The following is a 40,967-nucleotide window of genomic DNA, read 5'->3' as shown; positions in this document are numbered from 1 at the left end:
CTGGCCACAACGCCCGCACTTAGGAAGAGAGCCGGCTTGAGGTTCAAGCTCAATGAGGAGGGTGTTATCGGTAGATGGGCGACAGGTAACGGCGTCGTAGCCTGGCCAGAAAGCGGCAAGATCAATAAGATGCACGGCGACAGCAGGGACAGGTGAAGGGTGTGTTTGGCGACTGCCAATTTACCTGCTTCCCTGACTGTCAACTCGCTCTTCCCCCAGACTCCGCGAAGAACCTTTTTTTTCGCCCGAGCTTCGCGCAATGGAGCAGCGGTCAGCCTTCCAGCGTCGCGTTCAGGCTGATGCGGGCGTTGAGTACCTTGGACACCGGGCAGCCTTCCTTCGCCTGATTGGCGATCTGCTGGAACTGCGCGTCATCCGCGCCTGGAATCCGCGCCTTTAGGGTGAGATCGATCGCCGTGATGCTGAAGCCTTCGCCATCCTTGTCGAGCGTGACCTCGGCGCGGGTGTCGATGCGTTCGGCGGTCAGCCCAGCCTGGCCCAGCATCATCGACAGGGCCATCGAGAAGCAGCCGGCATGGGCCGCGCCGATCAGCTCTTCCGGGTTGGTCCCCGGCGTGTCTTCGAAGCGAGTGTTGAAGCCGTAGGGATTGTCCTTCAGTGCACCGCTCTGAGTGCTGATGGTGCCCTTGCCGTCTTTCAGGCCGCCTTGCCAGACGGCGGAAGCGCTCTTCTTCATGAACTGACCTCAATGAGTGCGTGAATGGATTCAGCGTGCCGCTATTGAAGCTGTTCGGCGGCGAGGATCGCGCTGGCCAGCTCCATGTCGGTGGCCTTCAGCTGCGGCTGCTCGCTGCGCAGTTGCTGCAGCATGGCTTCCAGATACGGGCCGCGGATTTCGCCGTTGCTGGCCACAAAGCTGCCGGCATCCTCGCGAGCGGGTATCACCAGCTTGTCGTCCTTGAACGTCATGTAAGTGGACGCGGTGGTCGCACCCGAGGAGAGAATGTCGCGGACCAGGCCGTCGGCCATGGCACTGCCTACGGGCACCATGGCCAGGGTGAACGCTGCGAAAAGTGTCTTGCGCATGAGCGGAAACCTCCTTGCTATCGTTCTTCTGAGAGTGCGAGGCGCGAAGGAGAGTTCCGGTTGCCGCTAGTCACGCCCGTCGATCAGGCGCCGGATGCGCGCGGCGAGGATGTCGATGCTGAAGGGTTTGGCGAGGATATCCATGCCGGGGGCGAGGAAGTCGTTACGCATCTCGTCGTCCGGCACGTAGCCGGTGATGAACAGCACCTTCAGTTCGGGACGGTGCTGTCGCGCGCTTTCCACCAGCTGCCGCCCATTCAGGCCGGGCAGGCCGAAATCGGTGACCAGCAGGTCGAGGCGCTGATCGCCGTGCAGATAGGGTAGAGCGCCGTTCGCGTCGACCGCTTCCAGCACCTGATAGCCCAGCTCCTGCAGCACCTCCACGACGAGCATGCGCACGGCGGCTTCGTCCTCCACCACCAGCACGATCTCGCCGTTCGTCGCACTGGGCGTTTCGGTCGCTTGCGACGCGGAGGGCGGTAGCTCGTCCTGGGCTTCGTTGCGCGGCAGGTAGAGGATGATCTGTGTGCCTTCGCCCAGCGTGCTGTCGATGCGTACGTGGCCGCCGGTCTGCTTGGCGAAGCCGTAGACCATCGACAGGCCGAGGCCGGTGCCCTGGCCGATCGGCTTGGTGGTGAAGAAGGGGTCGAACGCCTTGGCAATGGTCTGCGCCGACATGCCGGAGCCGTTGTCGGTGACGCTCAGCACCACGTAGTCGCCCGGTTCCGGGGCGTCCGGCTGGCGCTGTTGAATCCGCACATTGCGCGTGTTCACCCCGAGACGCCCGCCGTTGGGCATGGCATCCCGGGCGTTGATCACCAGGTTGAGCAGGGCGTTCTCCAGCTGGTGGCCGTCGGTATAAGCAAGCCAGGCATCTGCCTGCAGCTCGACTTCCAGACGGATGTGCTCGCCCATGGTGCGACGCAGCATGTCCTCCATCGACACCACCAACAGGTTCACGTCGACCGGTTTGGGGTCCAGCGACTGGCGACGGGCAAAGGCCAGCAGGCGATGGGTCAGCGCCGCGGCACGGTTGGCCGAGGTGGTCGCGGCGTCGATGTAGCGGTCGAGATCGCCGGTATTGCCGCCGGCGACACGCCGCTGGATCAGGTCGAGCGCGCCGAGCACGCCGGTCAGCATGTTGTTGAAGTCGTGCGCAAGGCCGCCGGTGAGCTGCCCGATGGCTTCCATCTTCTGCGCGTGGCGCAGCGCTTCCTCGGCGCGCTCGCGCTCGGCCATCTCGATGTGCAGCCGGCTGTTAATCGCCGCCAGCTCGCGGGTACGTTCGGCGACCCGGCGCTCGAGGCTGTCGTTGAGTTCGCGCAGCGCCTCTTCGGCGGCAACCTGGGCAGTGACATCAGTATTGGTGCCGAACCAGTGGGTAACCTGGCCGAAGTCGTCGCGAATCGGCAGCGCGCGGGAGAGGAACCAGCGGTACTTGCCGTCCTTGCCGCGCAACGGAAAGGTTTCTTCCCAGATCGAGCCGATGGCAAAGGCGCGCTTCATCGAGGCGCTGACTCGCTCATGATGGTCCGGGTGGTTCACCGTGCGCCAGCCAAGGGCGCGCATGGCTTCGTCGGTGGTGCCGGTGTAGTCGTACCAGCGCTTGTTGTACCAGTAGATGTGGCCGCTGGGGTCGGCCATCCAGGCGAACTGGCTCATGTTGTCGGCGAGGGTGCGGAACTGCTCTTCGCTCTCCCGCAATGCGCGTTCGGCGCGCATGCGCTCATCGGCGGTCCAGGCGCGGTCGGCGACTTCGCGGATGAACGAGATGTCGTCGTCGAGCCAGCCGCGCGGCTGTTCTTCGAGCAGCATCATCACGGCGGAAATGCGGCCCTGCTCGAACAGCGGGACGCAGACGATGCTGCGGATCTGGCTTTCGGCAAAGTTCTCCGCATGGCTGGCGGTGCGGGCATCGTGCAGCACGTCCTCGATCACGACCAGTTCGTTTTCCTGCAGGTCATAGAAGAAATCGCCGTAATCGGCGAAATGCACCACTTCGCTGCTGCTGTCCGAACTGCCGTCGCTCCAGTAGCGCTCGATGGTGGCGCTCTGGCTCGGCGCATCGACACTGGCGAACAGCACTCGGGAAACACCGATGGTGCGGCCGATCACGCTCACCGCGGCATGCGCGATGGTCTGGCTGTCGTGCTGCTCGCGCAGCAGGTCGCCCAGTTCGATCAGCGCGGTCTGGCGCTGTTCGGCCTGCTGGCGATCCTTGATCTGCTCTTCGAGCATCTCGTTCATGCGCAGCATGCGTTCGGCAGCGTTGCGTTCGGCGGTGATGTTGCGTGCGGTACCGAGGATGCGCACCATGCCGCTGGAATCGACGAGCCGGCGGCCACGATTGGCGAGCCAGACGAACTCGCCGATGCGGGTATCGAAGATGCGGTAGTCGAGCTGGAACTCGCCGTCGCCACGTCCCGCAAGGGTATCGCCCAGCGCCTTGAGCAGCACGCTGCGGTCGTCCGGATGGATCCGCGCAAGAATCTCGTGCACACCCAGCCCCGGCTCATCCGGCGCCAGCCCGGCCATGGCCTTGAGTTGTGCGTCCCAGTGCAGCGAATGATGGCTGTCGCGGTATTCCCAGACGCCGATCGAGGCGATCTCGTTGGCGAGGCTGATGCGCTGCTCGGCTTCGCGCAGGGCCTTGCTGGCCCGCATGCGCTCGGCCGCGGCACGGATGCGCTCCAGCACCTCGCGCGCCAGGCCTATGTCATCCGGGCTCCACGGCAGCGGCTGGCTGCGGATGAACATGAGCAGCGCGGGCTGGGTGCCGGACTCGACACCTGGCAACTCGGTGAACAGGACCGAGCGGGCGGCCAGATGTTGCAGCAGCGAGTCACTGCCTGACGTGTCTTCCTCGAGCACGACCAGGTTTTCGTCTGGCAGGCGGTCGATGAAACCGGCAGCTTCCGCTTCCAGGCTATGGCGCCCTATCCGGCTCGGAGCATCCACAGCCAGCCATTCCTGTTTCACGGCCAGCGTGCCGTCCTTCACGGTCCCCCAGGCGATGCAGTCACAGTGCGTCAGCCGGGCCAGGCGCTGGTCGAGTACGCAGCAGACATCGACCCGCTCGCTGCAAGCCTGCAGGCAATCGCTCAGTTCGAGAAGAAAGGCCTGCAATGCCTGGTGCTGGGTGCGCTCACTGATGTCGCTGAAGGTGCAGATGGCGCCCTGCAGCTCGCCGTCGCGGTAGATCGGCGCGACCCGGTATTCCACCGGCAGGCTGCTGCCGTCGACGCGGAAGAACAGTTCGTGCTCGACGTGGCGTGGTTCGCCGGTCGTGGCGGTGTGCTGGATCGGGCAGTCCTGCACCGGGTAGGGGCTGCCGTCCGGATGGCTGTGATGGATCACATGGTGCAGCTGGCGGCCTAGCACTTCCTCGCGGCTGGTGAAGCCCAGCAGGTTGAGGAAGGCATCGTTGCACAGGGTGACCATGCCGCCGCGGTCGATGGAGTAGAAACCTTCGTTGGCCGAATCCAGCAACAGGCGGGTGAAGGCTTCGCTCTCCAGCCGCTGCATCTCCGAGCGCCGGCGGCTGTCGACGTCCTGGGCCACGCAGACCCAGTGCAGCAATTGTCCGTCGGCATCGTAGATCGGTGCGGCGCTGACCTGGAACCATCGCGGCTGGCCATCGATGTCGCGCAGGGGCAGTTCGAGCTTGAACGGTAGTTGGCGTTGCAGCGCGGCCTGCCATTGTTCGGCCGTACGCTGGCGATCGTTCGCGGAGACCGCGACAAGCCAGCCGTCGCCACGTGATTGCTGCTCGTCCAGGCCGGTGAATTCGCACCAGTAGCTGTTGCAATAGCTCAGGCTGCCATCGGCATCGCATTGCCAGACCACCTGTGGACTGAGGTCGACCAGCGTGCGGTAGCGCTCCTCCATTTCCCGGGCGAAGCTCTGCTGCAGCCGCGCTTCGGTCAAATCGCGGAGAATTTTGACGAAGCCCTGCGGCTTGCCGTCGTGCAAAAGCGGGGTAAGCACTCCACTGGCCCAGAAGCGGGAACCGTCCTTGCGCTGGTGCCAGCGTTCATCGATGGCGCTGCCTTTCTCGCTTGCCGTGCGCATTTCCTGCTCAGGGGCGTGTTGTGCGCAATCCTCTTCGGTGAAGATGCGGGCGAGTGGCTGGCCAATCATCTCTTTGGCAGTCCAGCCGAGCATGCGCTGCGCACCGCTGTTCCAGCTGGTGATGCACCCGCGCGGGTCGCTGGCGAGAATGGCGTAGTCCTGGGCGCTGTCGATGATCTGGCGGCTGCGCGCGTCTTCGCCGCGCAAACGCCGCAGTTCCAGCAGCGCCATGACCTGACGTGCCACTGCCTGCAGTTGCGCACCCTGACGCGGCGAGAGCTCGCGTGGCTGGCGGTCGCAGACGCACAGCGTACCCAGCGGCAGGCCATCGTCGTCGCGCAGGATAGCCGCGGCATAGAAGTGTGCGGGCTCGCCTGCGGCAAGACGTGGCATTTCCACGGGCGCGCTGAGCTCGCCGCTTTGCCTGGTGATTAGCGGCTCGGATTGCAGGATCGCGCGGGCACAGAGCGAGCGCGCGAGCGGAACGGGCTCGCGCTGGAGCGCGAAGGCGCCCTTGCAGTACTGGTATTGGTCATCGATGAAATGGATCGCCGCCGCCGGACAGGCACAGAGGTCCGCAGCCATGGCGGCAAGCTCATCCAGCTCCGCGTCGCACGAGGCGTCGAGCGCGGCATAACGAGCCAATGCGATCAGCCGTTCAGCTTCATTCCAGGTCGCTGTGAGGGCGCTGTGTTCGGCGTTCAAGGTGTCCTGCTCGGCTATCCATGGCACTGAGTAATTCAGACGGGTCTGTCAGTCGACCACCCTTCAGCGGCGGGTGTGTCGAGCGGTCAGCAAAAGACTACGCCGAGCCTGCTTGGTTCAGGCAGCAGGCGACGAAACTCCCGACGAACGGAACGCCGCGCGGGTGCCCGCACTGGGTCGTCAGCGTTGCGCTAACGCGCCGCGTCCAGCGCCCTGAGGAGCGCGGCATCGCGCTGGTAAATGTCCGGGCGATAGCGCAGCTGGCCGGTGTCGTCGACGGCCGCGGTCCAGTAGGCCATCAGGATCGGCGTGCGGCGCGTCAGGCGGTACTCGTGGGGCTTGCCGGTCTGCAGCAGTCTGGCAACAGTCTCGCGCTCGTCTTCGTCGAGTAGCAGATCGACCAGCTGCAGCGCCCCTTCGACGCGCACGCAGCCGGAGCTGAGGGCACGCTCGCTGAGATCGAACAGCGGCTTGCTCGGCGTATCGTGCAGGTACACCGAGAACGGGTTGGCGAAGCGGATTGCCACCTGTCCGAGCGGATTGGCCGGACCTGCCTCCTGGCGCAGCATGATGTTGCGCGGTGCATGCCAGTCGATGCTGGCCGGGTCCAGGTCGTTGCCCTGGGCATCGAGCACGCGCATCCCGTGACGCGCGAGGTAGCCGGCGTCCTTGCGGATCAACGGCAGCTTGTCCTGCTGCAGGATGGTCGGAGGTACGGTCCAGGTGGGGTTGAGCGTGAGTCGGGTGATCTGCGATTTCAGCGGCGGCGTCTGCCGCGCCTGGCGGCCGACCTGGGTACGCGTCTGCCAGAACGGGCAGCTGTCGCGATAGTAGATCAGCCGTGCGCCGGCGATATCCACCAGCAGCGATTGCGGCTCGAGGTCACGGCTGATCCAGCGCAGGCGCTCCAGATTGATACGCACCTGATCGAGACGGCTGGCCGGGCTGACGTTCAATGCAGCCAGAGTGCCGGCGCCGATCACGCCGTCGGTTTCCAGACCATGTCGCGTCTGAAAGCGGCGCACCGCCTCGAGCAGCTCGTCGTCGTAGCGCGGCTCCAGCGCCGCCGTACTGGCGGCGCCGGCGAGCAGTATTTCGCGCAGCAGCGGCACACGTTCATCGCTCATTCCGGGTCGCAGCGTCGTGCCGTCCGGCAATGGCCGCCAGGCGGGCAGCGGCGCCAGGCGCAACCGCGCATAGGCGGCGCGCAAGTCGCGGTACAGCGCAAGGGCCGGGCGGGCGCGCTCGAAGGCCTGCGGCAGATCGGTAAGGCCCTGCACGGCGATCTGCAGCAATTGCTGGCTATCGTCGCGCTCCGCGGCGTCGGGGCTGCGCCAGATCTGCTCGACATCGGCCTGGCGCAGGCGACCACGGGCCAGATGGTGCAGCGCTTCCAGATAGGCGTGGCTGGTGAGGATGTCAGCGCATTCGCGATGCAGCGGCGCGGTCGACGACTGATAGAGCTGCTCGCGTATGCGCGCCGGCTGATATTGCGCCGGGTCCAGACCGTCATCGGCCAGTTGCGCGAGCTGCTGCAGCAGGCCGTCGAGTGTCGCATAGGAATTCCACACCGGCTGGTGATGCACGGCTGCATAGAATGCCGACAGTCGCTGCAGCGCCTCTGGTTCCAGCCTGTCCGGCATCGCCGTGCAGCGCTCTGGCAGGCTCATCAGCGCGGTTTCGAGCGGCGTCGGCGACGCGACGAGCGGCTCTGCCGAGGCCGCGATCGGGGCGAGGCAGAGCCAGACGGCAAGACGAAATGCACATTTTTTGAACAATTTATCGCTCCAGGCCATTCCCGTGACTGCTAGACTGCGCGCCTGTAGGGCCGCCGTTCCGGTGTCTGCCGGCATTCTTTCGGGCCCATAAAAACATATCCTGCCGGGCATTGGGCGCACGTTCGTCCCGCCCGGCTTCGTTGCGCTGCTGCTGTGTTCGGCAGCGAGTATGCGGCGCCGGCCAGACAGGAAGTCGTCAGGCCGGGCCCGACGAGGTTGCTTGCTCGATGATGTCCATGCTTCGACGTGCCTGCCTGGCGGCGGGACTTTTCGTTCTCGCTTCGCCTGTCTGGGCGGCCGGTGCAACCTATCAGCCGATGGTCGACAGCCTGGCCCGATTGGCGCCAACGCTCGACCGCCAGGTTCTGACCCACGCCGTCGCGGCCATGCAATGCGCCGTCAACAACGGTGCAAGTGCTGCCCAGCGTCTGGCGGTGATCGATTTTTCGCTGCCTTCCAGCGAGCGACGGCTGTGGATCTTCGACCTGGAAAAGGAGGAGCTGTTGCTCGAGGACCTGGTCGCCCATGGCCAGAAGTCCGGCGACAACCACGCCACGCAGTTCTCCAATACGGTTGGCAGTCACCAGTCCAGCATCGGTCTGTTCCGCACCGCCGAAAGCTACAGCGGCAAGCATGGCTACTCGCTGCGCATGGACGGATTGGAGCCGGGTATCAATGACCGCGCCCGCGAGCGCGCCATCGTCATCCACCCGGCGGCTTACGTGAATCCTTCCTGGATCGCCACCCAGGGCCGCATCGGCCGCAGCCAGGGCTGCCCGGCGGTACGGCCTGAGGTGGCGCGGATGGTGGTCGATAGCCTCAAGGGCGGCCAGTTCATGTTCTCCTGGTACCCCGACCAGCAATGGCTGCAATCCTCGGCGTATCTCAACTGCAAGCCCAACCAGGTGGCGACCATTCTCGCTGCACGTTCGGGCGGCTGATGCAGCATTCGGATCGTCGCAAGGGTCGGCGTCATCGGCGCGACTGCGGGCACTGACGCAGGTGCGGTCCGAGCTGGCGTAGGGTGGATCGCGCTTCACCGATCCACCGGGCGGAGTTGTGGTGGATGTAAAAAGCGACATCCACCCTACAAACGCCTCTAGCCTCCGGCTATTTCTGCTCGCTCTGCGGCGTCACCCGCAGCACTTCTTCCACGGTGGTGAGGCCGGCGGCGATCTTCTGGGCGCCTGAGAGGCGCAGGCTGCGCATGCCATCCTTGAAGGCCTGGCGGCGCAGGGCGACGATGTCGGTGTCGGCGGTGATCAGCGGCTTGATCGCGTCGTTCAGCAGCATGATCTCGTAGACCCCGGCGCGACCGCGGAAACCAGTGTCGCGGCATTCCAGGCAGCCTACCGCCCGTTGCGCGGTGGTCGGCAGCGGGGCGTTCCAGGGTTTGGTCAATGCGCTCCAGTCGTCTGCATCCAGCTGCATCGGCGCCTTGCAGTGCGGGCACAGCGTGCGCACCAGACGCTGGGCCATGACGCCGAGCAGTGTGGCCTTGAGCAGGTAGTGCGGCACGCCCAGTTCCAGCAAGCGGGTGATCGCGCTGGGCGCGTCGTTGGTGTGCAGGGTGGAGAGCACCAGGTGGCCGGTCAGTGCGGCCTGGATGGCCATCTCGGCGGTTTCCAGGTCGCGGATCTCGCCGACCATGATGATGTCTGGGTCCTGACGCATCAGCGCGCGCACGCCGCTGGCGAAGGTCAGATCGATGTTGTGCTGCACCTGCATCTGGTTGAAGGCGCCCTCAATCATCTCGATCGGGTCCTCGATGGTGCAGACGTTCACCTCGGGCGTCGCCAGCTGCTTGAGCGTGGTGTAGAGCGTGGTGGTCTTGCCCGAGCCGGTCGGCCCGGTGACGAGGATGATGCCGTTGGGCTGGCCGGTCATGCTCTGCCAGCGGCGCAGGTCGTCAGCGGAAAAGCCCAGCTGGTCGAAGCCCTTGAGCAGCACTTCGGGGTCGAAGATACGCATCACCATCTTCTCGCCGAATGCCGTTGGCAGCGTCGACAGGCGCAGCTCGACTTCGCCGCCTTCCGGCGTCTTGGTCTTGACCCGGCCATCCTGCGGTTTGCGCTTCTCGGCGACGTTCATCCGGCCGAGAGACTTTAGTCGGCTGACCACCGCCATCGTCACCTGTGGCGGAAACTGATAGACGTTGTGCAGCACGCCGTCGATGCGAAAGCGTACCGAGCCCTGCTCGCGACGCGGCTCGATGTGGATATCGCTGGCGCGTTGCTGGAAGGCGTACTGGAACAGCCAGTCGACGATGTTGACGATGTGCGAGTCGTTGGCGTCCGGTTCCTGATCGCTGGCGCCGAGGTTGAGCAGCTGCTCGAAATTGCCGACGCCGCTGATTTTCTGATCGGTACCACTGGCGCCGCTGACCGACTTGGCCAGGCGGTAGAACTCGACGGTGAAGCGCTGAATGTCGCTCGGGTTGGCCACCACGCGCTTGATCGGGCGCTTGAGCACGTGGGTCAGGTTGGCTTCCCAGCCGTGCACGAAGGGCTGGCTGCTGGCGATGGTGACGGCGCTGCTGTCCACCGCCACTGCGAGAATGCTGTGGCGCTGGGCGAAGGCATAGGACATCAGTGGGGTGACGGCGGCGACGTCGATCTTCAGCGGGTCGATGCGCAGATACGGCTGACCGGCGCGTTCCGCCAGCCAGACGGTCAGTGTTTCCAGATCGAGCTTCTTGCCCGGCCGCTGCAGATCATCAAGCTGCTGCGCGGCGAGGAATTCCAGCGGATGCTGCTGGTTGGCCACCGCGCTGCGGCGGACCGTCAGGCATTGTTCGGCGCTGTCCTGCGCGACCCGCCCCTGGGCGACCAACTCGCGCAACAGATCGGCGAGATCGAGAGGGCGGTCCTGGGAGGGCGAGTTCAGCACGGACATGGGATTCCTTCGACGCAGCGGCGGGAAAAGCCAAGCTTGCCGCTAAAGCCCCGGCGTTGTCTGCCGCCGGGGTTCAACTTTGAGCAGCTTGCGCCGTCTGGGGCGTTATTTCTCCAGCTGCTTCCAGGCCTTGAGCGTCCAGACCAGGTGCGCCTGCTCGACGCGCATTTCCAGCGCTTGCTCGTCGATGGGCTGGCGAGCCAGCTCATGCAGCTTGGCCAGCTCGCCGTACAGTCGATCGACTTCCGGCAACTCCAGCACGCTGCGGGCCAGATGCAGCCAGACCAGCAGGCGCTCCATGCGCGGGCTCTGTTCGGCGAGGTCTTCGGGTTGTTGCTGGTAGCGCGGCAGTTGCAGGGCCTTGGCTTCTTCCGCCAGCAGATGCAGCAGCCACTTGCCCAGCTCGGCAGCGCCCTGGCGATCGCCGCGCGCATTGCGGCCTTCGGTCCAGCTGCGCTGCAGCAGCCAGAGCGAGGCTTTCAGCGACAGCAGGCCCCAGCGGGTCTGGCCCAGTTCCTCGGCGAACTGCACTGGTGCGGCCTTGCGCACGCCTTCATCGTCCTGGCCGGCTTCGACCCGTGGGCGCCAGTCCTGGATCAGCGCGTCGAGCAGTTCACGCAGCTCACGACTGCTGGTGCGCGGGGCGGCCTGGCCGAGGCTGCCGAGCAGGGCGCGCAGCTCGATCAGCTGCTGCAGCCAGTCACTCAGCAGTTTCCAGCGGCCATTGAAGCGGTACTGCTCAGCCAGACGCTGGCTGTTGCCCAGCAGCTGCCAGCCGAGGGCTACCACCGCGTCGTCCAGCGGCATCGTAGCGTCGAGTGCCGGCGCCGGCAGCTGCAGGTTGTAGCCATCGGCGTCATGCAGGCGATAGCCGCGCTCGGCCTTGCTGATGTCGCAGGGCATCAGCGGCAGGTCGGCGGCCAGCTCGGCCGCCAATTCCAGCAGCGCTTCCGGATCGCCCTGGCGCAGCTCGAGCTCCAGCTCGCAGATTTCCTCGGACTGCTTGCCGGCCTTGACCTGGCCCAGATCCAGCGCCGCCTCGATCACCACCTTGGTCTTGCCGCGGCCCCAGGCAATTTCGGCTTTCTCGCGCACGAAGTCGGTGGTGAAGATCGGCTTGAGACTTTTCTTGTCCAGCTCGGCGAGGCTGGCCGGCCAGCAGTCGTCGCCAAGCTTCTTGGTGTCGAGCTTGGCCTTGTCCAGATACCAGTCCCACTCGTTGCGCTCGGAAAGCCCGGCGACGCTCTGGCCGCGGCTTTTCAGGGTCTGGATAAACTGCTCGCCGTCGCGGCGCAGGCGCAGCGCGACGCGGGCCTGGGCGAGGTCGCGCTCGGCGGTGTCGTAATACTGGTTGAACAGCTCATGGCGCGACCAGCCACTCTTGTTGCGCTTCTTCAGCAGCGGATGATCGCGCAGGGCGAGCAGGGTTTCGCGGCTGGCGCGTAGCTTGATTTCGGTTTCTTTCTGCATGGTGCCGACTGGGTGCCTATGATGTGTGGATGTTGCAGCCTGATGACGCACGGTAGCAGGCGTGATGGCCTGTCCGTATACTTGCCGCCTCTTTCAAGCCGGGGCCATACCCTATGCCAGTCAATCCTTTCGTCAGCTTGTTCGGACGTTCGCCAATCGGCCCGATGCAACAGCATATGGCCAAGTCGCACGAATGTGCAGCGAACCTGGTGCCGCTATTCCAGGCGGTCATGGCCGAAGACTGGGAGAAGGTCGAGCAGATTCAGCAGCAGATGTCGCAGCTGGAAAACGAAGCCGACAAGCTCAAGAAGAGCGTTCGCCAGCACCTGCCCAAGAGCCTGTTCCTGCCGGTGCCGCGCTCCGATCTGCTGGACCTGCTGAGTGTACAGGACAAGATCGCCAACCGCGCCAAGGACATCGCCGGCCTGATGCTGGGTCGCTGCATGACCATCCCGCAGGCACTGCAGCCGCAGATGCTCGCCTACGTGCAACGCACCGTGGATGCCAGCGCCCAGGCGCTGAAAGCGCTGAAGGAACTGGATTCGCTGCTGGAAACCGGCTTCAGCGGCCGCGAAGCCACTCTCGTCGAGAAGATGGTCGAAGAGCTCGAGGAAATCGAGCGGGAAACCGACCGCATGCAGATCACGGTTCGCCGTGCGCTGTTCCACCTGGAAAAGGATTTGCCAGCAGTCGACGTGATCTTTCTCTACAAGATCATCGAATGGATCGGTGATGTAGCCGACCGCGCCGAGCGCGTCGGTAACCGTCTGGAACAACTGCTGGCGCGCTGAGGCGCCAGCATCCTTTCTGGGTTCAACAGGTAATTCCTTATGTCTCTTATTGCGGATTACGGCTTCGTACTCCTGATCCTTGCCTGCGCATTCGGTTTCTTCATGGCCTGGGGCGTGGGCGCCAATGACGTGGCCAATGCCATGGGTACTTCGGTCGGTTCTCGGGCGCTGACCATCAAGCAGGCCATCATCGTGGCCATGATCTTCGAGTTCTGCGGCGCCTATCTGGCCGGCGGCGAAGTCACCGAGACGATCAAGAACGGCATCGTCGACGCGGAGGTGATTTCCCCTGACCTGATGGTGCTGGGGATGATGTCGGCGCTATTGGCCGCCGGCACCTGGCTGATGATCGCGACGATGAAAGGCTGGCCGGTTTCCACCACGCATTCGATTATCGGCGCGGTGATTGGCTTCGCCGCGGTGGGTGTGTCCACCGATGCGGTGCATTGGGACGCCATCGGTCCGATCGTCGCCAGCTGGGTGTTCACCCCGATGCTGTCCGGCATCGTCGCCTTCGGCCTATTCATGAGCGTGCAGAAGCTGATCATCAATACCGATCATCCGTTCGAGAACGCCAAGCGCTTCGTGCCGCTGTACATGTTCCTGACCGGCTTCATGGTCGCGCTGATGACGGTCACCAAGGGCCTCAAGCATGTCGGTCTGACCCTCAGCAGCGGCCAGGGCATCCTGCTGGCCTTCGGCATCGGCCTGCTGGTGATGCTCGCGGGTATCGCGCTGCTCTCGCGGATCAAGGTCGACGTCGAGGCCGACAAGACCTTTCACTTCGCCAGCGTGGAAAAGGTGTTCGCCGTCCTGATGATCTTCACCGCCTGCTCGATGGCCTTCGCCCATGGCGCCAACGATGTCGCCAACGCGGTTGGTCCGCTGGCCGCCATCGTCGGTGTGATCGAGTCCGGCGGCGCCGCCGACATCGCGGCCAAGTCTGCCGTGCCGGGCTGGGTGTTGCTGCTTGGTGCGATAGGTATCGTCATCGGTCTGGCCACCTACGGCTACAAGGTGATCGCCACCATCGGCAAGGAAATCACCGAGCTGACGCCAAGCCGCGGTTTTGCCGCCGAACTGGCTACCGCGACAACCGTGGTCGGCGCATCGGCCATCGGCCTGCCGGTCTCCACGACTCACACGCTGGTCGGAGCGGTTCTCGGGATCGGTATCGCGCGCGGTATCGGTGCGCTGAACCTGGGTGTCGTGGGCTCGATCTTCATGTCCTGGCTGATCACCCTGCCGGCCGGTGCGTTCCTGGCGATCGTCTTCTTCACCGTGCTCAAGTTCATCTTCCTCTAAGGCAGTGAACGATGTTTGCGCCCCGCCTCGGCGGGGCGTTTTCGTTTGCGGGTCCCTTCGTGGCGCGTTTCATGCTTCACTGCAGGCTCGTTCCGATTGCATCACGGAGGTAGCCGGTGCCCATTCCATCATTCAAGGAGCAGTTCGCTGCGCTCCTCGCGGCACCCTCGGTCAGCTGTACGCAGCCGGGCTGGGATCAGAGCAATCGTCCCGTGATCGAGTTGCTCGCGGCCTGGCTCGGTGAGCTGGGATTCACCTGCGAAACGCCGGAAGTAGCGCCGGGGAAATTCAACCTGCTCGCCAGCTATGGCAGTGGTCCCGGCGGGCTGGTGCTGGCCGGGCACAGCGATACCGTGCCGTTCGATGCCGCGCTGTGGCAGTCCGATCCACTGAAGCTGCGCGAGGCCGATGACCGCTGGTACGGCCTCGGCAGCTGCGACATGAAAGGCTTCTTTGCCCTGATCATCGAGGCGGTTCGGCCGCTGCTGGAGCAGCCGTTCCGCCGCCCATTGCTGATTCTCGCCACCTGCGATGAAGAGAGTTCGATGTCCGGCGCCCGTGCCCTGGCCGAAGCCGGTCGCCCGCTCGGGCGTGCTGCGGTGATCGGCGAGCCCACCGGCCTGCGCCCGGTACGCCTGCACAAGGGCATCATGATGGAGCGCATCGACATCCTCGGACAGAGCGGGCATTCGTCGAACCCGGCCTATGGTCACAGCGCGCTGGAAGCCATGCACGGCGTGATCGGCGAGATGATGACGCTGCGCCGCCAGTGGCAGGGCGAATACGACAACCCGCTGTTCGACGTGCCCAAGCCGACGCTCAACTTCGGCTGCATCCATGGCGGCGACAACCCCAACCGCATCTGCGGGCAATGTTCGCTGGAGTTCGATCTGCGCCCGCTACCGGGCATGGACCCGCAGCAGCTGCGGACGATCATCCGCCAGCGCCTGCAGCCGCTGGCCGAGCAGCACCAGGTGAAAATCGACCTGGCGCCGCTGTTCCCCGCGGTGCCAGCCTTCGAGCAGGCGGCGGAAAGCGAGCTGGTACGGCTGGCCGAGCGCCTCACCGGGCACCAGGCCGAGGCGGTGGCGTTTGCCACCGAAGCGCCTTATCTTCAGCAGCTCGGCTGCGAAACGCTGGTGCTGGGGCCCGGCGACATCGCCTGCGCGCACCAACCCGACGAATACCTGCAGCTCGAGCGCATCGAACCGACCGTGCAGCTGCTGCGTCGGATGATCGAGCACTACTGCCTGCAGCCGCAGACCGCCGCGAACTGACTCCAATACAGACGAATAGAACCCGCCACGAAGGCTTTTACATGCACGACTACGTCACCTGGCTTCGCGACTCCTCGCCCTATATCAACTCGCACCGTGACCGCACCTTCGTCGTCATGCTGCCGGGCGACGGCCTGGAGCACGCCAACTTCGCCAACATCGTCCACGACCTGGTGCTGCTGCACAGCCTTGGTGTACGCCTGGTGCTGGTATTCGGCTCGCGTCCGCAGATCGAGGCGCGCCTGGCCGCCCGTGGCATCGAACCGCGCTTCCATCGCGATCTGCGCGTCACCGACGCGCCGACCATGGAGTGCGTGATCGACGCGGTTGGCCAGTTGCGCATCGCCCTCGAGGCACGGCTGTCGATGGATATGGCGGCGTCGCCGATGCAGGGCGCGCGACTGCGTGTGGCCGGTGGCAACTTCGTCACCGCGCGGCCGATCGGCGTGCTCGATGGCGTCGATCTGCATCACACCGGCGAAGTACGCCGTATCGACCGCAAGGGCATCGGCCGGCTGCTGGACGAGCGCACCATCGTGTTGCTGTCGCCGCTGGGATATTCGCCGACTGGCGAGATCTTCAACCTGGCCTGCGAGGATGTCGCCACGCGTGCGGCCATCGATCTGCAGGCCGACAAGCTGGTGCTCTACGGCGCCGAGCCGGGCTTGCTCGACGAAAGCGGCAAGCTGGTGCGCGAGCTGCGTCCGCAGCAGATTCCGGCCTATGTCGAACGCCTCGGCAGCCAATACCAGGCCGAGCTGCTCGACGCCGCCGCGCAGGCCTGCCGCGGCGGCGTGCGGCGCAGTCATGTGGTCAGCTACGCCGACGACGGTGCCCTGCTCAACGAGCTGTTCACCCGCGATGGCGGCGGCACGCTGGTAACCCAGGAGCAGTTCGAGCAGTTGCGCGAGGCGACCATCGAGGATGTTGGCGGGCTGATCGATCTGATCACGCCGCTGGAGGAGCAGGGCATCCTGGTGCGGCGCTCGCGCGAGGTGCTGGAGCGCGAGGTCGAGCAGTTCAGCATCGTCGAGCGTGACGGCCTGATCATCGCCTGTGCGGCGCTTTATCCGATTGCCGACTCGGATGCCGGCGAGCTCGCCTGCCTGGCGGTCAATCCGGAATACCGCCACGGCGGTCGCGGCGATGAGCTGCTCGAACGCATCGAGGAGCGTGCCCGGGCGCTGGGGCTGAAGAAGTTGATCGTGCTCACCACACGCACCGCGCACTGGTTCCAGGAGCGCGGCTTCGAGCCGATCAGCGTCGACCGTCTGCCGGCCGCGCGGGCTTCGTTGTACAACTTTCAGCGTAATTCGAAGATCTTCGAGAAACCGCTCTGAAGTGTGCCGGCGGGCGTTGCGCCCGCCGTTTGTTTAGAGACTAAGACCGCGCTGGTACTCGACGACGAAGCTGTCGAAATCCAGCTCGTCCGTCGCTTCCATCTCCGCCTGGCGCTCCAGCGACTGATGCGCGGCGGATTCGAACTGATCCAGCTCGCTTGCACTCGGTGCCTGGCTGCGGAAGTAGTCGGCGTGGGCCAGGGTCTGGCGCATGGCGAACTGGCTGAAGCTCTCACCGCTGCGGCGCAGCTCGTCAAGTACGCGTGCGGACGGCGTCAGGCTGCTGTCGGCGACCTTGGCGCGCTGCTCGGCGAGCGCCTCGGCGTGCCGGGAGTCAGCATGGCTGCAGTCGAGGAGGCCGGCAACCTGGCCGATCTCGTCAAGCAACTGGTTGGCCCAGTCACTGAGCATGACGTTCTCGCCACAACGCTGCAGCTCGAGTCCCGGCCGCCGGCCTTCCTTGACCACCCTGAGGAAGTTATCGGTGGCCGCGCTGCATTCGCCGTCGGCCAGGCAGGGGCTCTCGTCCAGCGCACAGAACAGCAGGAAGGCGTCGAGGAAGCGCGCTTCGTTGAGGTCGATCCCCAGCGGCAGGAAGGGGTTGATGTCCAGGCAGCGCACTTCGATGTACTGGATGCCGCGCGCGCGCAGCGCTTGCAACGGTCGTTCGCCGGTGGCGGTGACGCGCTTCGGGCGGATGTTCGAGTAGTACTCGTTTTCGATCTGCAGCACGTTGGTGTTGAGCTGCTGCCAGTTGCCGGCGGCATCCTTGATGCCCATCGCCTCGTAGGGGGCATACGGCGTGGAGACGGCGCGGAACAGGCTCTCGGTGTAGCTCGCCAGGTCGTCGTAGCAGGGCGTCAATCCGGCCTGGGCATTGTTCTGGTAGCCCAGATCGCTCATGCGCAGGCTGGTGGCGTACGGCAGGTACAGGGTGTCAGCGTCGAGCGCCTCGAGCTGATGCGGGCGCCCGCGCAGGAAGCCAGCGTCCAGCGCCGGTGAGGCGCCGAACAGGTACATCAGCAGCCAGCTGTAACGACGGAAGTTGCGGATCACGCCGATGTAGCGCGTCGAGCGGTAGTCCTGGGCCGAGCGGGTATCGCCATCATCGGCCTGCAGTACCGGCCACAGCGCCTCGGGCAGCGAGAAGTTGTAGTGGATGCCGGCGATGCACTGCATGGTCTTGCCGTAGCGCAGGGCCAGGCCCTGGCGATAGACGTGCTTGAGCCGGCCGATGTTGGAGCTGCCGTATTCGGCGATCGGGATGTCCGCTTCGCTCGGCAGCGGACAGGGCATCGACGGGCTCCACAGGTATTCATCACCGAGCTTGGCGTAGGTGAAGCGATGGATCGCCTCCAGCTCGGCCAGGGTATTGCGAGGGTCCTGGTCAGTGCAGGTGATGAACTCCAGCAGCGCCTCGGAATAATCGGTGGTGATCTGCGGGTGGGTCAGCGCCGAGCCCAGCGCAATGGGGTGCGGCGTCATGGCCAGATGGCCGTGGGCATCGACGCGCAGGCATTCGCGCTCGATCCCGTGCAGGCATTGACTGAGCAGCGGCAGATGGGACGGCTCGGCCAGCAATGCCAGGCGGTGGGTGAGAAGAGCGCTCAACTTGTGGATTCCTTCACGCGACAGTCGGCCCAATATGGGGGTGGAAATGCCGCTTCACAAGAGGCAGCGTTGCTTCGACCACAGGTCAGTCGTGCCGACTCCGCCGGCGGCTGGTGGCACAGGCCGTTAGAGGCAGGCGAAGGTTGCCTGGGCCTTGGCGATCAGTTTCTCGCCCTGATGGACCTCGGCTTCCAGCACCTGGGTCCGCCGGCCGCCGTGCACCACCCAGGCGCGGCAACGCAGCTCGCCGTCGCTCACCGGGCGGATGTAGTTGACCTTGCATTCGAGCGTGACGCTGTTCGGCGAGCCATCGCCCAGGCTGTGGCTGGCCTGGCCCATGGCGGTGTCGATCAGCGAGAACAGCGCGCCGCCGTGCAGCTTGCCGTGCAGGTTGCGCAGGCCGTCGTGCATGCTCAGGCCGAGCACCGCCTCGCCGTTGCCGACCTGGTGAATCTCCAGGCCGAGCAGGCGGCCGAAGGCGCTGGAGCTGCCCACCGCCTCGACTTGAATGCTCATGCCTACTTCCTCAGCTGCTTGGCGTTGGCGAACAGCGCGGCCATGGCGGCATTGGCCGGTGCCGGCTTTTCTTCCTTGGCATGGCGCTCGCTGCGCGGCGCGTTGCCGCGTGGCTTGCCGGCGCCGCCACGCGGGCCGTCGGTCTTGGCGCCGGGCGTATCGCTCATGCGCATGGACAGGCCGACGCGCTGGCGCGGGATGTCCACTTCCATGACCTTGACCTTGACGATGTCACCGGCCTTGACCACTTCGTACGGGTCCTTGACGAACTTCTCCGACAGCGCGCTGATGTGCACCAGGCCGTCCTGATGCACGCCGATGTCGACGAAGGCGCCGAAGTTGGTCACGTTGGTCACCACGCCCTCGAGCACCATGCCCGGCTCCAGGTCGCTGAGCTTCTCGACGCCTTCCTGGAACTCGGCGGTCTTGAACTCCGGGCGCGGATCGCGGCCGGGCTTGTCCAGTTCGCTGAGGATGTCGGTGACAGTCGGCAAGCCGAAGCTCTCGTCGGTGAACTGCTTGGGGTCCAGGCGCTTGAGAAACGCCGAGTCGCCGATCAGCGAGCGGATGTCGCGGTTGGTATCGGCGGCGATGCGTTTGACCAGCGGATAGGTTTCCGGGTGCACGGCGGAGGCGTCCAGCGGGTTGTCGCCGTTCATCACGCGGAGGAAGCCGGCGGCCTGTTCGAAGGTCTTGTCGCCCAGGCGCGGTACCTTCTTCAGCTCGCTGCGGGACTTGAACGCACCATTGGCATCGCGGAACTGCACGATGTTCTGCGCCAGCGTCGAGTTGAGGCCGGAGATGCGCGCCAGCAGGGCGGCGGAAGCGGTATTCACGTCGACGCCGACGGCGTTCACGCAGTCCTCGACCACCGCGTCCAGCGAACGCGCCAGCTTGAGCTGGGAGACGTCGTGCTGGTACTGACCGACGCCAATGGATTTCGGGTCGATCTTCACCAGCTCGGCCAGCGGGTCTTGCAGGCGGCGGGCGATGGACACGGCGCCGCGCAGGGAAACGTCCAGATCGGGGAATTCCTTGGCCGCCAGTTCCGAGGCCGAATACACCGAGGCGCCGGCTTCGCTGACCATGATCTTGGTGAGCTTGAGACCGGGCACTTTCTTGATCAGCTCGCCGGCCAGCTTGTCCGACTCGCGGCTGGCGGTGCCGTTGCCGATGGCGATCAGGTCGACCGCATGCTTGGCGCAGAGCTTGGCGAGAATCGCCAGGGTGCCGTCCCAGTCGTTACGCGGTGCGTGCGGGTAGACGGTGGCGGTTTCCAGCAACTTGCCGGTGGCGTCGACCACCGCCACTTTGCAGCCGGTGCGCAGGCCCGGGTCCAGCGCCAGGGTCGCGCGCGGGCCAGCCGGTGCAGCGAGCAGCAGATCATGCAGATTGCGGGCGAATACCGAGATCGCCTCGTCTTCGGCCTTGTCGCGCAGCTCGCCGAGCAGGTCGGTTTCCAGACTGGTGTAAAGCTTGACCTTCCAGGTCCAGCGCACCACTTCGCCGAGCCACTTGTCGGCGGCGCGGCCGCGGTTGGCGATGCCGAAGCGCTCGCCGATCATGCCTTCGCCCGGGTGCATGCTGCCCGGCGCTTCATCGCCGACCTTCAGGCTGACGCTGAGGATGCCTTCGTTGCGGCCGCGGAAAATCGCCAGCGCGCGGTGCGAAGGGGTGTTCTTCAGCACTTCGTCATGCTCGAAGTAGTCGCTGAACTTGGCGCCTTCGCTTTCCTTGCCCGGCACTACACGGGCGCTGAGGGTCGCGTTGTGCTTGAGGAAGTCACGCAGCTTGGCCAGCAGGTCGGCGTCTTCGGCGAAGCGCTCCATGAGGATGTACTTGGCGCCTTCGAGCACCGCTTTCACATCGGCAAAACCCTTCTCGGCGTCGATGAATCGCTCGGCTTCCTGCTCCGGAGAGAGCTCCGGGTTGCCGAACAGCGCATCGGCCAGCTCGCCAAGGCCGGCTTCGAGGGCGATCTGGCCCTTGGTGCGGCGCTTCTGCTTGTAGGGCAGGTAGAGGTCTTCGAGGCGGGTCTTGGTGTCGGCGAGGTCGATCTCGCGCTTGAGCTCGGGGGTCAGCTTGCCCTGTTCCTCGATGCTGGCGAGGATCGAGACGCGGCGGTCGTCCAGCTCGCGCAGGTAACGCAGGCGCTCTTCCAGGTTGCGCAGCTGGGTATCGTCGAGGCTGCCGGTGACTTCCTTGCGGTAGCGGGCGATGAAGGGAACGGTGGAGCCTTCGTCGAGCAGCGCCACGGCGGCGGCGACCTGTTGCGGGCGCACGCCCAGCTCGTTGGCGATACGGGAATTGATGCTGTCCATGAACCTACCTGGGTCAGTCAAACCATGCAGGCCGGGCCTGCGCGAAAGCCGGCGATTATAGGGGAACTGCGACGGCCGACCTCAACCGATTGCCGGTGAGCGGTCGCCGTTCTGGGGCGAATGCTTCGGGAATCGGCCGTTCGACGAAAAATCTGCTAACAATGGCTGTCAGTAGGGCCGATCCACACTGCGCAATAATGCGCCGTCGACCATCTGGGAGTTTCCATGAGCAGCACTGCGCCAGCCAGCGAAGGCGAAAAAATCCTCATCGTCGATGACGATGCCCGTCTGCGACGTCTGCTCGAGCGTTTTCTCGACGAGCAGGGCTACCGCGTCCGTACCGTGGAAAACACCGAGCAGATGGATCGTTTGCTCAGCCGCGAGCTATTCCAGCTGGTGGTGCTTGACCTGATGATGCCGGGTGAGGATGGTCTGTCTGCGTGCCGCCGGCTGCGCGAGGGCAACAATCAGATTCCGATCATCATGCTCACCGCCAAGGGCGACGAGGCCAGTCGCATTCAGGGCCTGGAGCAGGGTGCCGACGACTACCTGGCCAAGCCCTTCAACCCCCGTGAGCTGCTCGCGCGCATTCGTGCGGTGCTGCGTCGGCAGGCGCCGCAGGTTCCGGGCGCGCCGGCCAGCGAGGACGAGACCGTCACCTTCGGCGAGTACGAGCTGTCGCTGGCCACGCGTGAGCTGAAGAAGGGCAACGAAGTGCACATGCTCACCACCGGTGAGTTTGCCGTGCTCAAGGCGCTGGTCCAGCACGCACGCGAGCCGCTGACCCGCGACAAGCTGATGAACCTCGCCCGCGGGCGCGAGTGGGATGCACTGGAGCGCTCCATCGACGTGCAGATATCCCGCCTGCGCCGGCTGATCGAGCCGGACCCGTCCAAGCCGCGCTATATCCAGACCGTCTGGGGTGTGGGTTACGTATTCGTGCCGGACGGCAACAAATGAGTTGGTTGCGGCCTGCTGCAGGCTGCGAGCGCGTTACGCTCGCGGCCTGCCGTCCTGGGCCTGTCGCCGGGACTTCATGAAAACTCCGCTCTGGTTCCCGCAAAGCTTCTTCGCCCGCACCCTGTGGATGGTGCTGATCGTGGTGCTGTTCTCCAAGGTCCTGACGCTGGTCTATCTGATGACCAACGAGGACGTGCTGGTTGACCGCCAGTACAGCCACGGCGCGGCACTGACGCTGCGTGCCTACTGGGCCGCCGATCTCGAAGACCGCGACCGTATCGGTCGCGCCGCCGGCCTGCAGCTGGTGGCCGAGCAGAACGTGCCGCGCAGCGAATACCACTGGCCCTACACCGAGATCTTCCAGCGGCAGATGCGCGACGAGCTGGGCGACGATACCGAGGTGCGCGTGCGTATCCAGCCGTCCACGGCGATCTGGGTGCGCGCGCCTGCGTTGGGGCCGGACTGGGTGCAGGTGCCGCTGTACGCCTATCCGCTGCGTGGCCAGCGCATCTGGAGCGTGCTCGGCTGGTTCCTCGGTATCGGCCTGCTGTCTACCGGGGCGGCGTGGATCTTCGTCAGCCAGCTCAATCTGCCGCTCAAGCGGCTGGTCTTCGCCGCGCGGCAGATCGGCAAGGGCCGGCGCGTGCGCCTGCCGATCAGCGATACGCCGAGCGAGATGACCGAGGTCTATCGCGCCTTCAACCAGATGGCCGAGGACGTCGAGCAGGCTGGCCGGGAGCGCGAACTGATGCTGGCCGGGGTTTCCCACGATCTGCGCACGCCATTGACGCGCCTGCGCCTGTCGCTGGAGCTGATGAGCAGCGATGACGAGCTGACCGACGACATGATTCGTGATGTCGAGGACATGAATGCGATCCTCGATCAGTTCCTCGCCTTCGTCCGCGACGGCAGCGATGAACCGGTGGAAACCACCGACCTCGGTGAGCTGATCCGCGAAGTGGTGGCACCCTACAACCAGCAGCAGGAGATCGTGCGGCTGTGCGTCGAGCCGATGCCGCCGTTCGCCCTGCGTCGGGTATCGGTCAAGCGGCTGCTGGTCAACCTCATTGAGAACGCCTTGCGCTACGGCGGCGGCGGGGTGGAGGTGGCGGCTTATGTGTCGGGCGACCAGCACGCGCCCTACGTGGTGCTGAGCGTGCTCGACCGCGGCCCGGGGATCGATCCCGCCGAGCTGGAATGCATCTTCAATCCGTTCATCCGCGGTGATCGCGCTCGTGGCGGGCAGGGCGCCGGGCTGGGTCTGGCGATCGTCAAACGCATCGCTTCACAGCACGGCGGCATCGTCGAGTTGCGCAACCGTGAGGGCGGTGGTTTGGAGGCGCGCGTCAGCCTGCCGCTGGGATTGCTGCTGCCGCGCGATGCGGTGCAGGGCAAACCGGCCGAGTAGCCGGTTCGCCACGAGGCGGAATCAGCCCTTGCCTTTGGTACGGGTCAGGTGCGGCCCGCCGTTCTTCTCCAGGTACTGGATGATCAGCCCGGCGACGTCCTTGCCGGTGGTCTCTTCGATGCCGGCCAGGCCCGGCGAGGAGTTGACCTCCATCACCAGCGGGCCATGGTTTGAGCGCAGGATGTCGACGCCGGCGACGTTCAGGCCCATCACCTTCGCCGCACGGATGGCGGTCATGCGTTCTTCCGGGGTGATCTTGATCAGGCTGGCGGAGCCGCCACGGTGCAGGTTGGAGCGGAACTCGCCGGGCTTGGCCTGGCGCTTCATCGCCGCGATGACCTTGTCGCCGACCACGAAGCAGCGGATGTCGGCGCCGCCGGCTTCCTTTATGTACTCCTGCACCATGATGTCCTGCTTGAGCCCCATGAAGGCCTCGATCACCGATTCGGCGGCCTTCTCGGTTTCACAGAGCACCACGCCGATGCCCTGGGTGCCCTCCAGAACCTTGATCACCAGGGGGGCGCCGTTGACCATCTGGATCAGGTCGGGAATGTCATCCGGCGAGTGGGCGAAGCCGGTCACGGGCAGGCCGACGCCGCGGCGCGACAGCAGTTGCAGCGCACGCAGCTTGTCCCGCGAGCGGGCGATGGCGACTGACTCGTTGAGTGGGAACACGCCTTGCATCTCGAACTGGCGCAGCACCGCACAGCCATAGAAGGTCACCGAGGCGCCGATGCGCGGGATCACCGCATCGAAGCCTTCCAGCGGTTTGCCGCGGTAATGGATCTGCGGCTTGTGGCTGGCAATGTTCATGTACGCGCGTAGCGTATCGATCACCACCACCTCATGGCCCCGCTGCTGGCCGGCTTCGACCAGGCGTCGGGTGGAATACAGGCGCGGATTGCGCGACAGCACGGCGATTTTCATGGAGCACCGGAGGAAGTGAGGATCTGGGGTTTGTCCTGGATATAGGTTCGCGACGGATCGATCAGCCATTGCCCTTCGACCAGTGCCTTTGAACCGAGCAGCAGGCGATAACGCATGGTCTTGCGGCAGGTCAGGGTGAACTCCACCGGCCAGACATGACTGCCGAGTGCAAGCAATGTTCGCACCACGTAGCGCGTCTGCACCTGCCCGTTGGAACTCTTGATCAGCTTGCGCGTGACCAGCGGTGCCTCGCAGCGGTGGCGGCGCTGTACCAGCGTGCCCAGGTGGGCGGTGAATCGGACCCAGCGCTGACCGTCGCGTTCGAACTCGCTGATCTCGGTAGCATGCAGCGCCGATGTGCTGGCCCCGGTATCGACCTTCGCGCGCAGGCCCACCACGCCGAGATCCGGCAGGGCGATCCATTCACGCAGACCGATCACGGTATGGGGGTCGAGTCTCTTCAATGGGAGCGTCCGAAGAATTTGCCGGCATTCTAGTCGGGGTGCATGACAACTGCATCCGTCTGTAACACCCTAGAACGACGTGTAGAGGATAGAGCTGGACGATGGCCGAAAAAGACGACGACAAGGTGCGCCTGGACAAGTGGCTGTGGGCTGCGCGCTTCTTCAAGACCCGTGCGCTGGCCAAGGCGGCCATCGAGGGTGGCAAGGTGCACTGTCGTGGCGAGCGTTGCAAGCCGAGCAAGGAACCGAAGGTGGGCGACGAGCTGCTGATCCGCATCGGTTTCGACGAGCGCACGGTGGTCGTCCGCGCTTTGTCGGCGGTGCGCCGCGGAGCGCCCGAGGCGCAAACACTCTATGAGGAAACGTCGCAAAGCCTGGCCGCGCGCGAGGAAGCGGCGGCGCAGCGCAAGGCCGGTGCGCTGGGGCTGCAGACCGATGGGAGGCCGAGCAAGAAGCAGCGCCGGCAGATCCAGTACCTGCGCGACTACAAGCCGGACTGATCTTCGCAACGCTGGCGAGCTGCATCACTCACGAGGCCGTCCGGCAGCCGCCCTTGGTCCGGGCCGGCTTTGCGCCTAAAATCGCCGGCTTCCTCCGCCGTTCCAGCGAGCCCCGGCATGTCCGACCAAACTCAGCGCTTTATCTTCGACGATTCCGACGTTCGCGGCGAAATCGCCACGCTGGACGAGAGCTTCCAGCACGTGCTGGCCAAGCACACCTACCCCGAGCCCGTCGCCCAGCTGCTTGGCGAGCTGCTCGCCGCTGCCGCGCTGCTGGTCGGCACGCTCAAGTTCGACGGGCTGCTGATTCTCCAGGCGCGTTCCAGCGGAGCCGTCCCGCTGCTGATGGTCGAGTGCTCCAGTGCCCGGGAGGTGCGCGGCATCGCGCGCTACCACGCCGAGCAGATCGAGACGGGCGCAACGCTGGCCGAGTTGATGCCCGAGGGCATGCTGGCGATCACCGTCGATCCGGCCAACGGCCAGCGCTACCAGGGCATCGTCGGCCTGGACGGGGTCAACCTGGCGGAATGCCTGACCAACTACTTCGTTGCGTCCGAGCAGCTGCCGACGCGCTTCTGGCTCAATGCCGACAGCCGCCGGGCCTGCGGCCTGCTGCTGCAGCAGTTGCCGGCCGATCGAATCAAGGATGCCGACGAGCGTGACGCCAGCTGGGAGCACCTGCGCACCCTGGCCGACACCCTGACGGCCGAGGAACTGCTCGGGCTGGATGCCGAGACGCTGTTGCACCGGCTCTACCATCAGGAGCAGCTGCGCCTGTTCGACGCGCTGCCGATCCGCTTTCGCTGCAGCTGCTCGCGGGAGCGCTCGGCCCGTGCGCTGATCAGCCTGGGCGAGGAAGACGCCCAGCAACTCGTGGTCGAGCAGGGCGGTGCGGTGAGCATCGATTGCCAGTTCTGCAACGAGAAGTACACCTATGATGCCGCGGACGTGGCCCAGCTTTTCGCCGGTGGCGGCAGCGACGCGCCCTCGGGCACCCGTCATTGAGCGGCGCCTGGCGCTCGGCAGCCATCCGCGGAGCGCCAGTACGCTAAGGAATGAGACAGGGATGGACCTGCAGCCAGCCAGTGAACTATTTGGCCATCACGGCGCTCATACCCAGCGCGGTGCATTATCTGGCATAATCGCGCGCACTTTTTTCGATGTAGTTCGTCGCTCGGCGGGCTACAACAGCATGGAGGAATCGGCCCAAGGCCGACGGGAACACTCATGACGCAAGCCACCAACGCCGTGTACACCGACATCAGCACCGCTCAACTGATTGAAGAAGCCGTCAAGCGCGGAGAGGGCGAACTGTCCGCCAATGGCTCTCTGGTGGTGAAGACCGGGCACCGCACGGGTCGTTCTCCGGCTGACCGCTTCATCGTCGAAGAGCCGAGCACCCAGCACAAGATTGCCTGGGGCCCGATCAACCGTCCGTTCCCGGCCGGCAACTTCGAAGCACTGTGGAACCGCGTCGAAGCCTACATCGCCGAGCGTGACAGCTTCGTCTCCTACGTCCATGTCGGTGCCGATCCCGAGCACTACCTGCCGGTCAAGATGACCACCGAGACCGCCTGGCACAACCTGTTCGGCCGTTGCCTGTTCATCACCCCGGAACAGTTCAACCAGGCCAGCCTGAGCGAGTGGCGCATCCTCAACGCACCGTTCTTCCAGTGCGTACCCGAGCGTGACGGCACCAATTCCGATGGCTGCGTGATCATCAACTTCGCCGAGAAGAAGGTGCTGATCGCCGGCATGCAGTACGCCGGTGAAATGAAGAAAGCCATGTTCTCCGTGCAGAACTTCCTGCTGCCGGACGTCGACGTGCTGCCGATGCACTGTGCCGCCAACATCGGCGAAGATGGCGACACCACTCTGTTCTTCGGTCTGTCCGGCACCGGCAAGACCACCCTGTCGGCCGACGAGAGCCGCTACCTGATCGGCGATGACGAGCACGGCTGGGGCGTTGGCCGCGTGTTCAACATCGAGGGTGGCTGCTACGCCAAGTGCATCGACCTGTCCGAGAAGAACGAGCCGGTGATCTGGAAGGCTATCAAGTTCGGCGCCGTGCTGGAGAACGTGGTGCTCGACGAGCGCACCCGTCTGCCCGACTACGCCGACGCCAGCCTGACCCAGAACAGCCGCGCCGCGTACCCGCTGCAGCATGTCGAGAAGCGCTCCGAGAAGAACCTCGGCGGTGAGCCGAACGCGGTGATCTTCCTGACCTGCGACCTGACCGGCGTACTGCCGCCCGTGTCGATCCTGAACAACGAGCAAGCTGCCTACCACTTCCTGTCCGGCTACACCGCGCTGGTCGGTTCCACCGAAATGGGTTCGGGCAGCGGCATCAAGTCGACCTTCTCCACCTGCTTCGGCGCGCCGTTCTTCCCGCGTCCGGCTGGCGAGTACGCCGAGTTGCTGATCAAGCGTATCAACGGCTTTGGCTCCAAGGTCTACCTGGTCAACACCGGCTGGACCGGTGGTGGCTACGGCGTCGGCAAGCGCTTCAACATCCCGACCACCCGTGCGGTGATCGCGGCGATTCAGAGCGGCGCGCTGATCGGTGCCGAGACCGAGCACCTGCCGATCATCAATCTGGACGTGCCGAAGGCCGTCGCCGGCGTCGATACCCAGCTGCTGAACCCGCGCAACACCTGGGCCGACAAGAGCGCCTACGACCAGGCCGCAAAGGAACTGGCAGCCAAGTTCGTCGAGAACTTCAAGAAGTTCGATGTCTCCGACGCCATCCGCAACGCCGGCCCGCAGCTCTAAGCTGCCTGCTGCGTTATCGAAAAGCCGCCTCCGGGCGGCTTTTTCGTTTGTGCCGGGTGGTGATTCGGATCAAAGGCGTCGATGATTCTTATCGGTCAAGGCGCATGGATTCGATTGGTCGGCGCCCTTAGCATGGCGCCACTGTGGATCACGAGGAAGCGTCATGAATACCGTAGAAGCCATCCGCACCCGTCGCGCCGTCAAAGTCTACGACCCGAGCTTCCAGCTCAGCCGGGAGGAGAAGGACGAGCTGCTGCAACTGGCACTGCTGGCACCCTCTGCCTTCAACCTGCAGCACGTGCGCTTCGTCGAGGTGAGCGACCCTGCGCTGCGGGCGCAGATCCGCGAGGTGGGCTGGAACCAGGCGCAGATGACCGATGCCTCGATGCTGGTGGTGATCTGCGCGCAGGTCGACAGCTGGGAAAAGAATGTCCGCCGGGTCTGGGATGGTGCGCCAGGCGAGGTGCAGAACTTTATGGCCGGCGCCATCGATGCCTACTACCGCGACAAGCCGCAGGTCCAGCGTGACGAAGCCATGCGCAGTTGCGGCCTGATGGCGCAGACGCTGATGCTCGCGGCACGGGCCAAGGGCCTGGATTCCTGCCCGATGGATGGCTTCGATTTCGACGCGGTCGGCAAGCTGATCAACCTGCCGGACAACCATGTCATTGCGCTGATGGTCGCGGTCGGCAAGCGCGCTGCTGAGCCGAAGCCGCGGATCGGCAAGTTGCCGTTCGATGAGGTGGTGATTCGCGACCGCTTCTGAGTCTTCTGGCGAAGGGCGCGCAATGCGTCCTTCCGCCTGGGCCAGCTGGCCGCCAACTTTGCCCACCTCAAAGTCCCATCCGGCCCGCCCAGGGCCATCGCTGAGCTGATGGCCACGCGCTCCGACGACCGGCCGCACATGTCAGCCGCTTTGCAGTACCGTCTCCCTCCGTTTGCTACCCTCCGGCCTCCAGTCAAAGGAGTGACTCAGCATGATCGAACAGACCCTCGCCGCCACATTCGGCTACGACGGCTTCCGCCCCGGCCAGGAGCGGGCCATCCGTGCCGTGGTGGCCGGCCGCTCGGCGGCGGCGATCTTTCCCACCGGCTCGGGCAAATCCCTGTGCTATCAACTGCCGGCATTGTTGTTGCCGCATCTGACCCTGGTGGTTTCGCCCTTGCTGGCGCTAATGCAGGACCAGCTGGCGTTCCTGCATCGGCACGGCATCGCGGCGGCAAGCATCGATTCAGCGCAGAGCCGCGAGCAGGCGAGCGAAACCATGGCGCGCGCCAAGTCCGGTGAACTGAAGATCCTGATGATTTCAGTGGAGCGGCTGAAGAACGAACGCTTCCGTAACTTCATCAGCCAGGTGCCGATCTCGTTGCTGGTCGTCGATGAGGCGCATTGCATTTCCGAGTGGGGGCACAACTTCCGCCCGGATTACCTCAAGCTTCCCGACTACCAGCGTCAATTCAATATCCCGCAGGTGCTGCTGCTGACCGCCACGGCGACACCGCCGGTGATCGCCGATATGCAGGCCAAATTCTCGATTGCGCCGGACGACGTCGTGACTACCGGCTTCTACCGGCCCAATCTCAATCTGCTGGTGGAACCGGTCAGCGGCTTTAACAAGCAGCGCCGGCTTGTGGAATGGCTGGCCGACAAGAGTGGTCAGCCGACCATCGTCTACGTCACCCAGCAGAAGACGGCCGAGCAGGTTGCCGAGCATCTGGCGCAGCGCGGCTTCCCGGCCAGCGCCTATCACGCGGGTATGGCGCACGAGCTGCGCGAATCGATCCAGCGCCGCTTCATGGCGGGCGAGCTGAACTGCATCGTCGCTACCATCGCCTTCGGCATGGGCATCGACAAGGCGGACATCCGCAACGTGGTGCACTACGACCTGCCCAAGTCGGTGGAAAATTACAGTCAGGAAATCGGTCGGGCAGGGCGCGACGGCAATGCTTCGGATTGTCTGGTGCTGGCCAACCGGGACAGCCTCAGCGTGCTGCAGAATTTTGTCTATGGCGACACACCGGAGCGCGAGGGCATCCGCTGCGTGCTCGACGAGCTGCTGCAGGCGGCTGCTCCTGATCAAAAGGGCAGCGGACAATGGGAGCTGATGCTCAACCAGCTATCGGACCAGAGCAACATCCGCCAGCTGCCGTTGAAAACCCTGCTGGTGCAGCTGGAGCTGCGCGGCATCATCGCGCCACGCTTCGCCTATTTCGCCGAATACCGCTTCAAGTACCTGCTCGAACCCGAGGTGCTGGTCGCGAAATTCGAAGGTGAGCGGCGGCAGTTCGTCGAGGCCATCGTGCACAGCTCGGCGCGGGCAAGGACCTGGTGCACGCTGGATTTCGATGCACTCTACCAGCAGCACGGTGCGGACCGTGGGCGGGTGGTAAAGGCCCTGGAGTACTTCCAGGAAAAGGGCTGGATCGAGCTGGAGAGCAAGCAGATGACCGATGTCTATGCGCTGCTCGATCCAAACTTCGACGCAGAGGGTTTGAGCATTGAACTGCATGAATACTTCAAGCAGCACGAAGCGAGCGAGATCACCCGTATCGACAACATGCTGGCGCTGTTCGAATCCAGTGAATGCCTGAGCCAGCGGTTGGCCGGGTATTTCGGTGACTTGCAGGCGCCGCAGCACTGCGGGCATTGCTCTGTCTGCAACGGACAGGTCGCGAAACTGCCGGAACCGCCGGCAATGGCGCCACTGGAACAGATTGACCTGGCCGCCCGCTGCGCCGAATTCATTCAGCGCTTCGCGCAGCTGAAGGGCGGTGCGCCCAGCGCCGAGTGCCTGACGCGCTTTCTCTGCGGCATCAGCGTGCCGGTGTTCACCAAGCTCAAGGCGCGCCAGATCCCAGGCTTCGCCTCGCTGGAGGCTTATCCCTACGCCGAGGTTCGCGCGCGCCTGACGCTGGCCATCGGCGAACAGCCTTAGCGCGCGGTCAGGCCGATCAGCCGGTCGGCGACGCCCTTGGTCTGGCGTGAGGTGCCAGCGGTGAGGTTGCTTGAGTTCTCCAGTGCATCGAGCAGCCCGGTCAGCGAGCCGACACCGGCCGATTGCGTCTCGATGTGTTGCGCCACCGCGCGAATCTCGCTGGCCAGGCGGTCGATGTCGGTGCCGATTTCCTCGGCGTTCTTGCCGGTGATCTCGGCCAGCTTGCGCACCTCATCCGCCACTACCGCAAAGCCGCGGCCCATGTCGCCGGCGCGCGCCGCCTCAATCGCCGCATTGAGCGCCAGCAGGTTGGTCTGCCCGGCGATCTGCTGGATAGTCTGCACCACCGACTGGATGCGCTGACTGGACTGCGCCAGGTCGCGGGCGCTGCTGACCACCTCGTCGGCCTGGTGGACCATCTGCTTGACCGAGCTGCCGGCCTGTTCGATGACGGTACCCTGCTGGTTGATGTTCAGCGTCAGGTCGTCCATCGAGCCGTGCAGCTCGTTGGCGCACTGGCTCAGCTGCTCGGACATGGACTGCCGCTCATGGTCGGCCTGAGACAGGACCTGGCCAAGGTCGGCCAGGCCGCGGAACACCGGACGGATGTGTTCGTCGAGGCCATTGATGTCCACCGCGCTGCTGTAGTCCTGGCGCTTGAACTGCTCGATCTGCTTGACCACCACCTGGCTCAGGCCGGTCAGCTTCTTGATCTGCCGGCGCAGGAAAAACGCCTTGAACTCGCCGTGGTAGGCGATGAAGTTGTCGGTGTACTCGTCGTGGAACTCTTCCTTGCCGTTGGTGCGGAAGAAGAACACCGCGGTGAGGGTCTGGTTGAGGTTGAGGCCGAGGATCTCGCCGAAGGTCGAGTAACCGGCCACCGGCACGTCATCGAACACCGGGTCCATGCCGCCCAGTGCCTGCTCGTTGTTCAGCCGGCGCAGGATGCAGTCGTTGAGGATGCCCACCAGCGGCTTGCCGGGCTTGTTGCGCATGAACTGTTGATAGTCGCGGCGGGTGGTCTCGGCCAACGGGGTGCGCTTGACCATGATCAGCTCTTCGCCGGGGGCGACGTCGCAGAACAGGTGCACGCGCTCGTTGGCGAAGTCGATCTGCGAGATCGAGCGGACGAACACTTCCTCGCCGACGCGAATGGCGAAGGAGTAGTCCGAGAGCCGCTGCTCCAGCTCCTGCGGCGCGCATTTGAGCGCCTCGCACAGCGCCTGGACCATCGTGCGGATGTTGCCGCGTGAGTCGACCACCTGGCTGATGTAACGGTCCTCCAGGGAGGCGCTGAGTACGTTCAGGCTGAGTGGCGTGGGCTCGAAGTTCTGGCTCTTGAAGACGCCGAAGCGTACGTCCCGCGCGCACTTGAGGAAGACGATCAGTGCATGGTTCTGGTAGCTGCGCTTGCCGTCATGCAGCTGGGTCTTCTGGAAATCCAGCTTGCCGCCGGCCGAGCCGCCGACGAACAGGCAGGGGAAACGACCGGACTCGTACAGGGCCTCCATGAAGAAGGATTCCGAAGCGGAGAGGCCGTCGAAGAAGATGTTCGCCAGCGTGTCGCGGTAGTCGATCTTCATCGACACCTGCACCCGCTTAATGGACGCCGTGAGGCGCGCGATGCGCTCGCCCATCGACAGCCGCTGACCCCCGCCGCGGATGTCCTCGCACTCCAGCGGCACGCGGACGATCTCGGCGGCGGCGATGACGCTGGCGTCGAACAGCTGCAACACCACCCGATCCCACTGCGCGCCGGTGGCACAGTAAAGCCGCTGGCCCTCGCTGGACAGCTCGCCCGCGGTGGTACACAGGCTGATCGTCGCCTGCGGAAAGCGCTGCGCTACCTGCCTGGCGACCTCATCCAGATCCACGTGCGGCGAGACGAAACCGGCAATGTAGGTCGGGTTGAAGCGCAGGGTGGCGAGCTGCTGGGCAAGCTGGTGAGCCGAGCAGAGCAGGCTCGCCGTGCCGCTGGATTGCGTGTGGCCTGGCTTGAATCGGGAGAGCGAAATCATGGGCGTTACTCGCTTGAGGAAGGGAAGCGGGAAACTTGGCCGCTCCCGCACTGATCAGCCGTCGATCAGAGGCTACATTTTTTGTTATCGGCACCCCGGCCGCGAGCTGCATGCCCGTTCGGCGCCGTCACCGTCAGCCACGTTATCGGCCGCCGGATCGAAGATCGCCATGCAACCATGGTCTTCATCCGGAAGTACTGGGTGAGGCGGTGACTCCTCTTGATGTGGCGCAACGGAAGACGCGCGTGGCTGTGCAATTGTCGACCGGTGGCCTGTTGCCGCAGTTGTTGTAGCCGATAGCAAGGAAAGCCTCTCGAGGAGCGACGCCATGCCCCGCCTGTTCACCGATCTCGGATTCCGCTGGAAGATCACCTTGCCCATTGCGGCGCTGGCCCTATTGCTGGTGCTGATGGGCGTTTTCGGGATGCGTGGCATCGAGCGCGTCACCGATTCCAGCGAGGTCTTGGCCACGCGCCATCTGCCGGCCATCGGCTTGCTGCTCAATGCCGATCGCGACCTGTATCAGGCCTTCGTCGCCGAGCGCAGCCTGCTCGACAGCGATGCTGGCGAGCATGTGCAGGCACTCAAGGCCAGCCATGCGGAAAACCTCAAGCAGGCCTACGATCGTGTGCAGAAGTACGCAGCCATGCAACCGGGCGCTGAGGCATTGGCGCTGGTCGAGCAGTTCAATGGCGGCTTTCAGCAATGGTCCGCGGTATCGCAGCGGGTCATCGAGCAGGTCGATCTCGATCCTCAGGCCGCCAGCGCGTTGAGCTTTGGTGACAGCGAGGTGCGCTTCGATGCCATGCGCGATGCCATCGACAAGCTCGGCGAACTCGAAGGCGCAGCCGCCGAGGCCGAGGGCGCGGCGGCGATCGCCGAGGGCGCGGCGACATCGAGCCAGCAAGCTGCGGTACTGGTTATCGGCCTGCTCGGTTGTGCACTGCTCATCCTCGGCCTGCCGCTGGTGGTGCTGCGCCCGATGCGCCGTTTGCTTGATCGGCTGAAGCAGATCGCCGATGGCGATGGCGACTTGCGCGCCCGCCTGGAGGTGCATTCGGCTGACGAGCTGGGCCAGCTCGGCAATGCCTTCAACCGCTTTCTCGACAAACTGCAGCCGCTGATCGCCGAGGTAGGACGGGTTACCGCTGAGGTCGAGACCGCCGCGCGTGGCATGGCGGCGATGGCTGAAACCAACGATCAGCTGATCAGCAGCGAACACGCCGCGGTCGATCAGGTGACCACCGCGGCGACCGAGATGAGCGCAGCGGTGCACGAAGTCGCGCTCAATGCGCAGAACGCATCGGACGCCGCGCGTGCGGCGGAAACCCAGTCACGCCAGGGCGCGTCGGTGGTCAGCAGTACCATCCAGTCGATCCGCCAGCTGGCCGGGGAGGTCGAAGGCGCATCGCAGACCATCGGTGCGCTTGCCGAGGAAACCGCCAGCATCGGCGCGGTGCTCGAAGTGATTCGCGGCATCGCTGAGCAGACCAATCTGCTCGCGCTCAACGCCGCCATCGAGGCCGCGCGCGCCGGTGAGCAGGGCCGCGGTTTCGCCGTGGTGGCCGACGAGGTAAGGGCACTGGCCGCGCGCACGCAGGATTCGACCAAGGATATCCAGGCGCGCATCGAGCGCCTGCAGAGCGGCGTCGACAAGGCCGTACAGGCCATGCAGACCGGCAGTGACAAAGCGCGAGACAGTGTCGAGCGGGCATCCGGCGTCGATCAGGTGCTGGCGGAAACCTCCGTGTCGGTGCAGCGCATCAATGATATGGCCGCCCAGATCGCCACCGCGTGCGAGGAGCAGAGCAGCGTTACCGAGGAAATCGCACGCAACATCACCGATATCCGTGACCTGTCCAACGAGGCGGCCACTTATTCCTCGCAGAGCATGCTCGCCAGTCAACAGCTGTCCGGGCTGTCGAAGACGCTGGCGGAACTGGTTGGCCGTTTCCGCACCTGAGGCCGGGCGCGCTGCCGCTACAGCGAGCCCCACAGCAGCCGACCCAGACCGCTGTCGTTCGGCAGCAGAAGCAGGCTGAGAATGAACACCAGCAGCAGTCCGGCGGCATAGCAGAGGCTGCTCAGCCTGGAGCGTGCACGGGGCGGGCGCGACGCGGCAGGTGCTTTGCCGCCGGGGCTCGGCTGGCGCGACTGGGGTAGGTTGCAGGACATGCTCGGCTCGACAGTTATCTACCCGCCGTCAACGCAGCAGGCATCGGAATCGGCGCAGTAAAGCGCAAATAAAGGCATATTGCCACCACCGTGGCGTCGCTTCCTTACGCCTTGCGTCGCTCTGAAACATCAGGAAAAGCTCCGTACGTCGCCGGGCCGGTATCGCGGGATGGCCCGACCATACTCAGAGGTCGATACCGCAAACGACCGGAGACCCCACCCATGCCGACGCGCCGCCAGATCATTCAACGTACAGCCGTGGCCGCAGCGATGCTGGCGCTCGGTCCGCTGTTGCCGTCGCTGGTGCGGGCAGCCGAGGCGCTGCGTCGACGCGAGATTCCTTCCACCGGCGAGATGCTACCCGTCATCGGCCTCGGCACGTCACGCACCCATGACGTGGCCCTGGACGATCCCGAGATGACGCGGCTGCTCGAGGTGCTGCGCGTGCTGGTCGATGGCGGCGCATCGCTGATCGATACCGCACCGAGCTACGGCAATGCCGAGCGCGTCGTCGGTGAGCTGGTCGAGCGCCACGGCCAGCGCGACAAGGTCTTCCTCGCCAGCAAGGTATCCTCCAGCGGTCGCGAACGCGGCATGGCGCAGATTGAAGCGAGCTTCAAGGCGCTGCAGACCGACACCATCGACCTGATCCAGGTGCACAACCTGCAGGACACCCGCACCCAGCTCGGCCTGCTACGCGAACTCAAGCAGGAGGGGCGGGTGCGCTACATCGGCGTGACCCACTATCTGGAGTCGGCCCACGATCGCCTGCTGGAGACGCTGAAGCGGAAGAAGGTCTACTTCGTGCAGTTCAACTATTCGGTGGGCGAGCGCAACGCCGAGAAGCAGCTGCTGCCGTACTGCGCCGACCACGGCATCGCCACGCTGATCAACCGGCCGTTTACCCGTGGCAACCTGCTGTCCAGGGTTAAGGGCAAGCCGCTGCCGGCCTGGGCGGTGGAGATCGATGCCAGCTCCTGGGCGCAGCTGCTACTCAAGTTCATCCTTGCCGAGCCGGCTGTAACTGCGGTCATACCGGCGACTTCCAACCCGCGCTACATCGCCGACAACTTGCTCGCCGGACAGGGGCGGCTGCCGGATGCGCGGCAGCGGCAGATGATCGTCGACGCCTTCCGCTGAGCGCCGAATGCCGACTTCGCTAGCCGCTCGAGGAGCCGCGCTGATCAATGCCCGCCCGGGCGAACTGCGTGCTGCGCTGGCCGGGTTCAGCCTGTTCTTCTGCCTGTTCTCTGGGTACTTCATGCTGCGGCCGATTCGCGAGTCGATGGGCATTCAGGGTGGCGTCGAGAACCTGCAGTGGCTGTTCACAGCGACCTTCATCGCCATGCTGGTGGCGGTGCCACTGTTCGCCTGGCTCAACTCGCGGGTCGCGCGCATCCATTACATCGACTGGGTGTACGGCTTTTTCTGCGTCAACCTGCTCGTGTTCGCGGGGCTGTTCTTCCTGCTCGGAGACAGCGTCTGGCTGGCGCGGGTGTTCTACGTGTGGATCTCGGTCTACAACCTGTTCGTGGTCTCGGTCGCCTGGAGCCTGATGGCCGATGTATTCGACGCGCCACAGGCGCGCCGGCTGTTCGCCTTCATCGCTGCTGGTGCCAGCGTGGGCGGGCTGGTCGGACCGGCGACGAGCGCGCTGTTGGTCGGTGTGCTCGGTCAGTTCGGGCTGATGCTGCTGGCGGCGCTTTTGCTGATCGCCGCGGTCGCGCTCAAGCACTACCTGATGGTCTGGCGCGAGGAACGGGGTGCCGGCCGTCCCGGCGCCGAACATGCCGAGAGTCCACGGCGACCGGTAGCGGGCAATCCATTCAGTGGCCTGACGCGGGTGCTGGGCTCGGGCTATCTGCTCGGCATCGCGGCGTTCGTGCTGCTGCTGACTACCGCCAGCACCTTTCTCTACTTCGAACAGGCAAGGCTGGTCGCCGAGCTGTTTCCGGATCGTGCCGAGCAGGTGCGGGTGTTCGGTGCGATCGATTTCGTGGTGCAGGCGGGTGCCTTGCTGTCGCAGCTGTTCATCACCGGGCGCATCGCACAGCGGCTCGGCGTGCGGATTCTGCTGGCCGCCGTGCCGGCGCTGGTCTGCCTCGGGTTCGTCGGCCTGGCTCTGGCGCCGACCTTTGCCGTGCTGGCCGCCGTGATGATCGTGCGTCGCGTCGGCGAATACGCCTTCGTCCGCCCGGGCCGCGAGATGCTCTTCGCGCCACTGGATGCCGAGAGCAAGTACAAGGCGAAGAACTTCATCGACACCGTGGTCTATCGCGGCGGCGATGCCCTGAGCGGCTGGGCCAAGAGCCTGCTCGACAGTCTCGGTCAGGGAGTCTGGCTGATTGCCCTAGTCGGCGCCATATGCGCAGCAGTGTGGGGGGCGGTGGGCTGGTTCCTCGGCGGGCGAGCGGACCTGGCCAGCAAGCGAACCGAGACGACTCGTCAGGCCGCTTGATGGCACAATGCCGTCTCTTTGGTTTCTAGACAGGACGTCAACATGCGCGCCGCGCCGCTGCCCGTACTTTTCGCCATGCTTTTCATGACCGGCTGCAGTATCAAGCAGACCGTCACACCCGCCAATCTATCGGCTGAGCTCGCGCCCGAGATCTGCACGATACCGGCTGTCGGGCTCCGTGCTGGCTTCAATACCACCTATCAACAACTTCTTCGGGACAAGGGCTTCAAGACCCGTCAGCTTGCCGCGGGCAGCAGCCCGGCTCGTTGCCCGTTAAGTACGACCTATACCGGTACGTGGCGTTGGGACCTGCTGTTGTATATGAGCTATGCCGACATTCGTGTCTATGAAAATGGCCGCCAGGTCGGTCAGGCCGAGTATGACGCTCGCTGGGGCAGCGGCCGACCAGACAAATTCATCAGCGCCGAGGACAAGATCGCGGAACTGACCCATCAACTGTTTCCCAGCGGAGCCCAGAGCCTCGGTGTCGTTGCACAGAAGACTGTCAATGCGCCGCTGAGCAAAGATGCCTATCTGCAGCATCAACTCAAGCAGCTGATGAGCGAGAACCTTCCATACGATCAATACCAGCAGCGCTATCGCGCGCTGATGCAGGAATGAACGACTTAAATGCATTCCTGGCGGCTAGCCAGTCGACTCGCGAAGTCTGGCAACCGGACGAAGCACCTGAACCTCGCCGACGCGCACGCCTCGAACCCTAGTAGGTACGTCATCTATCAGGAGTAGTCGTATGCAAGTGCAGGTCAATAGCAACCACATCCCTGGCAGCGTCGAGCTGCACGAGTGGGTCGGTACGACCGTTGAGGATCGGCTCGAGCGTTTCGACGACTTCCTCACCCGAGTGGAAGTCCATGTCAGCGATGAAAACGCGCAGAAGGCCGGTGCCGATGACAAGCGTTGCCAGATCGAGGCGCGGCCCAAGGGGCATCAGGCGGTGTCGGTGACGCACAAGGCCGAGTCGCTGCAGCTGGCGGTCGATGGTGCGGCGGACAAGATGCAGCACGCGCTGGAGCATCTGATGGGCAAGCTGGACACCCGCGTACTGTCCAGCGGCGAGTTGAATGATCCGCTGCTCGACGAGCAGCCTCAGGCCGTCAAGGATGCGATGCTCGAAGAGGAATTCCTGGAAAAGCAGGACGAGCTCGACAAGTGACCCCGTCGCCCCGGCTGCGTGCCGGGGCGTTTCCACCCGCTTCATTCTCTTTCTATCCCCCTGCTGCCAGGCATGCGCCTTGGCGGCTGGGCCGTGTATCCGGTAGCCAGATGCAGATCATCCTCGTGCGGCACGGCAGACCCGACCACGGCGCAGCGCGCTGGAGCACGCCGGTTGGCATCGTGGTCTGCAGCTCCCTGCAGCGCTGCATCGAATCGCGCTCGCATCTTGAATGCGACTGCTGTGAACTACCTGATCCGCTGTTCGCTGAGCCGCACCTGCCGTATCCCGAGTGGGGACTGCCGCTGTTGCCGTCGCACTTCTGGCGCCTGGCGTTTCGCACCGCCTGGTTTCTCGGCTTCGCCAGCCATACCGAGCACATCCGCGAATCCACCAGGCGTGCCAGCGCAGCGGCTGATCGGTTGATCGAGCTGGCCGAGGCCAATGAAAGCGTGTTGCTGATGGGGCACAAGATTATGAATGCGCTGATCGCCCGGCAACTTCGTCGGCGCGGCTGGCGTGGTCCCGCACTGCCGCTACTCACCGGCTACTGGCAGCCGAGTCGCTACAGCAAGGGCTGAAAGCCAAGCTAGAGCACTCCGTCCAGCTGCGTTCCGCCTCCCTTCGGTCATTCGGCAACCGCTTTGGCTTGCCAGATGAAACGTTTCAGCTACCTTGATCAGGAGTCATAACAACAAAGGGAACCCCCATGACCCGTTTGCAGCTTCTCCTCGGCCTGGGCATCTGCCTGGCCACTCCTGCCATGGCCTGGGAACAGGTGCTGATCGACCACGACAAGCCGGCGAAGAACTGGCGCGTCACCAGTGAAGAGCTGGGCATCGACGCGCCGACGCCATTCTCGGTCAGCATGCGTACCTTGCATGGCGGCCGGCAGGAAGGCGTCAGCCTGATTGAGATCGACAACGGCAGCATGCGCATGACCGTTGTGCCCACGCGCGGCATGAACGTGCTGGAAGCGGTGGCCGGCGAGGTACGCCTGGGCTGGGATTCGCCGGTGGATGAAGTGGTCAACCCGGCCTTTATCGAGCTCAACGGGCGCGGCGGGCTGGGCTGGCTCGAGGGCTTCAATGAACTGGTCACCCGTTGCGGCTTCGAGTGGGTCGGCCACCCCGGCGAAGACAATGGCGAACTGCTCACACTGCATGGCCGTGCGGCGAACATTCCGGCCTCGCGGGTAGTGCTGCAGATCGACGAGAAGCCGCCCTATGCCATTCGCTTGCGAGGCGAGCTGCAGGAGAAGGCCTTCAAGAAACTCGACTTCGCGATTGTCACCGAGCTCAGCACCGAGCCGGGTCGTGCCGGATTCTCGTTGCACGACACGCTGACCAATCAGGGCGACTACGCCAAGGAATACCAGGTTCTGTACCACACCAATTTCGGCACGCCGCTGCTGGAGGAGGGCGCGCGCTTCGTGGCGCCGGTCAAGCAGGTCTCACCGTTCAACCCCCGCGCGGCGAAGGAGCTGAGCGACTGGCAGCGCTACCGCGGCCCGACCAGGGACTACGACGAGACGGTGTTCAACGTGGTGCCCTATGCGGACGAACAGGGCCAGACCCTGACCATGCTGCACAACCGCGCCGGCAATCTCGGCGTCAGTGTCGGCTTCAATACCGCCGAGCTACCGGTGTTCTCGCTGTGGAAGAACACCGATACCGAGAAGCAGGGCTACGTGACCGGCCTCGAACCGGGTACCAGCTTTTCCTACAACCGCCGCTATCAACGGCCGTTGGGATTGGTGCCGAAGATCGAGCCGGGTGAGCAGAAGCATTTTCGCGTGAGTTACGAGCTGCTGGTCAATAGCGCCGCAGTCGACGCCGTGCGCAAACGGATCGAAGCGGTACAGGCCGGTCGCGACACTGAAATTCGTGACGAGCCGTTGGTTGACCTGTCCAAGGACTAACAGGCCGTTGAAAAACTCGGCTTCAACTGCCCCAACCCGTCCGGTTTGGCGCTTTTTCAAGCGCTTTGGCCTAACGGAGTCCACACAAGGCCTGACTTCAGGCCTTTTTGACAGGTTTCAGCACCAC

General features: G+C 64.7%; 32 protein-coding genes and 1 pseudogene. 19 read left to right on the top strand and 14 right to left on the bottom strand.

Annotation, left to right across the window (positions count from 1 at the left end; translation table 11 throughout):
- The 5 genes and pseudogenes from IEG05_RS23690 to IEG05_RS19565 all read right to left on the bottom strand — a co-directional run.
- Positions 1–135, bottom strand: a pseudogene (locus tag IEG05_RS23690) (ISL3 family transposase); the annotation flags it as partial.
- A gap of 136 nt (positions 136–271) precedes the next feature.
- Positions 272–697 carry an OsmC family protein gene (locus IEG05_RS19580; protein ID WP_014821989.1) on the bottom strand — a complete coding sequence of 142 codons (426 nt, stop codon included), beginning with the start codon at positions 695–697 and terminating at the stop codon, positions 272–274.
- A gap of 41 nt (positions 698–738) precedes the next feature.
- Positions 739–1,047, bottom strand: a complete 309-nt coding sequence (locus IEG05_RS19575; RefSeq protein WP_046620792.1) for a DUF2388 domain-containing protein — start codon at positions 1,045–1,047, stop codon at positions 739–741.
- A gap of 66 nt (positions 1,048–1,113) precedes the next feature.
- Complete coding sequence (locus tag IEG05_RS19570; protein ID WP_046620793.1) at positions 1,114–5,823, bottom strand: PAS domain S-box protein; 4,710 nt, start codon at positions 5,821–5,823, stop codon at positions 1,114–1,116.
- Between the two features lie 191 nt (positions 5,824–6,014).
- A complete protein-coding gene (locus IEG05_RS19565) occupies positions 6,015–7,601 on the bottom strand; it encodes a L,D-transpeptidase family protein (protein WP_473774397.1) in 1,587 nt (528 codons plus the stop codon).
- A 227-nt stretch (positions 7,602–7,828) separates the two neighbouring features.
- Between IEG05_RS19565 and IEG05_RS19560 the strand changes: the two genes are divergently transcribed.
- Positions 7,829–8,542: a murein L,D-transpeptidase catalytic domain family protein gene (locus IEG05_RS19560; protein ID WP_046620797.1), complete on the top strand. Its 714-nt coding sequence runs from the start codon at positions 7,829–7,831 to the stop codon at positions 8,540–8,542.
- A gap of 169 nt (positions 8,543–8,711) precedes the next feature.
- Here IEG05_RS19560 and tfpB read toward each other — a convergent pair whose 3' ends face one another.
- On the bottom strand, positions 8,712–10,496 hold the full coding sequence (gene tfpB, locus IEG05_RS19555) for a type IV pilus assembly ATPase TfpB (protein ID WP_042923064.1): 1,785 nt from the start codon (positions 10,494–10,496) through the stop codon (positions 8,712–8,714).
- Between the two features lie 105 nt (positions 10,497–10,601).
- Positions 10,602–11,966, bottom strand: a complete 1,365-nt coding sequence (locus IEG05_RS19550; protein WP_046620798.1) for a CYTH domain-containing protein — start codon at positions 11,964–11,966, stop codon at positions 10,602–10,604.
- 113 nt (positions 11,967–12,079) lie between these two features.
- Here IEG05_RS19550 and IEG05_RS19545 point away from each other — a divergent pair, with 113 nt between their 5' ends.
- The 4 genes from IEG05_RS19545 to argA all read left to right on the top strand — a co-directional run bounded on the left by IEG05_RS19545 (position 12,080) and on the right by argA (position 16,679).
- A complete protein-coding gene (locus tag IEG05_RS19545; RefSeq protein WP_031298440.1) occupies positions 12,080–12,757 on the top strand; it encodes a TIGR00153 family protein in 678 nt (225 codons plus the stop codon).
- Positions 12,758–12,796: 39 nt separating this feature from the next.
- Entirely contained in the window at positions 12,797–14,062 is a 1,266-nt protein-coding gene (locus tag IEG05_RS19540) for an inorganic phosphate transporter (RefSeq protein WP_191122566.1), read from the top strand.
- Between the two features lie 116 nt (positions 14,063–14,178).
- Entirely contained in the window at positions 14,179–15,339 is a 1,161-nt protein-coding gene (gene argE, locus IEG05_RS19535) for an acetylornithine deacetylase (protein ID WP_046620801.1), read from the top strand.
- Positions 15,340–15,380: 41 nt separating this feature from the next.
- A complete protein-coding gene (argA, locus tag IEG05_RS19530; protein ID WP_023447042.1) occupies positions 15,381–16,679 on the top strand; it encodes an amino-acid N-acetyltransferase in 1,299 nt (432 codons plus the stop codon).
- Positions 16,680–16,712: 33 nt separating this feature from the next.
- On the opposite strand, the gene gshA is transcribed toward argA, so the two are convergent.
- The 3 genes from gshA to IEG05_RS19515 all read right to left on the bottom strand — a co-directional run bounded on the left by gshA (position 16,713) and on the right by IEG05_RS19515 (position 21,127).
- Positions 16,713–18,290, bottom strand: coding sequence for a glutamate--cysteine ligase (gene gshA / locus IEG05_RS19525; protein WP_191122565.1), 1,578 nt, complete (start codon positions 18,288–18,290; stop codon positions 16,713–16,715).
- Positions 18,291–18,416: 126 nt separating this feature from the next.
- Entirely contained in the window at positions 18,417–18,806 is a 390-nt protein-coding gene (locus IEG05_RS19520) for a PaaI family thioesterase (protein ID WP_191122564.1), read from the bottom strand.
- A 2-nt stretch (positions 18,807–18,808) separates the two neighbouring features.
- Positions 18,809–21,127, bottom strand: coding sequence for a Tex family protein (locus IEG05_RS19515; RefSeq protein ID WP_046620810.1), 2,319 nt, complete (start codon positions 21,125–21,127; stop codon positions 18,809–18,811).
- A 225-nt stretch (positions 21,128–21,352) separates the two neighbouring features.
- On the opposite strand from IEG05_RS19515, the gene ompR reads away from it, so the two are divergent.
- Together ompR and IEG05_RS19505 are read left to right on the top strand one after the other, a co-directional pair.
- On the top strand, positions 21,353–22,087 hold the full coding sequence (ompR, locus tag IEG05_RS19510) for an osmolarity response regulator transcription factor OmpR (protein ID WP_014821967.1): 735 nt from the start codon (positions 21,353–21,355) through the stop codon (positions 22,085–22,087).
- Between the two features lie 76 nt (positions 22,088–22,163).
- Positions 22,164–23,495 (top strand): ATP-binding protein, encoded by a 1,332-nt coding sequence (locus tag IEG05_RS19505; RefSeq protein WP_023447045.1) that lies wholly within the window; start codon positions 22,164–22,166, stop codon positions 23,493–23,495.
- Positions 23,496–23,516: 21 nt separating this feature from the next.
- Here IEG05_RS19505 and rimK read toward each other — a convergent pair whose 3' ends face one another.
- Entirely contained in the window at positions 23,517–24,422 is a 906-nt protein-coding gene (gene rimK, locus IEG05_RS19500; RefSeq protein WP_003281074.1) for a 30S ribosomal protein S6--L-glutamate ligase, read from the bottom strand.
- On the bottom strand, positions 24,419–24,886 hold the full coding sequence (rimB, locus tag IEG05_RS19495; RefSeq protein WP_031298444.1) for a retropepsin-like aspartic endopeptidase RimB: 468 nt from the start codon (positions 24,884–24,886) through the stop codon (positions 24,419–24,421). Before rimB ends, rimK begins: the two co-directional genes overlap by 4 nt.
- A 101-nt stretch (positions 24,887–24,987) precedes the next feature.
- On the opposite strand from rimB, the gene IEG05_RS19490 reads away from it, so the two are divergent.
- The 5 genes from IEG05_RS19490 (at position 24,988) to IEG05_RS19470 (ending at position 31,094) form a co-directional block, all read left to right on the top strand.
- Entirely contained in the window at positions 24,988–25,386 is a 399-nt protein-coding gene (locus tag IEG05_RS19490) for an RNA-binding S4 domain-containing protein (protein ID WP_046620816.1), read from the top strand.
- 117 nt (positions 25,387–25,503) lie between these two features.
- Positions 25,504–26,391 (top strand): Hsp33 family molecular chaperone HslO, encoded by an 888-nt coding sequence (gene hslO, locus IEG05_RS19485; RefSeq protein ID WP_046620817.1) that lies wholly within the window; start codon positions 25,504–25,506, stop codon positions 26,389–26,391.
- Between the two features lie 222 nt (positions 26,392–26,613).
- On the top strand, positions 26,614–28,158 hold the full coding sequence (locus IEG05_RS19480; RefSeq protein WP_044315157.1) for a phosphoenolpyruvate carboxykinase: 1,545 nt from the start codon (positions 26,614–26,616) through the stop codon (positions 28,156–28,158).
- A gap of 163 nt (positions 28,159–28,321) precedes the next feature.
- Positions 28,322–28,924: a nitroreductase family protein gene (locus tag IEG05_RS19475; protein ID WP_041015312.1), complete on the top strand. Its 603-nt coding sequence runs from the start codon at positions 28,322–28,324 to the stop codon at positions 28,922–28,924.
- Positions 28,925–29,135: 211 nt separating this feature from the next.
- On the top strand, positions 29,136–31,094 hold the full coding sequence (locus IEG05_RS19470) for a RecQ family ATP-dependent DNA helicase (RefSeq protein ID WP_046620823.1): 1,959 nt from the start codon (positions 29,136–29,138) through the stop codon (positions 31,092–31,094).
- On the opposite strand, the gene IEG05_RS19465 is transcribed toward IEG05_RS19470, so the two are convergent.
- On the bottom strand, positions 31,091–33,112 hold the full coding sequence (locus IEG05_RS19465) for an FIST N-terminal domain-containing protein (protein WP_046620825.1): 2,022 nt from the start codon (positions 33,110–33,112) through the stop codon (positions 31,091–31,093). The genes IEG05_RS19470 and IEG05_RS19465 overlap by 4 nt on opposite strands.
- A gap of 328 nt (positions 33,113–33,440) precedes the next feature.
- Between IEG05_RS19465 and IEG05_RS19460 the strand changes: the two genes are divergently transcribed.
- Positions 33,441–35,075: a methyl-accepting chemotaxis protein gene (locus IEG05_RS19460; RefSeq protein ID WP_046620827.1), complete on the top strand. Its 1,635-nt coding sequence runs from the start codon at positions 33,441–33,443 to the stop codon at positions 35,073–35,075.
- Between the two features lie 17 nt (positions 35,076–35,092).
- Here the strand turns inward: IEG05_RS19460 and IEG05_RS19455 are convergent, their stop codons facing one another.
- Positions 35,093–35,287, bottom strand: coding sequence for a hypothetical protein (locus tag IEG05_RS19455; protein ID WP_023447054.1), 195 nt, complete (start codon positions 35,285–35,287; stop codon positions 35,093–35,095).
- Between the two features lie 222 nt (positions 35,288–35,509).
- Between IEG05_RS19455 and IEG05_RS19450 the strand changes: the two genes are divergently transcribed.
- The 6 genes from IEG05_RS19450 (at position 35,510) to IEG05_RS19425 (ending at position 40,840) form a co-directional block, all read left to right on the top strand.
- Positions 35,510–36,427, top strand: coding sequence for an aldo/keto reductase (locus tag IEG05_RS19450; RefSeq protein WP_191122563.1), 918 nt, complete (start codon positions 35,510–35,512; stop codon positions 36,425–36,427).
- 7 nt (positions 36,428–36,434) lie between these two features.
- Complete coding sequence (locus tag IEG05_RS19445) at positions 36,435–37,745, top strand: NTP/NDP exchange transporter (RefSeq protein ID WP_046620831.1); 1,311 nt, start codon at positions 36,435–36,437, stop codon at positions 37,743–37,745.
- A 42-nt stretch (positions 37,746–37,787) separates the two neighbouring features.
- On the top strand, positions 37,788–38,366 hold the full coding sequence (locus tag IEG05_RS19440) for an Sbal_3080 family lipoprotein (RefSeq protein WP_046620834.1): 579 nt from the start codon (positions 37,788–37,790) through the stop codon (positions 38,364–38,366).
- A 130-nt stretch (positions 38,367–38,496) separates the two neighbouring features.
- A complete protein-coding gene (locus IEG05_RS19435) occupies positions 38,497–38,919 on the top strand; it encodes an HPF/RaiA family ribosome-associated protein (protein WP_014821952.1) in 423 nt (140 codons plus the stop codon).
- A gap of 110 nt (positions 38,920–39,029) precedes the next feature.
- Positions 39,030–39,500 carry a histidine phosphatase family protein gene (locus IEG05_RS19430; RefSeq protein WP_191122562.1) on the top strand — a complete coding sequence of 157 codons (471 nt, stop codon included), beginning with the start codon at positions 39,030–39,032 and terminating at the stop codon, positions 39,498–39,500.
- A gap of 128 nt (positions 39,501–39,628) precedes the next feature.
- The gene (locus IEG05_RS19425; RefSeq protein ID WP_046620838.1) at positions 39,629–40,840 is read left to right on the top strand and encodes an aldose 1-epimerase family protein; all 1,212 of its coding nucleotides are present in this window, start codon (positions 39,629–39,631) and stop codon (positions 40,838–40,840) included.
- Positions 40,841–40,967 lie beyond the last annotated feature (127 nt).

This window comes from Stutzerimonas kunmingensis, assembly GCF_014764705.1.
In the GTDB taxonomy this organism is placed as follows: domain Bacteria; phylum Pseudomonadota; class Gammaproteobacteria; order Pseudomonadales; family Pseudomonadaceae; genus Stutzerimonas.
This window is presented reverse-complemented; position numbering and strand designations above follow the sequence as displayed.

Excerpts from the sequence above, each read along its gene's own strand:
- rimK (WP_003281074.1), bottom strand. The coding sequence starts at position 24,422 with ATGAAAATCGCCGTGCTGTCGCGCAATCCGCGCCTGTATTCCACCCGA.
- IEG05_RS19505 (WP_023447045.1), top strand. The coding sequence starts at position 22,164 with ATGAAAACTCCGCTCTGGTTCCCGCAAAGCTTCTTCGCCCGCACCCTG.
- IEG05_RS19440 (WP_046620834.1), top strand. The coding sequence starts at position 37,788 with ATGCGCGCCGCGCCGCTGCCCGTACTTTTCGCCATGCTTTTCATGACC.
- IEG05_RS19560 (WP_046620797.1), top strand. The coding sequence starts at position 7,829 with ATGATGTCCATGCTTCGACGTGCCTGCCTGGCGGCGGGACTTTTCGTT.
- IEG05_RS19545 (WP_031298440.1), top strand. The coding sequence starts at position 12,080 with ATGCCAGTCAATCCTTTCGTCAGCTTGTTCGGACGTTCGCCAATCGGC.
- IEG05_RS19490 (WP_046620816.1), top strand. The coding sequence starts at position 24,988 with ATGGCCGAAAAAGACGACGACAAGGTGCGCCTGGACAAGTGGCTGTGG.
- IEG05_RS19515 (WP_046620810.1), bottom strand. The coding sequence starts at position 21,127 with ATGGACAGCATCAATTCCCGTATCGCCAACGAGCTGGGCGTGCGCCCG.
- IEG05_RS19425 (WP_046620838.1), top strand. The coding sequence starts at position 39,629 with ATGACCCGTTTGCAGCTTCTCCTCGGCCTGGGCATCTGCCTGGCCACT.
- IEG05_RS19580 (WP_014821989.1), bottom strand. The coding sequence starts at position 697 with ATGAAGAAGAGCGCTTCCGCCGTCTGGCAAGGCGGCCTGAAAGACGGC.
- argA (WP_023447042.1), top strand. The coding sequence starts at position 15,381 with ATGCACGACTACGTCACCTGGCTTCGCGACTCCTCGCCCTATATCAAC.
- IEG05_RS19520 (WP_191122564.1), bottom strand. The coding sequence starts at position 18,806 with ATGAGCATTCAAGTCGAGGCGGTGGGCAGCTCCAGCGCCTTCGGCCGC.
- IEG05_RS19430 (WP_191122562.1), top strand. The coding sequence starts at position 39,030 with ATGCAGATCATCCTCGTGCGGCACGGCAGACCCGACCACGGCGCAGCG.
- IEG05_RS19450 (WP_191122563.1), top strand. The coding sequence starts at position 35,510 with ATGCCGACGCGCCGCCAGATCATTCAACGTACAGCCGTGGCCGCAGCG.
- IEG05_RS19480 (WP_044315157.1), top strand. The coding sequence starts at position 26,614 with ATGACGCAAGCCACCAACGCCGTGTACACCGACATCAGCACCGCTCAA.
- IEG05_RS19465 (WP_046620825.1), bottom strand. The coding sequence starts at position 33,112 with ATGATTTCGCTCTCCCGATTCAAGCCAGGCCACACGCAATCCAGCGGC.
- IEG05_RS19475 (WP_041015312.1), top strand. The coding sequence starts at position 28,322 with ATGAATACCGTAGAAGCCATCCGCACCCGTCGCGCCGTCAAAGTCTAC.
- ompR (WP_014821967.1), top strand. The coding sequence starts at position 21,353 with ATGAGCAGCACTGCGCCAGCCAGCGAAGGCGAAAAAATCCTCATCGTC.
- IEG05_RS19460 (WP_046620827.1), top strand. The coding sequence starts at position 33,441 with ATGCCCCGCCTGTTCACCGATCTCGGATTCCGCTGGAAGATCACCTTG.
- IEG05_RS19455 (WP_023447054.1), bottom strand. The coding sequence starts at position 35,287 with ATGTCCTGCAACCTACCCCAGTCGCGCCAGCCGAGCCCCGGCGGCAAA.
- hslO (WP_046620817.1), top strand. The coding sequence starts at position 25,504 with ATGTCCGACCAAACTCAGCGCTTTATCTTCGACGATTCCGACGTTCGC.
- IEG05_RS19575 (WP_046620792.1), bottom strand. The coding sequence starts at position 1,047 with ATGCGCAAGACACTTTTCGCAGCGTTCACCCTGGCCATGGTGCCCGTA.
- IEG05_RS19550 (WP_046620798.1), bottom strand. The coding sequence starts at position 11,966 with ATGCAGAAAGAAACCGAAATCAAGCTACGCGCCAGCCGCGAAACCCTG.
- IEG05_RS19470 (WP_046620823.1), top strand. The coding sequence starts at position 29,136 with ATGATCGAACAGACCCTCGCCGCCACATTCGGCTACGACGGCTTCCGC.
- IEG05_RS19540 (WP_191122566.1), top strand. The coding sequence starts at position 12,797 with ATGTCTCTTATTGCGGATTACGGCTTCGTACTCCTGATCCTTGCCTGC.
- IEG05_RS19445 (WP_046620831.1), top strand. The coding sequence starts at position 36,435 with ATGCCGACTTCGCTAGCCGCTCGAGGAGCCGCGCTGATCAATGCCCGC.
- tfpB (WP_042923064.1), bottom strand. The coding sequence starts at position 10,496 with ATGTCCGTGCTGAACTCGCCCTCCCAGGACCGCCCTCTCGATCTCGCC.
- IEG05_RS19435 (WP_014821952.1), top strand. The coding sequence starts at position 38,497 with ATGCAAGTGCAGGTCAATAGCAACCACATCCCTGGCAGCGTCGAGCTG.